This is a genomic window from Janthinobacterium lyxosi (assembly GCF_051380665.1).
In the GTDB taxonomy this organism is placed as follows: domain Bacteria; phylum Pseudomonadota; class Gammaproteobacteria; order Burkholderiales; family Burkholderiaceae_D; genus Janthinobacterium.
On the sequence record NZ_JBNYXM010000025.1, the window covers coordinates 1 to 57,671 of the forward strand.

Below are 57,671 nucleotides of genomic sequence, written 5' to 3' on the forward strand. Positions count from 1 at the left end.
CAGCGGCGCCACTCGCGCCTCGGCAATGTTCCGCCCGCGTTGTTTGCTGAAAAATTCAGCAAACAACCACAGGCGGCTTGAAACAAGAGTGTCCGCTATTGACAGTACACCTCATAGCGCTGCAGGCTATGTGCATGACCATGACCATGACCATGACCATGACCATGACCATGCCGGTGCAAGTGTTTCGAGTGGCCGGCGGGACAGTGCAAGCATACTTGCGCAGCGCTTTCAAGCAGCACCACGGTCGCGTCTTGTGGCACGTTGCCACGCAGCAGAGGCCGAGGCAGATTCCTGGAATGTCTCTACTTACCGGTGATAGAGCATATATCTGCTGTCGCCGCCAGACACCGGCGAAGATCGCCGGCGCTGCTGGTATGCAAGACGCACGGCCGCATGGGCAGGGACACGGCATACGACGCTTCCGCTTCAGGGCACCTCCTGTGCGTGCAACGCATGTTCAGGCTGTGCAGGTGCCCTGATGAGGACGCGCATCGGCATGCTGCTCAGCACGGCGTAGGAGCAGTGGTAGCCTATGATCTGCTTGTTGAACGTAGAAAGCGCCCCCCGCGCAGGACCGTGATCGCTTGCTTGGCCGGGAGGGGGCGAATTTGCCCATTGCTCCTCGTGTTCGAGGGGCGTCTGATTTCGGCGGGTCGCAAGATGCTGTGCCGTCTTGAAAATTGCCGCGTTGCGTATCCAGCGGAGAGCCAGGTAGGCCGCGCTAGGGATGCTATTTACCCGTAGCCTGACGCAGGTTCCAATCGTAACGGCACCCTATTGCAGCGCACCATACCGGTGCGCTGGCTCGTCGCTTCGCAGGCTGGATCGCACAGGCAATGTGGCCGGGTGAACTGGTCGACAATTGTCGAAGTCAGGCTGTCTTGCCAATTTTCAAATATCGCTCGTTCGTATGCTAAATATGTTTCACAGCATGGCATTTTATCCATGGCGATTCGCTTGCTTATTAGCCAACCTAAGGGATAGATAAGAAATTGAGAATAGAGATGTATAGGCAATTGCTAAATTTTTCTATTGAGTTGAATGGACAAGATGGTATTGCAGAGACTTCTGTAGGGTGGCCAAGGCTCTAGGCCGTCAGGAGGATGACGTCGAGGTGGGGCAGGACGGCGTCTGCTGACGCTGTCATCTCCGCCAGCATGCCCGGATGGCGCGGCATGATATTACCAGCCATAAAATATATATTTGTCGAATTATGCTGCTCTATAACTGGCGCACTGTATCAGTGCGGAGTTTTTTGATGATTGCCGCAGTCATATTGCCGGATTATTCTTGTTATTTTCCGGACTGGATATTTTTGATGTCGCCGCGTTTATTTTTTTCTGAAATAGGCAGGGGTAAGTGTTTATATTTTATATTCGTTTTTTGATGATGAATATAAAACTTTTTCACCATGTCTTTTTCTTTGATGGCGATTCTTAATAACATCCATTCAAGAGTAGTATTTTTTCAAAATGCAATTATTCAATGTAATTGAAAATTCTATCCTTCGGCAATTTAATTTCATAAAACGTTGTTAATTTGCAACATTTTGCCTGACTTGGCAAGGATGTAAAAATGCCATTTCAAGGGCTACGTGCGCCGCAGTATGCCCTTGGCTTGCCACGTCATACCTGCAAGGCTTACGCCATAATGCATGGTCTCAAAGTACATTTTTCACATATTGTTATTCTCTTTTTTTGCACTGCATCAAAATGGTGCATTGCTGCACCATTTTTGCTGGGTTGTTCAATATTTTTAGTTTATTTAAATTGTTGTTTGTTTGCATCATATTTCCCCTCTGTGTTGACAGTGAACAATCGCCTATGGTTTTATGTATCGCTTAGGCAAGTAGGTTTTTCCTGTTTTGTCTGAAGCCTGTCCTATCAGTGGCGGGGGAGTGTCAAGTCATCAAAAACTAAAACCGGAAATAGAAACGTATTAAACATGATTTAGTGCTTAAACTTACCAAGCAACTCTACCAGAGACGCTTAATCTAATAATTAGAGGAAACCACATGTTGAGAAAAACTGTTTTAGTACGTGCCCTGGCGCTGGCCTTCAGTGCCGGCGCCATGTCCACCATGGTCGTAGCGCCTGTCATGGCACAGTCGAATGCATCCGGTACGATTTACGGTACGGTTGATGCGCCTGCTGGCACGACCGTGTCGCTGCAAAATCTGGACACAGGGCTGAAGCGTACCGTTACGGTAGAGGCCAATGGTCGCTACACGGTCACGGCATTGCCTATCGGTCACTACAAAGTTGAGTTGATTCGCGACGGCAAGGTTGTCGAATCGAAGGAAACGGATGTTGTGATTGGCCAGGGTGTGGATGCATCCTTCGGTTCCAAAGTGCAGGCCGTGCAAGTGACTGGCCGCCGTAACCGTATCGATGTCTCGAATACCAATAATGGTGCAATCTTTACGGCGAAGGAACTGGATAAGTTGCCAGTTGCCACGAACTTGAGTTCGATCATTTTGCTTGCGCCGAACACCACGCGAGCTGATTCCGCTTACGGCGGTACGAGTATCGGCGGCGGCGGCGCATCGGAAAATGCGTTCTATGTCAACGGTTTCCCCGTCACCAACCCGCTGACTCAGCTCGGCTCGTCGGAATTGCCGTTTGGTGCGATTGCTCAAGCGCAAGTGCTGACCGGTGGTTTCGGTGCGGAATTCGGTCGCTCTATCGGTGGCGTGCTCAACGTCACGACCAAGAGCGGTACCAACAATTGGGAATTTGGCGCAACAGCTGCCATTACGCCAAACTCGATGCGTTCGGATTCCAAGAATATCTACTACCCAAACACGGGTGTGAATCCGGATACGGATGGCAAGCTGCATTTCCGCCGTGACACCAGCCAGAGCACGCAGAACTACTACGGTGCGTACGTGGGTGGCCCGATCGTGGAAGATAAACTGTTCATGTTTGTCGCCGTGGATCAAACCGCGACCAAGACCGGCATCGCCAACAGCACCGCCAGCACCACCTTGGGGCGCGATGGCTGGGCCGACCGCCGTGTCGAGCAAACCCGTTATCTGGCCAAATTTGACTGGAATATCACCGATAACCATCGCCTGGAATGGACTTCGATCGGCGATACCACCAAAGACCGCCAGCGTGCGTATGGTTTGAACACCGATACGTTCAAGTCGAATGGCGTCAAGTACTCGGAGCAGAACGACAAGAACGGCGGCGGCAACGGCGCCGAGTCGAATGCGCTGAAGTACACGGGCCAATTCACCGACGACTTGGTCTTCACGACCTTGTACGGTATCTCCAAGGCACCGCGCAGCACCACGTACGAAGACTATGACGTGAACGGCATCTTGCGTTCGGTCACTTCCACCGTGGCTGGCCGTGTACCTGAGCTTGACGCGCAAAATTTGTACCGCAACTACCAAAAATATTCGGGTGCGACCGGCAACATCACCAAGCCTGGTAGCGATAAGGTGAAATCCTTCCGTGCCGACTTGGAATACAAGCTGGGTAGCCATACCCTGCGCGTCGGTGTCGATCACAATGAAATCGATTCTGTTAACGCTGGTCAGTTCCGTGCTGGTGGCGGTTCGTGGAGCTATCGTACGGTAGGTGCTGCAAATGCTAATAAACCGGTCAACCTGTCGGGTGGTCGTCCTGCTGTCGTCGGTGATTTCGGTGGTTACGGCACGCGCGGTTACTACGCGCGCCTGTCGGACTTCTCCAGCGTGACCGATGCTTCGGCAACTCAATCGGCGCAGTACATCGAGGACCGCTATCAAGTTACCAAGAACTTGCTGATTACGGCTGGTTTGCGTAATGAGCAATACACCAACAAAAACGGCGACGGCGAGAAGTTCATCGATGTGAAAAACCAGATCGCTCCGCGTCTGGCCGCATCGTGGGACGTCTTTGGCGACGCATCGATGAAGGTGTTTGGTAGCGCAGGTCGTTATCACCTGCAATTGCCTACCCAGGTAGCTGCACGTGCCGCCAGCCGTTCGACCTTGATTACGCAAGACTTTACCTATACCGGTATCGACGCTCAAGGCCAGCCTACGGGCCTGGTTGCCATCAATACCCCGGTATCGCCTGACAATGAATACGGCCAACGTAAGGACGTGCGCAGTGTCGTTGTCAAAGATCTCAAGCCTAACTACCAGGATGAAATCACGCTGGGTTTTGAAAAGGCCTACAACCCTAGCCTGAACTTCGGCGCCAAGGCGACTTACCGTAAACTGGGCGCTGGTATCGATGATAGCTGCGATACCCGTCCGCTGCGCGCCTATGCCGCCAAAAACGGCATTCCTGTTGCGGCTACGGATATTCCTTGCTTCATCTTCAATCCGGGCGAAGATGCAACGGTATGGCTGAATGGTTCCGATGGCAGCGGCCGCTATGTGCACCTGTCCAAAGAAGAACTGGGTTTCCCGAAAGTGAAACGTACGTACGCCGCTCTGGACGTGTTTGCCGAACATCCATTCCGCAATGGCTGGTATGGCAAGATCAACTACACGTGGTCGCGTAGCTACGGCAACATGGAAGGTCAAACCCGTTCCGATACCGGTCAAACCGACGTTGGTACCTCGGCTGGTTGGGACTTCCCTGAGTTCACTCCGGATTCGATGGGCTTGCTGCCTAATGATCGTCGTCATCAGTTGAAAGCATTCGGCTACTACGAGTTCACTAACGAATGGTCTGTTGGCGCCAATCTGTTGATCCAATCGGGTCGTCCGAAAACTTGCTTGGGCACCAACCCGGTTGCCGATGCTGGCGAAGACAATCCATTCGGCGGTCCTGGCTACGGCGCAGAGTACTACTTCTGCGGCGGCAAACCGACCCCACGTGGCAGCCTTGGCCGTATGCCATACGAGAAGCGCCTGGACATGAACGTGGCCTACAAGCCGTCGATACTGAAAGGTGTCGAGTTCAAAGTTGACGTGTTCAACGTGACCAACTCGCAAACGGCAACGGCTCGTCAAGAAACCTACGATGACGGCACCGGCACCGGCACTCTGGCTAACTACGACGAATACCGTACCCTGCAAGCAGCACGCACGGTCAAATTGTCGGTCGAGTACAACCACAAGTTCTGATGCAAACCGACAGCCTGAGTTGACTTTTTGGTTGGCTCGGCTGTCCGGCTAGCGCACCGCGCAAGTGGTTCGCTGGAGAAAAAACACCCCGCAAGTGGCGACACTTGCGGGGTGTTGTTATTTGGGGGCAGAGTTTACATCCCGCCCCACAAAGCACTCAGCGTGGCCAGCGCCGTCAGGCCGGCCGTTTCCGTGCGCAGGATGCGCGGCCCCATAGCCAGGCCGATGGCGCCAGCCGCGATGGCGGCTTTTTCTTCCGCCTCGGTAAACCCGCCTTCCGGCCCCACCATCACGGTGATGGCTTGCGGTGGCTGGTGGCGGGCCCAGTCGGCCAGCGACTGTTCCGCCCGCGGCGTCAAAATGATGCGTTTATGCAAATCTTGCTGGCCGCTCCAGCTATTGAAGTCTTGCAATGGCGCCAGTTGGGCCAGGCGGTTGCGCCCGCATTGTTCCGAGGCGGACACGATGATGCCTTGCCAATGCGCGAGTTTTTTCTCGGCCCGCTCGGTCGATAAGCGCACGACGCAGCGCTGCGCCGCCAGCGGCACGATGCCGGCCGCGCCCAGTTCGATGGCTTTTTCGATGATCCAGTCCATTTTGGACGCTTCCGGCAGCGCTTGCGCCAGGGTCACGGCATACGGCAGTTCCGCTTCGCGCGCCACGTGCGCCTGTATTTCAGCCGTCACGCTGCGCTTGGCGACCGCCACCAGGCTCGCTTGCACTTCGCCGCCCTCGCCATTGAACAGAGTGATGACGTCGCCCGGCGCCAGGCGCACGACCTGGATATGGTGGGCGACAGCCTCCGGCAGGGAAACGGTGGCGCCGGCGACGAGCGGCTGGGGGCAGAAAAAACGCGGCATGCAAATCCTCAACGGGGGGTAAGTGGGGTGGAAAGACGTCAAAGTATAGCCATTTGGCGGGCCAGTACGCCGCAATTCTAATTTGCAGCCCCCCAGTCTGGTAAAATAGTTGACTACAGAAAGCAGCCGGCTTCCCTGTCCGCGCTGTTGCAAACGAATCCCAAACTCGCGACTGACCCACACCATCATGACAACTACGCTCCCGACTACCAAAATGGCCAATGCGATCCGCGCACTGGCAATGGACGCTGTACAAAAGGCCAATTCCGGCCATCCAGGCATGCCGATGGGCATGGCCGAGATCGCAGTTGCCCTGTGGAGTGGTCACTATCGCCACAATCCAGCGAATCCAAAATGGCAGAATCGCGACCGTTTCCTGTTGTCGAACGGCCACGGCTCGATGCTGCACTACGCGCTGCTGCACCTGACGGGCTACGACCTGTCGATGGATGACATCAAGGCCTTCCGCCAGATGCATTCGAAAACCCCGGGCCACCCGGAAGTCGATGTCACGCCAGGCGTGGAAACGACCACCGGACCGCTGGGCCAGGGCATCGCCAACGCCGTCGGCATGGCCCTGTCGGAGCAATTGCTGGCCGCTGAATTCAACAAGCCAGGTTACGACATTGTCAATCACTACACCTATGCTTTCCTGGGCGACGGTTGCCTGATGGAAGGTATCTCGCATGAAGTCTGCGCGCTGGCCGGCACCCTGGGCTTGAACAAGCTGATCGCCCTGTACGACGACAACGGCATCTCCATCGACGGCAAAGTCGAAGGCTGGTTCACGGACGACACCCCGGCCCGCTTCGAAGCGTACGGCTGGAACGTCATCCGCGCTGTCGACGGTCATGACGTTGCCGCCGTGGCTGCCGCCATCGCCGCCGCCAAGACCGCGTCGAAGCCAACCTTGATCTGCTGCAAGACCATCATCGGCAAGGGTTCGCCGAACCTGCAAGGCGGCGACAAGGTCCACGGCGCCGCGCTGGGCGACAAGGAAATCGCCGCCGTGCGTGAATACATCGGCTGGGATGCCGCACCGTTCGAAATGCCGGCCGATGTGTACGCAGCCTGGGATGCCAAGAAACAAGGTGCCCTGCTGGAAGCGGACTGGAACGAGCGTTTTGGCGCCTACAGCCGCGAATTCCCGCAGCAAGCCGCGGAACTGACCCGCCGCATGCAGGGCGAGCTGCCGCAGGCATTCGAAGCGGCCCTGAGCGCCGCCATCGCTTCCTGCGTGGAAAAGAAAGAAAACATCGCCACCCGCAAAGCCAGCCAGAACGCCATCCAGGCGCTGGCCTCGTCCTTGCCGGAATTCTTGGGCGGCTCGGCCGACCTGACCGGTTCGAACCTGACCAACTGGAAAGAGTGCGTGGCCGTGCGTTCGGGCCAGCCTGGCAACCATATCAACTACGGCGTGCGCGAATTCGGCATGAGCGCCATCATGAACGGTATCACCTTGCACGGCGGCTACATCCCGTTTGGCGCCACGTTCCTGACGTTCTCCGACTACAGCCGCAATGCGCTGCGCATGGCTGCCCTGATGAAACTGCGTTCGATCTTCGTGTTCACCCACGATTCGATCGGCCTGGGCGAAGACGGCCCGACGCACCAATCGGTCGAGCACGTCTCGTCGATGCGTCTGATCCCGAACCTGGACAACTGGCGTCCATGCGACACCGTCGAGTCGGCTGCTGCCTGGGGCGCCGCCGTGCGCCGCAAGGATGGCCCGTCGACCCTGATCTTCTCGCGCCAGAACTTGCCGTACCAGGAGCGTAGCGCCGAACAGATCGAGAACATCTACCGCGGCGGCTATGTGCTGAACGACGTGGCCGACGCCAAGGCGATCCTGATCGCTACCGGTTCCGAAGTGGAACTGGCTGTCGCCGCCGCCAGCGCGCTGGCGGCCGAAGGCATCAATGTGCGCGTGGTGTCGATGCCGTCGACCGACGTGTATGATCGCCAGGACGCCGCCTACAAGGCCGGCGTGCTGACGAAGGGCGTGCCACGCGTGGCCATCGAAGCGGGCGTGACCAGCTTCTGGTACAAATACGTGGGCCTGGAAGGCGCCGTGGTCGGTATCGACACGTTCGGCGAATCGGCGCCTGCCGGCGTGCTGTTCAAGCACTTCGGCTTCACGGTCGAGAACGTCGTGGCCAAGGTCAAGGCTGTCATCGCCGGCTAATATTGATTTTTAACAGCCCTGGCGATGTGTTCGCCTGGGCTGTGCATGTACCTTCTTTTTTAATCAGGAGCAGAGTATGACGATCAAAGTTGCAATCAATGGCTACGGCCGCATCGGCCGTAATGTGTTGCGCGCTTTCTACGAAGGCGGCAAGAAACAGGATATCCAGATCGTTGCCATCAACGACCTCGGTGATGCCAAATCGAACGCCCACCTGACCCGTTACGACACCGCGCACGGCAAGTTCCCGGGCACGGTTACTGTCGAAGGCGACAACATGATCGTCAATGGCGATCCGATCCGCGTGTTTGCACAACGCAACCCGGCGGAAATCCCATGGGGCGAGCTGGGTGTGGACGTCGTGCTGGAATGCACGGGCTTCTTCACCACCAAAGAGAAAGCTTCGGCGCACTTGAAGGGCGGCGCGAAAAAAGTCATCATCTCGGCACCAGGCGGCAAGGACGTCGATGCGACCGTCGTGTTTGGCGTCAACCACTCCGTGCTGAAATCGACCGACACCGTCATCTCGAACGCATCGTGCACCACCAACTGCCTGGCACCGCTGGTCAAGCCACTCAACGACGCCATCGGCATCGAAACGGGCCTGATGACCACCGTGCATGCCTACACCAACGACCAGGTGCTGTCCGACGTGATGCATGAAGACCTGCGCCGCGCCCGTTCGGCCACCATGAGCATGATCCCGACCAAGACGGGCGCTGCTGCCGCCGTGGGCCTGGTCCTGCCTGAGCTGAATGGCAAGCTGGACGGTTTCGCCATCCGCGTGCCGACCATCAACGTTTCGCTGGTCGACCTGACCTTCATCGCCAAGCGCGATACCACCGTGGAAGAAGTCAACGCGCTGATGAAGTCCGCGTCGGAAGGCGCCCTGGAAGGCATCCTGACGTACCAGACCGAACCGCTGGTGTCGATCGACTTCAACCACAACCCGGCTTCGTCGAACTTCGATTCGACCCTGACCAAGGTATCGGGCCGTTTGGTGAAAGTATCGTCGTGGTATGACAACGAGTGGGGTTTCTCGAACCGCATGCTCGACACCACCGTCGCACTGATGGGTGCCAAGTAATTCCTGGCTGCCATATGAAAAACGCCCTCCGGGGCGTTTTTTTCGTCCGTATGCTTAAAAGCGGCGCCGGTAGAAGCGCCACAGCACGCGCAAGTCGCGCAGCACGGGCACGCCGGACAGCAGGGTCAGCACGCCGGCGAGGATGATGGTGGCGGCAGGAAAGCCGATGTGTTTGAAGGCCAGGGCGCCGCTGACGCCGCCGATGAAGAAGCAGGCGATCAGCAGGCTGTGCGTTCTCAGCTTGCCGCGGTTGACCTTGACCATCCGGTCCGGCAATTTCCTCCGGTTGTAATACGCCATCTTGCCCAGTTCGATGCCGATGTCGGTGGACAGGCCCGTGACGTGCGTGGTGCGGATGACGGCGCCCGAAATCTTGGTGATGATGGCGTTTTGCAAGCCCATGACAAAGCACAGTAGCAAGATGGTGACGGGGCCCAGCACGTCGGGCATGGCCGCCAGGTAATTGCCCGTCAGGCCGAACAGCAATAAAAGGGCCGCTTCCAGCAGCAGGCTGGCGGCAAACTGGCTGTGCAGCCGGCGCCGCTTGCCCCAGTTCACCATGATGGCGGTCACGGCTGCGCCGCTGACAAAGGCCAGCCACGCGCCCAGCGCCGCCAGGGCCAGCGTGATATTGCCCAGCGCCAAGTCATCCGCCATGCCGGAGACGATGCCCGTCATGTGCGAGGTATAGCCGCCGATGGCGAGAAAGCCGCCCGCATTCACGGCGCCTGCCACCAGCGCCAGCACACAGCCCAGCTGCAGGTTGGCTTGCGTATCGCGCGCGGATCCGCTCAGGCGGGACAGGTAATGGAGCGGCATGCCCGGGCCGGCCTCAGGCGCTGACGCCGAAGGTGGCTTGCCACAGGCGCATGACGTTACCCGCATGCACGCGCACGCGCTCCGGTTCCACGCGGGCCAGGTCTTGCCCTTGCAAGCGCAACTGGTGCTGGAGCTTGCGCAGCGCGCGGTAGGCGTTGGCGACCAGGGCGGCCAGTTGCGCGTCGATCAGCCCCAGTTCGCCGCACAGGCGCAGCAGGGCGATATTGCCCGAGTTGGCCGTCAGCTGCGGATACTGCGCCGCATGCTGCAGCACCAGGTATTGCACCATGAATTCGATGTCGATCATGCCGCCCGGATCTTGTTTCAAATCAAAGCTGCCGGGGCGGGGCGGATGCGCATCGAGCATCTTCTTGCGCATGGCCACCACTTCGCCCTTGAGTGGACCGTTTTCCGGGCGTTCCTTGCGCAAGATCGTGTCGCGGATGCGCTCGAAATGCTTGCCGATGGCGACGTCGCCGGCGCAAAAGCGCGCGCGCGTGAGCGCCTGGTGCTCCCACACCCAGGCTGCGCTGCCCTGGTAGCGCTCGAACGCTTGCACGCTGGAGACCAGCATGCCCGAGGCGCCGTCGGGTCGCAGGGCGATGTCGATATCGAACAGGATGCCGGCCGAGGTGTGCGAGGTCATCCAGGTAATGAAGCGCTGCGCCAGCTTGGCGTACAGGCCGGGTGCTTCCTGGTCGTCGTCGTCGAACAGGAAGATGACGTCCAGGTCCGAGACATAGCCCAGTTCCTTGCCGCCCAGCTTACCATACGCGATGACGGCGAACTTCGGCACTTCGCGGTGGCGCGCCGGCAAGGTTTGCCAGACGGCTTGCACGGTGGCGGCGACGATGATGTCGGCCAGCTGCGACAGGTAGTCGGCCAGCTTTTCCACGCTCAGGTCGCCGGCCAGGTCTTGCGCCAGGCACTGGAACAGCTGCGCATGGTGTGTTTCGCGCAAGATATCCATCTGTCGCTCCGTGTCGCCGGGGGCATCGTCGAGCTGGCGCTGCAGGTCGAGCGCCAGCGCGGCCGGGTCGGGCACCGTATTGCGGATGCGCTCATCCAGCAGTTCGTCGAGCAGGATAGGGTGTTGCGTGAGGAAGGTGGCGGCCCAGCCGCTGGCGCACACCATGCGCACGACGCGCTCGAGCGTATGCGGATATTCCGTCAGCAGCGACAGATAGGCCGAGCGGCGCGCAATGGCTTCCAGGAAATCGAGCAGCCGGCCCAGGGTGGCCAGCTGGCTGGCGTTGCCGTTGGAAACGGAGCAATCGGTGATCAGGGGCAGGGCGGAATTGACGAGGGCCACGAGGCGCGTGCGGCTTGCCTCGGGCAAGGATTGCAAACGCGGCGCCTGCCACGTGGCCAGCAAACGGCGTGCGCAGGCGGCCGGCTCATGGAAACCCAGGGCCGCAAAGCGCGCCTCGATGGCTTCCTGCTGGTCCGAGGCGGCGCAGTCGTTGGACGTCTGCGGATCGATGCCCGTGTCGGCCGGCGGCGTGCCACTGCTCTTGTCGCTGAACATTTCGTCGAACTGCCCGGCGACAAATACGCGGTGCGCTTCCAGCTGGGCCAGCAGGGTGGGCGTGTCAGGCAAGCCCATCATTTGCGCCACGGTCAGGCGGTCGGCCTCGTTGGCGGGCAGGGTGTGGGTTTGCGCATCGTCCAGGTATTGCAGCCGGTGTTCCAGGTTACGCAGGAAAGTGTAGGAACCCAGCAACTGTTCCACGATGGCCGGTTCCAGCAAGCCCTTGTCTGCCACCGTGCGCAAGGTGGCGCGCGTGGAACGCTCGCGCAGCTCGGCGTCGCGCCCGCCGCGTATCAATTGAAACACTTGCGCCAGGAACTCGATTTCGCGGATGCCACCGCGGCCCAGCTTGACGTTGTTGCTGCGATCTGGGTGCAGCCGCTCCTGGCGGTTGACCTCGGCGCGGATCTGGCCGTGCATGGTGCGGATGGCATCGATGACGCCGAAATCGAGGTAGCGGCGGAAGACGAAGGGGCGCACGATGGCGTCGAGCGCAGCGATGTCTTCCGGCTTGCCCGTCACGGCACGCGCCTTGACCCAGGCATAGCGCTCCCATTCGCGGCCCTGCACGATCAGGTATTGCTCCACCATGCCCAGGCTGGCGGCCAGCGGGCCCGAGTTGCCGTTCGGACGCAGTGCCATGTCCACGCGGAAAGTAAAACCGTCTTGCGTGATCTCGGCCAGGGCGGCGATCAGTTTCTTGCCCATGCGAATGAAAAACTCGTGGTTGGACAGGCTGCGCTGGCCCGGTGCGGTGACTTGCGTGTCGCCATCTTCCGGGTAAACAAAGATCAGGTCGATATCCGACGAGACGTTCAGCTCGCCGCCGCCCTGCTTGCCCATCGCCAGCACCATCAAGGCCTGTTCCTGGCCCGACTCTTCGCCGACGGGCATGCCATGCAGGGCCACCATCTCGGCCATGATGGCGTCCACATGCGTGCGGATGGCGAAATCGGCAAAGCCCGTCATGGCCGTGACGACTTCGTTCAAGTCGGCCTGGCCGCCAAGATCGCGCTCGATCAGGCCGCAGACCAGCAGGTTGCGCAGGCGGCGCATGGCCCGCTCGGGCGGCAGTGGCGGCGTGGCGGCGTTCGATTGGTCGGCCAGCGCGGCGGCAAAATCGAGCCCGTCCAGCGGCGCGCGCACCAGTTGCGCTACCTGCGCGGCGCGCTCGGGGGCGGCACCCAGCCAGCGCTGGTAGAAACGGGAGGCGGAGATCAAAGGCTGTGTGCTCATGGTGTCGGTAAGGCTCTCGTGGATGCTGCTTGCATGGTTCTTGTTTAACTTGGCTGTGAACGGCGGGGGATGCGGTAAAATTGTGCCGCTGGCGCGAATGCCGCCGGCAGTGCGTACTCTTCCGGACGATGGTAAGGGAGGCTTTGCTCAGAAGCAAGCGCAAGGATGCAGGTGCGCACCACGAATGCAGACGATTTTTGCCATTATTTGACGCCGGGCCAGTTTATTAGCTTATTGATGCAAAAACCGCCAGAAGCAAGCGTGACAGAACATGTGCCATTGGCCCTGCGCTGGCAGCGGCTGCGTGCCGCCTATCGCATGGCCAACCTGGCCACCCATCATGTACTGGGTTTTACCATCAAACTGGTGCTGCTGGCGTATTTCGCCTTCGCCGTGCTGTTTTTATTCCTGCGTTACGCCATCTTGCCGAATATCGATTACTACAAAGGCGATATCGAGCGGGCGGCCAGCCGCGCGCTGGGCAACCCTGTCAGTATCGCGCGCATTTATGCCTCGTGGCATGGCGTGCGGCCGAATCTCTTCCTCGGCGACGTGAGCCTGCGCGACCAGGCGGGCCGCCAGGCGCTGAGCCTGCCGAGCGTTTCGGCCACCGTGTCGTGGTGGAGCGTGCTCGGTGCCGTGCGCTTCGATACCCTGGAAATCACGCGGCCCGACCTGGACGTGCGGCGCAGCAAGGATGGCAAGCTGTATGTGGCCGGGGTATTGATCGACAGCACCCGGGGCAGCGATGGCAAGGGTGCCGACTGGCTGCTGTCGCAGCATGACATCATCATTCGCGACGGCAAGGTGCGCTGGACGGATGAAGCGCGCGGTACCCAAGAATTGGCTTTGTCCCAGGTCAACTTGCTGCTGCGCAATCGCTGGCGCAGCCACCGGCTGGGTTTGCAGGCTACGCCGCCCGCCAGCCTGGCCGCGCCCATCGATGTGCGTGCTCACTTCACGCATCCCCCTTTCAGTCAGCGCATCTCGGACGTGTCGATGTGGAAGGGCGAGCTGTACGCGGACCTGAAAAGCGCCGACCTGGCCGCATGGCGCAGCTATCTCGACTACCCGTTTGAATTGAGCCAGGGCAAGGGCGCCCTGCGTGCCTGGTTGAGCCTGGATCATGCACGCCTGGCCGGCTTCACGGCCGATGTGGGCTTGACGGAGGTGCAGGCGCAACTGGGCGAGCATATCGCCCCGCTCGACCTGCTGTCGGTCCGCGGGCGCATTTCGGCAAAAGAAGAGCTGTCGGCGCAGGTGCCGGACGGCAAGCCCACCTTTGGCGCGAATGGGCACCAGGTGGAGTTGACGAACTTCGCAGTGGAAACACGCGATGGCCTCAGCCTGCCGCCGACGACCCTGTCCGAACGCTTTGTTGCCGCCACCAAGCGCAAGCCGGCGCGTACGGAAATCACGGCCAAGTCCCTCGATTTGCACACCCTGGCCGCGCTGGCCGACAAGCTGCCGCTGGGTGAGCAGCAGCGCCAGCGCCTCGACGCCCTGGCGCCGCGCGGCCGTTTACAGGATTTTTCAGCGCATTGGGAAGGCGCAATGGCCACGCCCGCCAGCTACCGTTTGCGCGGCAAGCTCATCGATCTGGGCCTGAATGCGCAGCCGGCGCGCCTGGCCGTGGCGAAGACAGCGACCAGCCCCGCGCAGGCGGCTGCGCCGGCCATTCCCGGCTTCGACCGCTTGACTGGCAGCATCGACGCCAATGACAAGGGCGGTAGCATCACCATCGATGCGCAAGACCTGGTACTGCAGTTCCCCACGTACCTGAGCGAACCGGCCATGCCGTTTGAACAATTCGCCATGCAGGCGCGCTGGACCTTCGAAGCGGCCAATATGCTGCAAGTCGAACTGGACAAGCTCGATTTCAATCAGCAAGGCTTGCGTGTCGCCTTGCAAGGCACGCACAGCATGCCGCTCGACGGCAAGAACCTGGGCCAGGTGGATTTGACGGGCACGATCGACAATTTCCAGATTAACAACATCGGTCGCTATCTGCCGCTACAAACGCCCGAGCATCTGCGCCACTGGCTGACGGGCGCGCTGGAAGGCGGCGTGGCGCGCGATGTCAGCCTGCGCCTGCGCGGCGAACTCGAGCATTTCCCGTTCAAGGCCGACACCCCCGCCCAGCGCAGCCGCGGCGACTTCCGTGTGGCCGGCAAGATCGAGAATGGCACCCTGAACTATGCGCCCGGCGAATTTGCGGAAAACGGCCCCCAGGCGGGCAAGGCGCCCCTGTGGCCGCAGGCGGAGAAAATCAAGGGCAGCTTTGTCTTTGAGCGGGCGCGCATGGAAATTCGCGGCGACACGGCCACCACGGGCGGCGTGGCCTTGACGAATGTCAAAGCCGTGATCCCCGACCTGACCGTCTTCGACACCTTGCTCGATATCGATGGCAATGCGGCCGGCCCCATGCAGGAATTCCTCAAGTACGTGACGGCCAGCCCCGTGCTGGGCTGGATCGAGCATTTCACGGATGAAACCACGGCGACGGGCAACGCCAAGCTGGCATTGAAGCTGCACTTGCCGATCGAGCGCATGCTGGAGTCGACCGTGCAGGGCAGTTTGCAGCTGGCGGGCAACGACGTGGTGCTGTTCCACGACATGCCGCCCGTGCTGGGCACGCAGGGCAAGATCGAATTCAACGAGAAGGGCGTCAACCTGAATGGCTTGAACGGCAGCCTGCTGGGCGGGCCGCTGGCCATCTCGGGCGGCACGCAGCCGGACAGTTCCATTCAGGTGAAAATCGCCGGCAACATGACCATCGATGGCTTGCGCAAGACGTATCCGGCGCCCGTGCTACAGCGCCTGGCGAAACATTTGAACGGCGGCGCGCGCTACAGCGGCCTGATCACGGCGCGCGACCACCAGGTGGTGGTCAATGTCGAGTCGCCGCTGACGGGCCTGGGCCTGGATTTTCCCGCCCCGCTGAAAAAGTCGGCCGGCGACAGTCTGCCCGTGAAATTCACCCTGACGGGCAACGCGGCCACTGCGGCCGGCTTGCGCACGGACGATATCCGCATCGCGCTGGGTTCTGGCATCGCCGCGCGCTACCAGCGCCAGAAGCAGGGCAAGGACGCCTGGCGCCTGGTGCGCGGCGGCATCGGCGTGAACGTGCCGGCGCCGGAACCGGATAGCGGCATGATGCTCAACGTGAATATGAAAACGCTGGACGTGGATAGCTGGATCGCCGTCGGCAGCGAAATCGCCGGCAGCGCCACGGCCCCAGCCGATGCGGGCGGCAACGCCGACGATGCACCCGATATTGCGCAATATGTGGTGCCAGACATGATGGCGGCCCGTGCCAGCGAACTGATGCTGGGCGAGCGCAAGCTGGAAAACGTGGTGGTGGGCGCCACGCATCAAAAGGATGTGTGGCAAGCCAATATTGACGCGAAACAAGTGTCGGGCTATGTGACGTGGCTGGAAACGCCGTCCGGCCTGGGCAAGATGACGGCGCGCCTGTCGTCGCTGATCATTCCGGAGTCGGCCGCCAACGATGTGAAGAATTTGCTGGAAGGCAAGAGCGGCGCCCAGTCGATTCCCTCGCTCGATATCATCGCCGAGCAATTTGAGCTGTTCAACAAGAAGATCGGCCGGCTGGAGTTGCAGGCATATAACACCATGGCGGCGGGCGGGCGCGAGTGGCGCGTGGGCAAGTTGCAACTGTCGAATCCCGATGGCGCGCTGAGCGGCAATGGCAAATGGGTCATCAAGGATGGGCAAAGCACGACCAGCCTGCGTTTTGGCCTCGATATCGTCGATGCGGGAAAATTGCTCGACCGCTTCGGCTTTGCCGACACGGTGCGTCGCGGCAAGGGGCGCCTGAGCGGCGACATCGCCTGGAATGGTTTGCCGTATTCGCTCGACATTCCCACCCTGTCGGGGCAGATCGAGATGAACGTGGAGTCGGGCCAGTTCCTCAAGCAGGATCCGGGCGCCGCCAAGCTGTTGGGCGTGCTCAGCCTGCAAGCCTTGCCCCGTTTGCTGAAGCTCGATTTCCACGATGTGTTTTCCGAAGGGCTGGCCTTCGACGGCATCACGGCCAACGCCAGCATCAAGCGCGGCGTGGTGAACACCGACAACCTCAAGATGCACGGCGTGGCGGCCACCGTACTGATGGATGGCACGGCCGATATCGCCAACGAAACGACGAATTTGCATGTGGTGGTGATCCCGGAATTTAACCTGGGCACGGGGCCGCTCGTGTATGCGCTGGCCGTCAATCCCGTCATCGGCCTGGGCAGTTTCCTGGCGCAATTGTTCCTGCGCGCCCCCGTGATGAAGGCGCTCACCTACCACATGCAGATCGCCGGCCCGTGGAAATCGCCCGTCGTGAGCAAGCTCGATGGTGGTAAATTGGAACCTGTCGCCGTTCCCGCCCCAGCAGCGGCGGCGCAGGATGCTGTCGCTAAATAAGTGCCGCACAGCAAGCTCGCAGTGCGCTTGAAGGGTTAGGTGAATGATGCTTACAGTCGCAGCAGTACAAATGATTTCCTCGCCGTCCGTGGAAGACAACCTGGCCACGGCGCGGCGCCTGGTGGCGCAGGCCGCCGCCGGTGGCGCGCAGCTGGTGGTGCTGCCCGAATACTGGGCCATCATGGGCCAGCAGGAAACGGACAAGCTGGCCCATGCGGAACAGCCAGGCAGCGGGCCCATCCAGGATGGCATGGCGCAGATGGCGCGCCAGCACGGCATCTGGCTGATCGGCGGCACCTTGCCCCTGATTTCCGGTGAGGAGGGCAAGGTCCTCAATACGACGCTGGTGTACGACCCGCAAGGCGAACCGGCCGGCCGCTACGACAAGATCCACCTGTTCGGCTTTACGCGCGGCACCGAGTCCTACAACGAGTCGCGCACCATCGTGCCCGGTGCGCAAGTGCGTGCTATCGAGACGCCGTTCGGCCGGGTCGGCCTGTCCATCTGCTACGACCTGCGTTTTCCCGAGCTGTACCGCGCCATGGGCGATTGCGTGCTGATCGTCGTGCCGGCCGCGTTTACCCATACGACGGGCAGCGCCCACTGGGAAGTGCTGCTGCGCGCGCGCGCCATCGAAAACCAGTGCTATGTGCTGGCCTCGGCGCAGGGCGGCTTGCATCCGAACGGCCGGCATACCTGGGGCCACAGCATGCTGATCGACCCGTGGGGCGAAGTGAAAGCCGTGTTGCCCGAAGGCGAGGGCGTGGTGAGCGGCGAGATCGACCTGGTGTTTCTGGCTGGCGTGCGCGAGTCCTTGCCGGCCCTGGCGCACCGCACCATGTAAATTGAAAGAATAGAGAGCCATGATCCCATTTGAACCCAATCTGTCCAGCCTGGCCGTGGCGCGCGAACTCCTGCTCACGCCGTTCGGCCTGGACGAAGACAAGCTGCTGAAAGCCCTGGGCACGATGTTTACGCACAAGGTCGATTATGCCGACCTGTACTTTCAGTCGACCAGGAGCGAGGGCTGGAGCCTGGAAGAGGGCATCGTCAAGACGGGCAGCTTTTCCATTGACCAGGGCGTGGGCGTGCGCGCCGTGTCCGGCGACAAGACGGCCTTTGCGTATTCCGACGACATTTCCGAGCGGGCCCTGCTGGAAGCGGCTGCGGCCACGCGCACCATTGCACGCGCGGGTGCCGGCAAAATCAAGATCGCGGGCCAGATGCTGGCGCAGGGCGGACGCTCGCTGTACTTGCCCAACGACCCGCTCGCCTCGCTGGATGCCACGGCCAAGGTGCAACTGCTCGAGCGCTTGGAAAAGATGGCGCGGGCGAAAGATCCTCGCGTGGTGCAGGTGATGGCGGGCCTGGCCGGCGAGTACGACGTGGTGCTGGTGCTGCGCAGCGACGGTGTGCTGGCGGCCGACATCCGCCCGCTGGTGCGCGTCTCGCTCACCGTGATCGCGGAACAGCATGGCCGCCGCGAAACGGGCTCGGCCGGTGGTGGCGGGCGTTTCAGCTATGACTATTTCAGCGATGCCGTGCTGGAACAATACGCAGCGGACGCCGTTAATTCGGCCCTGGTGAACCTGGAAGCGCGTCCGGCGCCGGCCGGCCCCATGACCATCGTGCTGGGACCGGGCTGGCCCGGCATCCTGCTGCACGAAGCGATCGGCCATGGCCTGGAAGGCGATTTCAACCGCAAGGGCTCGTCCGCGTTTTCCGGACGCATCGGCGAGCGCGTGGCTGCCAAAGGCGTCACGGTGGTCGACGACGGTACCCTGGCTGGCCGGCGCGGCTCTTTGAATATCGACGACGAGGGCAACCCGACGCAATGCACGACCCTGATCGAGGACGGCATCCTGAAGGGTTACATCCAGGACACCATGAATGCGCGCCTGATGAAGATGCCCGTGACGGGCAATGCGCGCCGCGAATCGTTCGCCCACCTGCCCATGCCGCGCATGACGAACACGTATATGCTGGGCGGCGACCGGGACCCGGGTGAAATCCTTGCCTCCGTGAAAAATGGCTTGTATGCCGTCAACTTCGGCGGCGGCCAGGTCGATATTACGAACGGCAAGTTCGTCTTCTCGGCCAGCGAAGCGTACATGATCGAAAACGGCAAGCTCAGCTACCCCGTCAAAGGGGCGACCCTGATTGGCAATGGCCCGGACGTGCTCAACCGTGTTTCCATGATCGGCAACGACATGCGCCTCGATTCGGGCGTGGGCGTGTGCGGCAAGGAGGGGCAAAGCGTGCCCGTGGGCGTGGGGCAGCCGACCCTGCGCCTGGATGGCATCACGGTTGGCGGGACTGCCTGATTTTTTTCTGACATGGCGCTCGCGCAGGTCGGGTAAATTGGGTGGGAGGCGCCCAGCGACACGCCCGCATTACTGCCAGGGCCGTCCGGATAGCCGACCGTGCCGCTGACCGTCGAGGGCGTGTTGGCCGAGTGCGATTCGCTGTGATATACGTTCAATGCGGCATACGTTTGCGCGTAAACCCGTGCCGTCCAGGTTGCCGCGGTTGTCGTAGTCGAGTGTGTCGGGATTGCGCATATTGCCGTTGACGGCCCTGCCGGCCGCAGCGCCCTGGAGTCTTTGCCGTGTGGCCCGGCCGTGATTCGATCTATATCAGGAGTGCGTCGCTTGCCAGCGTCAAAACGGGCTGGCGTGGCGTGCGCGCCACGGCGGCCACAGCGTTGGTAGTCAGCCGATGCGTATCCGCAGCGCGCAACTTTTTATGCTTTTTTACGCGCTTTGCAGTGTAAAACGGCTGCAACATGCGGCTTTGCCGATAAATATGCTTGCCAATCCTTGTAATTTAGGTTTATAGTCGTTCATCACTTATGGATGACTCGCATGTTCGCTCGCCACTTTTTTACCGCTTATTTTTACTTTAGCAATTCCAACCCAAAGGCGGTGGAGTAGCGGTCGGTTCACGTAGCAGCAAAAAACGAGATCCCAGCAAATTCTAAAAAACCGCCACTGATGGCGGTTTTTTTTTACCCAGATGTTTTACCCTTCCTTAAATTTTGGAGAAAATGATGCCCCGCACCGATGATTTGCGAATTCGCGAAATGAAGGAATTGACCCCGCCGTCCCACCTGATCCGCGAATTCGCCTGCTCGGAGCAAGCCGAACAGACCGCTGCCAGCGCCCGCATCGCCCTGCACCGTATCCTGCACGGCCAGGATGACCGCCTGATGGTGGTGATCGGGCCTTGCTCCATCCACGATACCAAGGCGGCGATGGAATATGCGCGCCTGCTGGTCAAGGAGCGCGCGCGTTTCGCCGGCGAACTGGAAATCGTCATGCGCGTCTACTTTGAGAAGCCACGCACCACGGTGGGCTGGAAGGGCCTGATCAACGACCCGTACATGGACAACAGCTTCCGCATCAACGACGGCTTGCGCATGGCGCGCGAACTGTTGCGTGATATCAATGAGCTGGGCTTGCCGGCTGGCACGGAATTCCTCGACGTCATCAGCCCGCAATACATCGCCGACCTGATCAGCTGGGGCGCCATCGGCGCACGCACCACGGAGTCGCAGGTGCACCGCGAGCTGGCCTCGGGACTGTCCTGTCCCGTCGGCTTCAAGAATGGCACGGATGGCAATGTGAAAATCGCCGTGGAAGCCATCAAGGCAGCCTCGCAGCCGCACCATTTTCTCTCCGTCACGAAGGGCGGCCACTCGGCCATCGTCTCGACCAATGGCAACGAGGATTGCCACATCATCCTGCGCGGCGGCAAGACGCCCAACTATGACGCGGCCAGTGTGGACGAGGCCTGCAAGGCCATCGCCGCACAGGGCCTGGCGGCGCGCCTGATGATCGACGCCTCGCACGCGAACAGCTCGAAAAAACCGGAAAACCAGATCCCCGTGTGTGCCGACATCGCCAGCCAGGTGGCCGGCGGCGACAGCCGTATCGTCGGCGTGATGGTGGAATCGCACCTGGTGGCAGGGCGCCAGGATCTGATCCCGGGCAAGGAATTGATCTATGGCCAATCCGTCACGGACGGCTGCATCGACTGGAGCGCCAGCGTGGCCGTGCTGGAAAACCTGGCCGCGGCTGTCAAGCAGCGCCGCTTGCAGGGCGACGCGGAATAAAGTGACGTGGCGCGCAGCATGAAAAAAAGCCCGGAAAGCTAAGCTTTCCGGGCTTTTCAGTTTTCAGCTGACAGTCAGCTTAGAACTTGTAGGTAGCGCGCACGTAGAAAGTACGGCCCAGCGGATCGGCGTAACGCGGATCGTAGCCGGACTGGAAGGTGCCGATCTGGTTACTGAACGGTGGATCTTCGTTCAGCAGGTTTTTCACGCCCACGGTGACTTCGGTGTTCTTGAAGCCCGAGTACGCGCCCGACAGCGACCATACCGAGTAAGCCTTGACGCTTTGCTCGAATTGCGGATCGACATAGTTCTGGTCGCGGTAGCCGCTCATGTACTTGTTCGACAGCGTGGCGTTCCATTTGTCCAGGTTCCATTGCAGGGAGGCATTGTGTCTCCAGCGGAATACCGGTGCCTTGTCGCCATACACGCCCACGTTTTGCATGAATTCACCGTCGCGTTCGTTCTGGTATTCATACTTCTGTACCCAGGTACCGTCGAAGGCGAACGTGAAGTTGCCATACTGGCTGCGTGGCAATTTCCAGTTCAGGCCCAGGTCGATGCCCGAGGTGTGCATTTCGCCCAGGTTGCCCAGGGTGGCCAGCACGTAATCGAGCTTGCCGTCAGCGGTATAGATGAAGTTGTTCTGATACTTGGCGTAGTTGTCGAACAGGGTCTGTTCGGCCACGGTGCCGATCTTGTCGCGCAGCTTGATCTGGAAGTAATCGAGCGAGACGGTCAGCGACTTGGTTGGCTCGATGACGATACCGGCGCTGAAGGTTTTCGATTTTTCCGGGCCGACATCCGCATTGCCGCCCGAACGGATGTATTGCTGCGCGCCGCAGGCGACGTTGCTGTTGGCGCCAGGGATAGCTACGCCGCCTGGGCACAGGCGTGGATCGTCGTACTTGTTGGCCGTGAAGGTTTTGGTTTGCGGACCATGCAGGTCATACAGCGTTGGCGCGCGGAAACCAGTGTTGTAGGAGCTGCGCAGCAGCACCTGGCTCGTTGGCTGCCAGCGCACGCCGACTTTCGGGTTGAAGCTGCCGCCGACATCGTTGTAGTGGTCATAACGGGCTGCCAGCGACAGTTCCAAGTCTTTCACGACAGGAATGCTCAATTCCGAGAAGATGGCGGCGATGTTGCGGCTGCCCGACTGGTTCTGCGCTTCGGCATAGCCGGAGCTCGAAGCCTGGCCGGCCAGGTCGCGATTCACATTGTATTCCGCTTTGTCGTTGCGGAATTCCGTACCGACGGCAAAACCGACTGCGCCAGCCGGCAGGTTGAACAGCTCGCGGCTGATCTTCGCATCGACCGCGGTGCTGGTCATCTTTGCGCTCAGGTATTCGCCTTTCAGGACGGAATCCTTCAGGTAGGCCGCGCCGGCGGCGCTCTGCTCGCCGAACGGGTTCAGGATGCCATTGCCTATGCCGTCGATGATGCGCTGGTCATTCAGGTAGCCGCCCGTGAAGGCGCTGGTGGCCTTGCTGACGGAGTAGCTCAGGCCGACGTTGTAGTCCCACGCGCCCAGGACGCCTTCGGAGGCCAGTACCAGGCGGTCCGAGGTGCTGGTGTCGAAGCCGCTGCGCTGGCCCGACGCCACTGGACGCCAGCTGATGTCCAGCGGCTCGCCCGACAGGCCCGCCACGGCTGGCACACCGCCGCTGCCGCCTGGGTAGTACGGCGAGCTCGACGACATGAGGATGCCGATGTTCGACATTGGCGGCGGCGAGATGCGCGCTTCGTTGGTGCTGCGCGAGTGCAGGTATTCGATGGTGGCCATGTGATCCTGGTTCAGCTTGAAGCTGGCCTTGCCCAGGAAGGATTCCTGCTGGGTTTTTGGAATGGCCTGGATGAATGGCGTGACATCCATCGCGCAGGTGCTCTTGCCTGAGGTATTCTTGTACAGGTTCTCACCCACGCAACCGCCGGCAAAGGCCGGATTGCCGATCAGGCCGTTGCCCGTATCGTAGAAGTTGGCCGGGAAGGTGGTGCCGCTCAGGTTATCCACGCCCTTGCTCGGGATGTAGCCGCTCTTCGAGAAGGAACGGTCGGCCGTGCTCAGCGCCGACTGGCGATGCACGTCGACAACGCCGAAGACGTTGAAGCCATCTTTGTTCAGGTCGCCGTAGCCGCCGGACAGGTTCAGGCGCGACTCGTCGCCGCCGCCCGCTTTCTGTGGCTCGTAATGTTCGACCGTGACGGAGCCGCCTTTGACGGAACGCTTGGTGATGAAGTTGATCACGCCGCCGATGGCGTCGGTACCGTAGATCGCGGAGGCGCCGTCGCGCAGTACTTCAACTCTTTCCAGGGCCGAGATCGGAATGATGTTCAGGTCGACGGACGAACCGTTGAATGGGTGGCTGGCGATACGGCGGCCGTTCAGCAGGACCAGGGTCTTGTCGCCGCCGATGCCGCGCAGGTCGGCGACGGACTGGCCGCCCGTGCCGGAACCGACGGATTGCGAGCTGCTTTGCGAGCTCTGATTCATGGAAATGGTGGACAGGACTTCCTGTGCCGTCGTCAAACCTTGCTTGGCGAAATCGTCAGCCTTGATCGAGGTGATCGGCAGCGCTGTCTCCGATGCCAGGCGCTTGATGCTCGAACCCGTAACTTCCACGCGTTGCATGGCGCCATCTGTTGTTTCTTGTGCATATGCGGCGTGCATGCCCAGGGCCAAACTGCCAGCAAACATCAGGCGCAGCGACCGCGATATTACATTTTATATCATCATCTGAAATTCCTTGTTATTGTGATAAAGGCGGCAATTATTTTGAAATAACTTGTTGCTTACTAACAATTTATTTGCCTTTTTGCAAAACTACCAATGAAAATTCTGTAAATTTTCAGGGCCCTCATCAAAACATTCACCATTCAGATTGTCAATTTCGTGCGGACTTTTTGGATAAAATGCAACATTTTCCTGTTTTTTTTATAATCCTTCAGCAATAAAGTATCGTGAACCCTTGTCAGGCGTGCTCAGGCGCGTAAAATAAAACGGCGCACAGCATCGCTGCTGGTACTGCAGGTAAACGCTTGCCAGTGCTGCCCGTTTATCTCTGTTTCAGCCCATCTCCCTTAAAACGTATAACTGCCACGCAAGTAGTAGGCGCGCCCGAGCGGGTCCGTGTAGCGCGGGTCATAGCCTTTCTGGAACAAGGTGCCCTGGTTTGAGAACGGTGGTTCCTTGTCAAACAGGTTTTTCACGCCGGCCGTCAGCAGCAAGCCTTTCCACACGTAGCTGCCCGACACGTTCAGCAGGCTGTAAGAGGGCACATCGTGGCGGAACTGCGGATCCACCTGGTTCTGATCCGTGTAGCCGGACTTGAATGATTGCGACACGGTGGCGCCCCAGTTGCCCATGCGCCAGTTCAGGGCCGCCGTATGTTTCCAGCGGAACACAGGATTGTTATCCGCATAGCGGCCCACGTTGGCAATGAATTCGCCGCCGCGCTCGTTCTGGTAGTCATACTTGTGGGTCCAGGTGCCGTCCACCGATACGCTGAAATCGCCATACGCGCCGCGCCCCAGGCGGGCATTCAGGCTGACGTCGATACCGTCGGTCTTCACTTCGCCGAGGTTGTCGTTCAGGTCGAGAATGGCGAAAGGCGAGCCGTCGGGATTGCGCAAGAACAAGGCCTTGTATTTTTCGTAGTTGCCGTAGATCGATTGTTCGGGCAAGGACGAAATCTTGTCCTTCAGATGGATGTTCCAGTAGTCGATGGCGACGGTGACTTCCTTGACTGGTTCGAGCACGAGGCCGAGGGCAAAGGTGGTGGATTTTTCCGGTTTCAGCTTTTCATTGCCGCCTTGCAGCTTGAATTGCTGCAAGTCGCAATCGCGCAGGGGATTTGCGCCCGGCTGCGGCACGCCGCCCGGGCACAGGATGGGGTCGTCGTAGGAATCGTTGGTATCGTTCTTCGACGGCGGCGCATTCTTTTCAAACAGGGTGGGGGCGCGGAAACCCGTGCTGGCCGAGCCGCGCAGCACCAGCACGCTACTGGCCTGGTAGCGCAGGGCCAGTTTGGGATTGGTGGTGCTGCCCACGTCGCTGTAATGGTCGAAACGGGCTGCCAACTGCACTTCCAGATCCTTGATCAATGGCAAGTTGACTTCGCCGAAGACGGCCTGGATGGTGCGCGAGCCGCTTTTCGACAGCGAACCGGACAGGCCGGAACTGGCGGCCTGGCTGGCGATATCTCGGTTGACATTGAAGTCGGCTTTTTCACGCCGCAGTTCACCGCCGAGAGCGATGGCCAGCGGGCCGCCGGCCAGTTGCATCAGTTCGCGGCTGCCCTTGATGTCGAAGCCCGTGGTGGTGACCCTGGCATTCTGTACCTCGCCGCGCAGGGCCGTGCTGTCGAGGTAAGCCTTGCCGGCCGCATCCTGCACGCCAAACGGGTTCAGTATGCCGTTCAGCACGCCAGCGGCAAAGCCTGCATCTTGCACGTAGCCGCCCGTAAATTTCTCGGACGACTTGCTGATCGCATGGCTCAGCCCCGTCTTGTAATCCCAGCCCGCCAGCTCGCCTTCGAGGGCCAGCACCAGGCGGTCCGCCTTGCCGGTGGAATCTATCTGCCGCTGACCCGCTTCGACGGGGCGCCAGTTGACGCTCAGCGGCTGTCCCGACAAGCCCGGCTGGACCGGCACGCCGCCCGCATTGCCCGGATAGTATTTGCTGGTATTGGGCAAGATCAAGCCTGTTTGCGGCGGCGGCGCCGTGCGTGCTTTCACCTTGTTTTCCGCATGCAAATATTCCACCGTGGCCAGGTAGCCGCCGCCCAGCTTGAAGGCGCCCCTGCCGAAGAAGGCCACTTGCTCCTGCGCCGGCAGGTCGTCGATCTGCCGCGTGTAGTCCTGGCGGCAGGTGCCGTTGGCCGCCGCCACCGACAGGGGCGGGTTGCAGCCCGTGGCCGCATACGGATTGCCGGCCAGGCCCGCGCCGCCGTTGGCCGCCGCATCGAAGTAGTTGCCGGGGAAGGTGGTGCCGCTGGTGAGCGACAGGCCGCGGTCGGGAATGATGCCGGTCTTGGAAAAATCGCGGTCCTGCGACGTGAGCACATTTTGCTTGTGGTAGTCGACCACGCCGAAAATATTGTAGCCGTCGGAGTCGAGCTTGCCGAAACCCGTCGACAGGTTGATGCGGTGCTCGCCGCCGCCCTTGTGTTCGGGCGCGACGACCTCGGCGGTGATGTTGGTGACATTCACCGAGCGCTTGGTGATGAAGTTGATGACGCCGCCGATGGCGTCCGTGCCGTAGATGGCCGAGGCGCCGTCGCGCAGCACTTCGACGCGCTCCAGGGCGGCGATGGGAATGATGTTCAGGTCGACGCTGGCGCCGTCATACGGATGGTTGGCGATGCGCCGGCCGTTGAGCAGCACCAGGGTCTTGTCGCCGCCCAGTCCGCGCAAGTCGGCGCTGGCCTGGCCGCCCGTGGGCAAGCCGCTCGTGTTGCCGCCGATGGCATTGCCGCTGCCCATGCTCGATGCATTCGAGGGGATCTTGCCGAGCACTTCCTGGGCCGTCGTCAAGCCCTGTTTGGCGAAATCCTCGGCCTTGAAGATGGACAGGGGCGTGGCCGTTTCCGAGACGAGGCGCTTGATGGAGGAGCCGGTCACTTCGACCCGCTGCATGGCGGGAGGGCCGGCAGCGTCGGTGTCCTGCGCCATGGCCGCATGGCCATACGCGCCGAGCAAGGCTGCGCACAGCAGGCGCAAGGTAGGGGAGGGATTGCGGGTTTGCGTCATCTGACACTCCTGTGGCATGGTCATGGGCCAAGTGGCCTGCAAGGGAGTTTTACAGGCGCGCAGGAGATAAGGTTTGCGCTGGCGCAATAGGCGTGTGGATGAGTGAACTGGCGCCACAGTCGCAGACGAAAAAAAGGCGGTGATTGCTCACCGCCTCGCGTCAGGCTACGGGTGTCAGCTTAGAAAAACTTGTAGCTGGCGCCCAGTTTGAAGTAGCGGCCGATGGCGCCACTGGCGTCCATCGGGTTGTAGCTCATGCCGCCGTAGGTCAGCGGGTCGAGCGGAGCAATCTTGTCGGTCACGTTGTTGATCGAGGCAAACAGTTGCAGCTGCTTGTTGACATTCCAACGGCTCGACAGGTCGAGCGTGGTGAACGAGGCGATCTTGCAACCGTTTGGCGCCGACGTGCCATCGGCCAGCTTGGAAGCGCAAGGCTTGCCTTCAAACAGGATGTTCTTCATGTCCGAACGGTAGTTCAGCACGCCACTGACATTCCAATTGCCCAGGTCCCACGAGCCGGTGACATTGATCTTGTCCTTCGGCGTGCCGGCGCAGTTGGAGGTATCGCAATTGCCATGCGTGCCAGCGAACTGGTAGCGCACGGTGGATGACTCGGCGCGTACCCACGAGGCGATGTGGGTCCAGGTCAGGCCAAACGTGGCGCGGCCATAGTCGCCCAGGCGCACGCGCTGCTTGACGTCCAGGTCGATACCCTTGATCTCCGTAAAGCTGGAGTTGCGGTACGGTGCCTTGGTGATCAGCAAGGTGCCCGTATTCGGCGTGACGACGCCATTGATGGTCAGGTTGTTGTCGGCGCGGATGGCGGTCGGCAGGGCGGCCGCTTCGTTGTACGGCAGCGGATTGATCTCGTTTTCACGCTTGATCTTCCAGCCATCGAGCGACAGGCTCGTATCGTTGAACGGATCCCATACCAGGCCCAGGGTGTAGCCCTTGGATTTTTCCGGCTTCAGGCTAGGGTCGCCAATCTTGACGGCCGCCACTTGCAGTTCGCAGTCGCTGGCATTGGCGCCCGGCAAGCGGGTGCCGCCCGGGCAGCGCACGGGATCGCTCACGGTCGAGGTGCCCGTCGATTGCGAATTGGCATTGCTTTCGGCCGGCCCTGGTGCGCGGAAGCCTTCCGAATACGTGCCGCGCACGGCGAAGGTTTTCAGTGGTGTCCACTTGGCGCCCAGTTTCGGCGTGGTCGACGAGAAACGGTCGTATTTGTCGTAACGCAAGGCGCCCGACAGTTCCACCGTCTTGAAGACGGGCGCCAGCACTTCCATAAATACGGCCGAGACCTTGCTGTCGCCCTTGGCGGCGACATAGCTGGAGTTGATGGAACCGTTTTCCGTGCCCGACAACGATGGATTGTCGAGCTTGTCGCGGCGGTGTTCCGCACCGACGGCCAGGCCCATGGCGCCACCGGGCAGCTGCATCAGTTCGCGCGATGCCTTGAAGTCGATGATGTCGAGCTTGGTCGTGGAGTCGGAGGTAGCGTTGGTCACCATGGCCGCGTACAGCGAGGCGGGATTCTTGCCTGCCTGCGCGCCGATATAGTACGGGAAATATTTGCTGTTCGGATTGCCCAGGGCATCCTTGACGACGGCCATGTTCAGCATGTTGCTGTAATCGAGGTGCAGCTTCGATTCCGAATGCGTATAGCCGGCATCGTAGTCCCAGCCCATGGCGTTGCCCTTGACGCCGAGCACGATGCGGTTGAACTCATTGTTGGCCTGCCGCGTGCTGGCGCCCACGTCGAAAGCCTGGTAGCGCACGCGCACCGGCACGCCGTACGGATTTTGCGGGTGATTCGCGGCCAGCACGATGGTGGTGCCGGCGCCGGAGCCGTAGTTGATGACGCCAGTCGGGCTGCCGGCGTTCGGCGGGAAGGCGATGGTGGGCGTGATCGACGGTGGTATCAGGGTAAAGGCCGTGTCGCGCTTCGAGTAGCCCGCTTCCGCATACACCTGGGTGTCGGCATTGACTTGCCAGGTGCCGCGCGTGTACAGGTTGATCGATTCGATCTTCGGCTGCATGGAACGGAACTGGTCGTGATGCCACAGGCAGCCGCCCTTCGGATCTTGCGGTGAAGACACTGACAGGGTGGAGCAGCCGGGCAGCGAAACATAGTTGTTGGTGACGGGGTCGCGGATCAGGCCTGCTGGCGAGGCATTCGCATCGTTGTTGCCATTGATGTAACCGCCGGCGAACTGGGTGTTGATCGCATAGCCGTATGGACGCAGGTCGGCCTTGCCTATCCATTTGCGGCCGGAGCGCTCGTTGTTCATCAGCATGTCCGATTTGCTGTATTCGGCGTTGACGACGAAGTTGAATTTATCCGTGTCCAGGTTGCCTTTGCCGAAGGTCAGCGAGGCGCGGTGCTGCTTGGCGTCGCTGTCGCCGGAGATGCCTGTGTCGCCCTTCAGGGTCAGGCCTTCGAAGTCCTTGCGCAGGATGATGTTGACGACGCCGGCGATGGCGTCCGCGCCGTAGGTGGAGGAGGCGCCATCCTTGAGGATTTCGATGCGCTCGACGATCTGCATCGGTACGGTGGACAGGTCGGTGAAGCTCTTCTGGCCGTCATCGGCCCGCGCAAACGGCGCCATGCGGCGGCCATTGAGCAAGACCAGGGTCGAGGTGGCGCCCAGGCCGCGCAGCGAGATGGCTGTGGAGCCGGCGGCAAAACCGTTGCCGAAGCCCGTCGGCAGGGAGCCGGCGCCATCGGCGGTGAGGGTTTGCAGGTACTCGGCGACGGTGGCCTTGCCCGATTTCATCAAGTCGTCGCGAGTGATGACCTGTACCGGCGATGCGGTCTCGGCCGTGGCCCGTTTGATGCTCGAGCCTGTAATTTCCACCCGTTGGACATTGGCGTCTTGCGCCATTGCCGGCGCAGCCATCATGCCAAGGCTGAGCGCTGCTACGCTACCCGAAAAAATCAGGCGTACGGAGCGGGACATCACTGTTTCCATCATCATTCTCAGAACTCCGAAAGTAAGCTCGGCTGGCCTTCGTGCGGCACAGCTTTGCCAGGGTGATAAAGATTGCTGCGTCGGCAATCACTGTGGGTCAAACGGCATATCGTGCGTTGCCGTGATTGATAAGACCATTTGCCGAGAAACCCTGTCAACGCGCACGCATGCTTTTTCAGCATGGAAACAACAGTGTTTTTTATAATGTCGATATGTTTCAATATTCACAATTATTTCAATGTTGCACTGCACTGTATATTTTCCGTACTGCCATACAAACAGTTGTCACTCGGGGCCGTAAGGGTTACTGCCAAGTCGTTTTTTCATGGTGGCGGCCTGCATTTGTTGCGCTGCGGAAAATTCCCCCCGCGAGGCAGGTGGCCGTGGCTGGGCGCCACGCCAGTGCTGCGGCTTTTCGCCCGGCGAACAAAATATGCGTTATCGTTACGCCTTTTTCCAGCTCGCCGGCATGCGGGCAGGCTGGCGACGAACAAGGCATAGATCTTGCGAGAATGGACTGGTTTTGGTGGTGGAATCCTGTATCCCAGGGGGAAACCAGTACAAGCGCACCAATACGGTGCGACAGATAATCGAGATGAAGGGTATTACATGAAGTCACCATGGATGCGGCGCGTGGCGCTGCTCGCCTGTCTGGCCACCCTGCCGCTGGCGGCCACTGCCGTTGATGCCGCCCCTGCGGCCGCGCCGGTGAAAACCTTGCGCTATATCTTGCCGGCCGCCGAGACGGGCTTCGATCCGGCCACCGCGCGCGACCTGTATTCGAACCACATCACGCAGGCCGTCTTCGACACCCTGTACACCTACGATTACCTGGCGCGCCCCGTGAAGGTGGTGCCAGGCGCGGCGGCCGCCATGCCGGAAGTGTCGGCCGACGGCAAGACCTACACCATCCGCCTGAAAAAAGGCATCCTGTTTACGCCCGACGCCGCGTTTGGCGGCAAGCGCCGCGAACTGACGATGGCCGACTATGTGTATTCCTGGAAGCGCTTGTTCGACCCGCGCCTGGCTTCGCCGCACAACTGGCTGTTCGAAGGCAAGGTGGTGGGGCTGGACGACCTGGCCAAGGACGCGGCCAAGTCGAACAAGCTCGATTACAACAAGAAGGTGGCCGGCCTGGAAATCCTCGACCCGCACACCTTGCGCATCACGCTGACCAAGACCGATTTCAATTTCCCCATGATCCTTGCCTACGTGCCGACGGCCGCCGTGGCGCGCGAAGTGGTGGATAAATACGGCGACGTGAAGGGCGAAGTGGGCTCGAATCCCGTCGGTACCGGCTATTACACCTTGGGTGAGTGGACGCGCGGCAATCGCATCGTCCTGAACCGCAATCCGCAGCATTTGCCGGAAACGTGGAATTTCATGGCCGGCGACGATCCGGACGACCAGCGCATCGTGCGCCAGATGCAGGGCAAGCGCATTCCTGCCATCGACCGCATCGAAATTTCCGTGATGATCGAAGACCAGTCGCGCTGGCTGTCTTTCCAGAGCGGCGGTACGGACGTGTTCTGGCTCGATGGTCCGCTGGCGCCGAAGGCATTGCTGAACGGCAAGCTGCGTCCCGAGCTGGCGGAGAAGGGCGTGCAACTGTCGCGCCTGCTGGACCCGGAAATCAGCTATTACTACTGGAATATGCAAGACCCCACCCTGGGTGGCTTCAGCAAGGAAAAGATCGCCCTGCGCCGTGCCATTGCCATGGCGCACAATATCGACGAGGAAATCCGCATCATCTGGAATGGCCAGGCCAAGCGCCTCGACTATCCGATTCCGCCGGGCGTGGTCGGCTACGATCCGCACTACAAGAGCCTGCTGCAATACGATCCCGTGCTGGCGAACAAATTGCTCGACAAATTCGGCTACAAGAAGGGCGCCGATGGCTGGCGCACGTTGCCGGACGGCAAGCCGCTGCTGATCCGCTACGCTTCGCGCAATGAAGCCAATGGCGTGCTGCAGGCGGAAATGTGGCGCAAGACGTACAACTCGCTGGGCATCCGCATGGAAAACGACCGCATGATCTTTTCCGATATTTTAAAAACGGAAAAGCAGTGCAAGATGCAGACGCGCACGGCGCCGTGGCTGGCCGACTATCCGGACGGCGACAACTTCATGCAGCTGTTCTATGGCCCGAACACGCACCAGAACAACAACGGCTGCTACCAGGACCCCGAATACGATAAATGGTATGCGGCCAGCCAGGCCATGCCGGCCAGCCCCGAACGCGATGAGCTGTTCCACAAGATGGCGCGCCGCCTGGAAGTCAATGCGGGCGCTCTGATCGGCTATGCGCGCTACCGCAACATGCTGGCGCAAAAGTCGGTGCTCGGCTACAAGAAGCACCCGATCCTGTTCCAGGAGTGGGCGTATATGGATATCGATAGCGCGGGCACGCCAGTGGCGCCAGCCCCTGCGGCCTCGGCCAATAAATAAGCGACGCTTATAACAACAAGGAATCATTATGTTTGCTTATATCTTGCGCCGCTTGTGGCAGATGCTGCCCACCATGCTGGGCGTCGTCCTGTTGGTGTTTATCCTGTTCAACTGGGTGGGCGGCGATCCCGCCTACATTCTGGCCGGCAAGATGTCGAGTGCGGAAAGCATCGCCAACATCCGCCGCCAGCTCGGTGTCGACCAGCCGTACTACGTGCAGCTGTGGATCTTCATCAAGCAGATCGTCACCTTTGACTTCGGCCAGAGCTGGGCGACGGGGGAATCCGTGTCGCACATCATCACCTCGCGCCTGGGGCCGTCGATGATGGTCTTGATCCCGCTGACCGTGCTGGAAACGTTTTTCGGCGTAGCGCTGGCGCTGGCGATCGCCTTCGTGCGCGGCTCGCTGACGGACCGCGCCGTCATGATCGCCTGCACGGTGGGCATGTCGATTTCCATCCTCGTCTACATCATCGTCTTCCAGTATGGCTTTGCCTACAAGCTGGGCCTGTTCCCCGTGCAGGGCTGGGGCGACAGCTTCTGGGAAAACCTGCTGCGCTATTCGACCCTGCCCATTTTGATCGGCCTGGCCGTCTCCATCGCACCGACCCTGCGCCTGTTCCGCACCTTCGTGCTGGACGAGGCCAACCAGGATTACGTGCGCACGGCGCGCGCCAAGGGCTTGAAGGAAGGGCGCATCATGTGGGTGCACGTGCTGCGCAATGCCGGCATTCCCATCATTACCTATGTGATGTCGAACTTGCCGGCCCTGCTGATCGGCGCTTTCCTGCTGGAACGTTTCTTCGGCATCCCCGGCATCGGGCGCGAAGTGATTTTGGCTGTCGAGCGCAGCGACTTTCCGGTGATCAAGGCGATCACCGTGTATGTTGCCGCCGCCACCATGCTCTTCAACCTGCTCACCGACCTGCTGTACCAGGCGGTCGATCCTCGCGTACAACTGAAGTAGAAAGAGACGATGTCGAAACCTCATACATCGCCCGGCCTGTGGGCCCTGGCGTGGCGCCGTTTGCGCGGCGACAAGATTGCAATGGTATCGCTGGCCATAGTCGGCGCGTTTTTCCTGCTGGTGCTGGCGTCCGCCAGCGGCCTGGTAGCCTCGAACTGGGAAGATGAAGTGGCCGTCAGCTATGCGCCGCCCGCTTTTGTGGGCGCCGACAAGGACGCGTCCGGTGATGGCGCGATTCCCTTGCCCGACGAGCGCAGCGTGCCCACGCCCGTCAATGTACTGGATCCTTTGGCCGACGACATCGCCGAACTGCGCGCCCAGATGGGCAGCAATCCATCGGCTGGCGTGGAAATGTACGGCGTCACCGACCCGCTGGCCGACGACTTGACGGCCTTGCGCACTGGCATGGGCAAGGCCAGGAAACTCGTCACGCACAAGGCGACGACATTGCCGTTCGGCGCCGACAAGTGGGGTCATGACATCGTCCAGAAAACCATCAAGGGTGGCGAAACGTCGATCGTGGTGGGCCTGGTGGCAGCCTTGCTGGCTGTCGTGCTGGGCACGCTGTTTGGCGCCGTATCCGGCTACTTCGGCGGCATGGTCGATGACTTCTTCAACTGGTTCTACAGCATTTTCACCTCGATTCCATCGATCCTGATGATTTTGACGGTGGCGGCGGTGCTGCAGCAAAAGGGCGTGCTGACCATCGTGCTGATCCTGGGCTTGACCGGCTGGACTGGGCCGTACCGCTTGATCCGCGCCGAGTACATCAAGCACAAGGCGCGCGAATACGTGATGGCGGCCGATGCCATCGGTGCCTCGCACTGGCGCAAGATGTTCTCGCACATCTTCCCCAACGTGAGCCACGTTGCCTTGGTGCAAATGTCCATCCTCGTGGTGGGCTTCATCAAGGCCGAAGTGATTTTGAGCTTCCTGGGCTTTGGCGTGCCGGTGGGCACCGTGTCGTGGGGCAGCATGCTCAACGAGGCACAAAATGAACTGATCCTGGGCAAATGGTGGCAGCTGACCGCCGCCGCCACGGCGATGGCCGTGCTGGTGACGGCGTTCTCGCTGTTTACCGATGCCTTGCGCGATGCGCTCGACCCCAAAGTGAAATAGGAGTTGCTCATGGACCAGAATAACCTGTTGGAAGTGCGCGACCTGCGCGTCACCTTCCGCCTGGACAAGAAGACCACGTTCGAAGCCGTCAAGGGCATCTCGTTCAACGTGCCGCGCAACAGCACCGTGGCCCTGGTGGGCGAATCGGGCAGCGGCAAGTCCGTCAGCTCGCTGGCCGTGATGGGCTTGTTGCCGCCAGATAACACCATCGTCGACAAGCAATCGAGCATCCATTTCGGCGGGCGCGACCTGCTCCAATTGTCGATCGCCGAGCGGCGCACCATGTGCGGCAAGGATATCTCGATGATCTTTCAGGAGCCGATGTCGTCGCTGAACCCCGTGTTTACCGTGGGTTTCCAGATTGCCGAAGTGTTGCGCCAGCACATGGGCATGAATCGCCAGCAGGCGCGCGCCCGCACGCTGGCGCTGCTCGAAGAAGTGGGCATCCCCGATTCCGCCACCAAGATCGACGCTTACCCGAGCCAGCTGTCGGGCGGCCAGCAGCAGCGCGTGATGATCGCCATGGCGATTGCCTGCGAACCGAAACTGCTGATCGCCGACGAACCGACGACGGCGCTGGATGTGACGATCCAGAAGCAGATCATGGACTTGATCGCCGCGCTGCAAAAGAAGCATCAAATGTCCGTGCTGTTCATTACCCACGACTTGGGCCTGGTGGGTGAGATCGCCGACCAGGTGATCGTCATGCGCCATGGAGAAGTGCGCGAAACGGGCGAAGTGCGGCAAGTGTTCGAGGCGCCGCAAGACAGTTATACCAAGGCGCTGCTGCATTGCCGCCCCTCGCTGGATGAGCGCCCATGGCGCTTGCCCGTCATTGCCGATTACCTGGACGGCAAGGCCGGCCCCGGCGTGGAAGTCAAACAGCGCACGCGCGGCTACACGCCGGGCGACGAGCCCGTGCTGGTGGTGAATAATCTGAGCAAGAGCTTTTATACGCGTGTAGGCCTGTTCGGCAAGCGCGAATTTCAGGCCGTCAAGGATGTGTCATTTACCTTGCCGCGCGGAAAAACGCTGGGCGTGGTGGGCGAATCCGGTTCCGGCAAGACGACGGTGGGTTTGACCTTGCTGCGCCTGCACCAGGCCACGAGCGGCACGGCCCTGTTCCACGGCAAGGATTTAATCTCCATGCCGAACAGGGAGTATTTGCCGTATAAGCGCCGCATCCAGATCATCTTCCAGAATCCGTATGCCTCGTTGAATCCCCGCTTTACGGTGGGACAGATCTTGCTCGAACCTATGCGCATCCACAAGATCGGCGCGAACGACCAGGAACGCATCGCCAAGGCATACTGGCTGCTCGACAAGGTGGGCTTGCCGGAGCAGGCTTTTCATCGCTACCCGCATGAGTTTTCCGGCGGTCAGCGTCAGCGCATTGCGATTGCCCGCTGCCTGACCATGCAGCCGGAAATCCTGGTCTGCGACGAATCCGTGTCAGCGCTGGACGTCTCGGTGCAGGCGCAGGTGCTCAATCTGCTGCAGGACTTGCAGGATGAATTCGGCTTGTCGTATATCTTCATCTCGCACGATTTGTCCGTCGTCAAATACATCGCCGACCAGGTGATGGTGATGCACAAAGGGCAAGTCGTGGAGCTGGCCGATTCGGATGAGCTGTACCGCAATCCCGTGCATCCCTACACGCGCACCTTGTTGAGTGCGATACCGAAAGGCGTCCAGGCTTAAATTCGCTTTTACGGTAAGATAGCGCCCATGTCCAACCTCATTTACCTGCTCGAACATTACGGTGTCCTGATTGTCTTTGGCATCGTGCTGGTAGAGCAGCTCGGCCTGCCGATTCCCGCCTTCCCCATCCTCGTGGTGGCGGGGGCGCTGGCGGTCGATGGCGACATGAATGGGGGGCTGGTGCTGACCGCCGCGCTGGGCGCTTGCCTGATCAGCGACTTCACGTGGTTCCGCGCAGGCCGGCATTTCGGCAAGCGCATCTTGCGGCTGCTGTGCCGTATCTCGCTGTCGCCCGATTACTGCGTCAGCCAGACGGAAGACAAATTCAAGCGCTGGGGGCCGAAAGCCCTGATCGTCTCCAAGTTCGTGCCAGGATTTAACACGGTGGCCGCGCCCATGTCGGGCGCGCTGGGCACGCCGCCGGGCCTATTCTTCCTGTACGCGGGCCTGGGCGCCTTGCTGTGGAGTGGCACGGGCATCGTCGTCGGCGTGATTTTCCATTCCAGCGTGCAGCAGGTGCTCGACTTGCTCAGCACCATGGGCAGCACGGCCTTGCTGATGCTGGGCACCTTGCTGGGCTTGTTCCTGCTGTATAAATTCCTCGAGCGCCGGCGTTTCCGCCAGGCCTTGCAGATCGAGCGCATCGGCATCGATGAATTGCTGGACTTGATCGAACAGGGCGAGGAACCGCTGATGGTCGATGCGCGCAGCGCCACGGCGCAGGCGCTGGAACCTGCCGTGCCAGGCGCCTTGTTCTTCAATGGCAAGGAACCGGTGCCCGCCATGATCGCCATGGACAAGGACCGCCACATCATCGTGTATTGCAGCTGTCCCAACGACGTGACGGCCGCGCAAGTGGCCAAGCTGCTGCACCAGCACGGCTTTCACCGGGCCAAGCCCCTGCATGGCGGCCTCGATGCGTGGAATGCCGCCTACCGCTCGGACCAGCCGGCACCCGCCAGCTTGCTGGGCGAAGGCTTGCCGTCCTGATCCGCGCTGCATGCTGCACGCCAGGTTGGCAGTAAAAACTTGCAGTAAAAACCGGTAGTAATAATACGAAAACACCTTCGCCGGGCCGCCGGGATGGCAGCGTCACGCCTGCAGCGCTGCGTACCAAGCGTCTTTGCGCAAACGCCGGCATACTCTGCTTTCAAGGCGGTTCCTGCTGCTGTGCAGCATGCTTTTCGCGTGACTGATGAGTGCAAGTACTTACTATAAATTATTGTTTCCAAGTAATTTTGGCGCTGCCTGTTGCATTTGGAGTGGAACTACCAATAAAGGCTTGTTTTGATGTACTTAAACTACAAACTTTGCTTGCCTCCGGGCGCATTCATCCTTTAAGCTTGGCGTCCCATGCGTCCCACTTCATCATTTAAAATCATGAGCGCTTCGTCTTCTCCCGTACTGCCGACTTCCGCCTTTGCCGATGGACCGCGCCTGCTGGCCGACGTGGGCGGCACCAATGCCCGTTTCGCCCTGGAGGTGGCCGCCGGCCACATCACCCTGGTGGAAGTGTTGCCCTGTGCCGATTACCCGAGCCTGTCCGCCGCCCTGCAAGCTTACCTGGCCCTGCCGCACATCGCTGCCGCCGGCGGGCAAGCCGTGCGCCATGCCATGATCGCCATCGCCAATCCCGTCGACGGCGATTTCCTCAGCATGACGAACCATCACTGGTCTTTCTCGATCCGCGCCATGCGCGAAGAGTGCGGTTTCACGACCTTGGACGTGGTCAACGATTTCACGGCCCTGGCGCGTGCCTTGCCGCAGCTATCGAGCGAGCAAAAGCACCAGGTGGGCGCGGGCACGGCTCGTCCCAATACGGCCATCGGCCTGATCGGCGCCGGCACGGGTCTGGGTGTGTCCGGCCTGATTCCGTCGCACGGCGGTTGGATCGCCCTGCAAAGCGAAGGCGGCCACGTCAGCTTTGCGCCATTCAATGAAGTGGAAGTGAGTATTTTGCAATTCGCCTGGCGCGAATATGAGCACGTCTCGGCCGAGCGCCTGATTTCTGGCGATGGTCTGGAACTGATCTACCGCGCCCTGGCCGACCGCGCAGGCGTGCCGGCCGAAGACTTGCCGGCAGCGGAAATCACGCGCCGCGCGCTGGCCGGCGAATCCCAACTGTGCGACGACGTCATCGAAGCGTTCTGCTGCATGCTCGGCACGGTGGCGGGCAACGTCGCCGTCACCCTGGGCGCGCTCGGCGGCATTTATATCGGCGGCGGCATCGTGCCACGCCTGGGGGCGCGTTTCGACCGCTCCGGTTTCCGCGCCCGCTTCGAACGCAAGGGCCGCTTCGCCAATTATGTCTCGCAAGTGCCGACCTTCGTCATTACGGCGCAGTACCCAGCTTTCCTGGGTGCATCGGCCATTCTCTCGGAGAAACTCGCCTCCCTGTGATGCGCAGGGTGCGGGCGATATGTCGCGCCAGGGCCGGGTAAAACACGTGTTTTGCCCGGTTTTGCGCTTTTCCGCTTTTTATCAGGTACAATTGGCATCGTTGGATGAAACGACGACTGTCGCTCTCCTGTCTGGCTGCTTGCTCGCCACGGGAAAAGCAGCTGCTCCGGAGTTCGTTTCGTTGCTGGTTATTTAAGGCCAGCACCATGGGTGGCAGGACTTTCACTGCATCCGTTTCAGTCCCGCTTTGCGCGCATCGGCCAAGGCGTCGGAAAAACAGCCTCAACTAGTAACCCAGCACGGCGTCATCATTGATGTCTGCCATCTGTTACGTTGAAATGAACGTTTTTGATTTCTTTCTCTGCATACGAATTGCAACACACATCCGCACAGAATTGCTATGAATACAATTGAGGCTAAAAAAGTCCTCGAAACCGCGTTGCTGTGCGCTCGTGAGTCGCTGACGATCCACAGCCTGAAAAAGCTGTTCGTCGATGCGGACGAGAATGGTCGCGTGCGCGGCGTCGGCGTCGGTGCTGACACGATCAAGCAATTGCTGGAAGAATTGCGGCAGGAGTGGGAAGGGCGCGGCATCGAGATCGTCAGTCTGGCCTCGGGCTGGCGCTTTCAAAGCCGCCCGGAAATGAAGATGTATCTCGATCGCATGACGCCCGAGCGGCCGCCCAAGTATTCGCGGGCGACCCTGGAAACCTTGGCCATCATCGCCTACCGCCAGCCGGTGACGCGCGGCGATATCGAGGAAATTCGCGGCGTTGCCGTCAATTCGCAGACGATCAAGATGCTGGAAGACCGTGGCTGGGTCGATGCCATCGGCTACCGCGACGTGGTGGGACGGCCGGCCTTGCTGGCCACCACCAAGCAGTTTTTGGATGACCTGGGTTTGCATTCGCTGTCCCAGCTGCCGCCTTTGCAGCAAATCAGTGAAATGCAGGGCAATGGGCTCGAAGCCCTGGAAGCGGCCTTGCAGGAAAATTTTGACAAGGCAAGCAATGAGCTTGCCTCCCAGCTTGGTGCAGGTAGCAATACGGCTGTGACAGATGTGACAGCAAGCCTTGATGCCGGCCCCGATGCTTCGCCCATGGACGAAGCCTACACTCACGACCCTGCGCCAGAACTAACGGTTGACGCTGCGCCAGGTCAGCACAGCCAAGAAACGAAGAATGAATAATCCGAACACACCCGAGACAGTAATCGCCAGCGACGAAGCCATCGTTGTCAAGTCCAAGCGCCGCACCAAGGCCCAGATCGAAGCCGATGCGGCTGCTGCCGTTGCAACCGTTGCTGCCGGCGACAGCGTCGCTGCCAAGCCGAAGCGCCGCACGAAAGCCGACGTGGCCGCCGACGCGCCAGTCGCTGCTGCTGGCGATTCTGCTGCCGAAGCTGCCCCTGCCGTCAAGAAAACCCGCGCCAAGCCAGCCCTGAAGGCCGTGGCCGACGCCGCGGAAGCGGCTGCCGAGGCGGTTGCCGAAGTTGCCAGCACCCCTGCACCGCGTCCGCCGCGCGCCCGCGCCGCCGCCAAGGCCGCTGCTGCCGTCGCTGAAACGGCGCCGGAAGTCGTCGCTGACAAGCCGGCCGAAGCACGCCCGACCCGCGGTCCGCGCCAGATGCGTGGCGTGCAAGCGGAACGCGCGCTGCGCCAACCGCCGCGCGCTGAAGCGCCACAGGCTATTGACGCAGTTGCAACAGTGCCTGCCGCCGAGCAAGTTGCCGCGCCTGTCGCCGATGTGTTCGATGCCGACGGCAACCTCGTTTCCGGCCCGCGCCTGCCGCGCGGTCCGCGCAATGACGTGCCGGGTGCTGGCAAAAATGCCGGCAAGAGCCGTAAAAAGGGCAAGGGCCGCCAAGCTGCGCCCGGCAAGCTCAGCGATGCTGACGCCGTGTTCTCGTTTGTCACCTCCGACGCGTTCGACAGCGAAGAGGGCGGCACGGGCCGCGTGCAGAAAGTGGCCGTGCGCCGCGACCTGACGTCCGACGACGACGCGCCGAAGCTGCACAAGGTGCTGGCCGAAGCCGGTCTCGGTTCGCGCCGCGACATGGAAGACCTGATCATGTCGGGCCGCGTGTCCGTGAATGGCGAGCCAGCCCACATCGGCCAGCGCATCCTGCCGAGCGACCACGTGCGCATCAATGGCAAGTTGATCCAGCGCCGCGTCAGCAAGAAGCCGCCACGCGTGCTGGTGTACCACAAGCCGGCCGGCGAAATCGTCAGCCATAATGACCCTGACGGCCGTCCATCCGTATTTGATCGCTTGCCGACCATGAAGGCAGGCAAGTGGCTGGCCGTTGGTCGCCTCGACTTCAACACCGAAGGCTTGCTGCTGTTTACCACGTCCGGTGACCTGGCCAACCGCCTGATGCACCCACGCTACGGCATCGACCGCGAGTACGCCGTGCGTACCCTGGGCGAGCTGGAAGAGGGCATGCGCCAGAAGCTGCTGGCCGGCGTCGAGCTGGAAGATGGCCTGGCGCAGTTCTCGAAGATCGCCGATGGTGGCGGCGAAGGCATCAACAAGTGGTACCGCGTGGTGATCGGCGAAGGCCGCAACCGCGAAGTGCGCCGCATGTTTGAAGCCATCGGCCTGACCGTCTCGCGCCTGATCCGTACCCGCTACGGCGCCATGACCCTGCCGAGCGGCCTGAAACGGGGCCGTTGGGAAGAAATGGATGAAAACACCGTGCGCGACCTGCTGACGGCCTACGGCATCGAAAAGAAAATGCCGGCATCGGGCGACCCCCGTGCCGCTGGTGCCGCCAAGGGCCGCGAAGCGCGCAAGGCCAGCCGCGATGATGAGCCGAATGGCAACCGCATCGATGTGAGTAACCGCAACGCCGATCCGTTCCCCGTCGCACCGCGTCGTGGCCAGCCGCAGGGTCAGTTTGCCCGTCCGCAAGGCCAGGGTCGTCCAGGTGGCACCGCTCGTCCAGGCGAAGCGCGTGGTCCGGGTCGTGGCCAGCCGCAAGGTCCGTTCCAGGGTGGTCAGCCGCGCTCGTCGGCATCGTTCGAAGGTGCGCCGCAAGGCCAGGGTCGTCCGCCGCGTGCGGCAGGCCAGGGTCAGGGACGTCCGGCCGGTGCTGAAGGCCGCGCGCCGCAGCGTGGTCCGCGTCAGCCCGATCCGCTGCAAACGACCTTCGGCTTCGCCAACACGGGTCCGCGCCGCAATGCGGGCGGCGCCGGTGGGCAAGCGCGTTCCGGTGGCCAGCCGCGTGGCGGCATGGACCGTGGCGGCATGGATGGCATGCCGCGCCGCCGCAGCAAAGGTTAATTCAGTGAATTTCTTCTTACGCGCCCGATAATCTGCTGCGGGCGCGTGCTCTTGTAACTGTTGTAAGCCGGGCCGCTCCTTGTGTGCGGCATTGCGGCGAAGTTAATAAGAGGTTATAATCTGCAGCCTAATAAAAGTTCTCCGCAGGGTTGTTTGGTGGGGAGTGCTTATCTGGTTGGGGAAATACAAGAAGATGGGCAGATGCCCATTTTTTTTTTGTTGAACCGTTTGTCATGGCTCCGCAAGGGGCCATATATGACTTGAATGCGTGTTTTTGCATGTTGTCGGCGCTCAATGCGGCGCTGTCATGCCGAAAACGGGCCTTATTTCTGGAGAATTTCTTGCAGCAGTTGGGATTAATTGAAAAGACAGTTACAGGTCTGGGCTATGAGCTCGTTGATGTCGAACGTGCCGAGCGCGGGCTGCTGCGCGTCTTTATTGATTTCAGCGCCGCCGATGCCGCTGAAAAAGGTCCGATCACGGTCGAAGACTGTGCCGCGGTGAGTCACCAGTTATCGCATGTGTTGACGGTAGAGAACGTTCCTTACGAGCGTCTCGAGATTTCTTCCCCGGGTCTGGATCGTCCGGTGCGCAAGCTGGAAGACTTTGTCCGTTTCGCAGGCCAGGAAATCATCGTCAAGCTGACTGTGGCGATGCCGGGTACGAACAACCGGAAATCGTTCCAGGGGATCTTGCAAGAACCCGTGGGCGATAAATTGTCGTTGGAATTTGAAGGTAAGGATGGTCCGGCGATGTTGGAGTTTACGCTCGCGGATGTGGATAAGGCACGCTTGGTGCCGCAGGTGGTTTTTAAGGGACGCAAAGCATGAGCCGCGAAGTTTTATTATTGGTTGACGCGCTGGCGCGCGAAAAAAACGTCGATAAAGATGTCGTCTTCGGCGCCCTCGAATTCGCGTTGGCGCAAGCCACGAAGAAACGGTATGAGGGTGAGGTAGACATCCGCGTTTCGATCGACCGCGAAACGGGCGAATTCGAATCGTTCCGCCGCTGGCACGTGGTGCCCGATGAAGCGGGCCTGCAATTGCCGGATCAGGAGATCCTGCATTTCGAGGCAAAAGAACAGATTTCCGATATCGAAGTCGATGACCACATCGAAGAACCGATCGAATCCGTTGAATTCGGCCGCCGTTTCGCCCAGGATACCAAACAGGTCGTCCTGCAGCGCGTGCGTGATGCCGAACGTGAACAGATCCTGGTCGACTTCCTGGAGCGCGGCGATTCGCTCGTCACCGGCACCATCAAGCGCATGGAACGTGGCGATGCCATCGTCGAATCGGGCAAGATCGAAGCGCGTCTGCCACGCGACCAGATGATCCCGAAAGAGAATCTGCGTATCGGCGACCGTGTTCGTGCATACATCTTGCGCATCGACCGCAACATGCGCGGCCCGCAAGTGATCCTGTCGCGCACCGCGCCAGAATTCATCATGAAGCTGTTTGAACTGGAAGTGCCGGAAATCGAGCAAGGCATGCTGGAAATCAAATCCGCAGCCCGCGATGCCGGCGTACGCGCCAAGATTGCCGTCTACACGGCCGACAAGCGCATCGACCCGATCGGTACTTGCGTCGGCATGCGCGGTTCGCGCGTGCAGGCTGTCACCGGCGAACTCGGCGGCGAACGTGTCGATATCGTGCTGTGGTCGGACGATCCGGCGCAGTTCGTCATCGGCGCCCTGGCGCCGGCAAACGTGTCGTCGATCATGGTCGATGAAGAAAAACACGCGATGGATGTCGTCGTGGACGAAGAAAACCTGGCAATCGCGATCGGCCGTTCCGGCCAGAACGTGCGCCTGGCCTCGGACCTGACTGGCTGGAAGATCAACATCATGACGGCCGAAGAATCGGCTGACAAAGCTGCCCAGGAAACGGCTGCCGTGCGCATCCTGTTCATGGAAAAGCTCGATGTCGACCAGGAAGTGGCCGATATTCTGGTGGAAGAAGGTTTCGCCAGTCTGGAAGAAATCGCTTACGTGCCAATTTCCGAAATGCTGGAAATCGAATCGTTTGACGAAGATACCGTCAATGAACTCCGTACCCGTGCGCGTGATGCGCTCGTGACCGAAGCAATTGCTTCGGAAGAGGGTCTGGAAGGCATGGACGAGGCGTTGGTGGGTCTGGAAGGCATGGACCGCATTACCGCCGGCAAGCTGGGTCTGGCTGGTATCAAGACCGTTGAAGCATTTGCAGCACTGGCATACGACGAATTTGGCGCAATCCTGGCCTTGTCTGCGGACCGTGCGCGTGAACTGATTACAAGTGAATTTAAAGATGTGACCGACGATGAGATGAAGTTGGTTGACTCGAAATATGACGATCGTGCCAAGGCGTTGCAAGCCAAGGCATGGAGTCTGGCCGAATCCGCAAAGGCTTAATTTGAGTATCTTTATCATCTCCGCGACACATAGAAAAGAGGACTGAATGGCGAGTAACAACGTAGCCCAATTTGCCACCGAACTGAAGATGCCTGCAGATTTGCTGCTGACGCAGCTGCGTTCTGCCGGCGTCGAGAAAAGTTCGACGTCAGATCCATTGTCGAAAGATGATAAGGACAAGCTTTTGGATCATCTGCGCCGCACACACGGCGCAGCGGCTGACACAGAAAAGAAAAAAATCACCGTGACCCGCAAGGAAACGACTGAAATCAAGCAAGCTGACGCCACCGGCAAGTCGCGCACCATCCAGGTGGAAGTGCGCAAGAAACGCACTTTCGTCCAGCGTGACGAAGCTGCGCCGGTCGCAGCAGAACCGGTCGCGCCTGCCGCACCGGTGATCGATCCCGCCGACGTGGCGCGCCGTGAAGAAGATGCCCGTAAACAGGCTGAACTGATCGCCCGCCAGGAAGCCGATCTGCGCGAAAAGCAAGAACGTCTGGCCAAGCTCGACGCGGAAAAAGAAGCTCAGGCGAAAGCCACGCAACAGGCTGAATTGGCTGCGAAGAAAGAAGCTGAAGCGGAAGCGAAGAAAGCGGCTGCCAAGGCTGCTGCTGCGCCTGCCGCCAGCGCCGCTGCGCCTGTCGTTGACGACGCCGCTGCCGAAGCGAAAAAAGCTGCTGCCGCTGAAGAAGCGAAGAAGAAAGCCGCTGCCGCTGCTGTTGCCGCCAAGGAAGCCGCTGACAAAGCGGAAGCCACCGACCGTGCACGCAAGGCTGTTGCCGACGAAGTTGCCCAGATCAAGGCCATGATGAACGCGCCACGCCGCGCCATCAAGGCACCTGAACCCGTACCGGTTCCGGTGAAGCCGAAGGCGCCGGAAGGCACCTTGCACAAGCCTGCTGACAAGAAACCTGGCGACAAGCCGGGCGACAAGAAGCCTGCTGTTGCAGACAAGAAATCCATCAAGTCAGCCAATGTGTCGTCCACCTGGTCCGATGACGCGAAAAAACGCGGCACCACCGGTGGTCCCAAGCCACGCGGCAATAGCGGCCCGGGCGGCCGTGACAGCTGGCGCGGTGGCGCGAAGGGCCGTCGCCCGACGCACCATGACGACCGTGAATCGAACTTCCAGGCACCTACGGAAGCCGTCGTCAAGGACGTGCACGTACCGGAAACGATCACCGTGGCCGAATTGGCGCACAAAATGTCCGTCAAGGCATCCGAAGTCATCAAGCATTTGATGAAATTGGGCCAGATGTGCACGATCAACCAGGTGCTGGACCAGGAAACCGCCATGATTCTGGTGGAAGAAATGGGCCACAAGGCGTTCGCCGCCGAACAGGACGATCCGGAAGCGCTGCTGGCCGATGTGGGCGAACACGCGCACTTCGAGTTGAAGCCGCGCGCACCGGTGGTCACCGTCATGGGTCACGTCGACCATGGCAAGACCTCGCTGCTCGATTACATTCGTCGCGCCAAGGTGGCATCCGGCGAAGCGGGCGGCATTACGCAGCATATCGGCGCTTACCACGTCGATACGCCACGCGGCATGATCACCTTCCTCGACACCCCGGGCCACGAAGCGTTTACCGCAATGCGTGCCCGTGGCGCGAAGGCAACCGACATCGTCATTCTGGTGGTTGCCGCCGACGATGGCGTGATGCCGCAAACGAAAGAAGCGATTGCCCATGCGAAAGCAGCCGGCGTGCCGCTGGTGGTGGCGATCAACAAGGTCGACAAACCGGGTGGCAACGTGGACCGCGTGACGCAGGAACTGGTCGCCGAACAAGTCGTGCCGGAAGAATACGGTGGCGAATCGCCATTCGTGCCGGTCTCGGCCAAAACGGGTCAAGGTATCGACGACCTGCTGGAACAAGTGCTGTTGCAAGCCGAAGTGCTGGAACTGACGGCACCGGTCGATGCGCCTGCGCGCGGCCTGGTAGTCGAGGCACGTCTGGACAAGGGCCGTGGTCCTGTCGCGACGATCCTGGTGCAGTCCGGTACCCTGAAACGCGGCGACGTGATTCTGGCTGGCTCTTCGTATGGCCGCGTTCGCGCCATGCTGGACGAGAACGGCAAGTCCATCGCTGAAGCTGGTCCTTCGATTCCGGTCGAAATCCAGGGCTTGACGGAAGTGCCGGTTGCCGGTGAAGAAGTCGTTGTCATGGCGGACGAGCGCAAGGCGCGTGAAATTGGTCTGTTCCGTCAAGGTAAGTTCCGCGACGTGAAACTGGCGAAACAGCAAGCTGCGAAACTGGAAAACATGTTCGACCAGATGGCCGAAGGCGAAGTGAAAAACTTGCCGCTGATCATCAAAACCGACGTGCAAGGTTCGCAAGAAGCGCTGGTTGGTTCGCTGCAGAAACTGTCGACCTCCGAAGTGCGCGTACAAGTTGTTCACGCAGCAGTCGGTGGTATCACGGAATCGGACGTCAACCTGGCAGTCGCCTCGAAAGCGGTCATCATCGGCTTCAACGCCCGTGCTGATGCCCAGGCACGCAAGCTGGCCGAGTCGAATGGCGTGGACATTCGCTACTACAACATCATTTACGATGCGATCGACGAGATCAGATCGGCGTTGTCGGGCATGTTGGCGCCAGAGAAACGCGAAACGGTCATCGGCCAGGTCGAGATCCGCCAGGTTATCCTGGTCTCGAAAGTGGGCGCGATTGCCGGTTGCCTGGTCACCGATGGCGTGGTCAAGCGTGCTTCTTCCGTCCGCCTGTTGCGCAACAACATCGTGGTATGGAGCGGCGAGATCGATTCCCTGAAGCGCTTCAAGGACGATGCGAAAGAAGTTCGCGCCGGTCTGGAGTGCGGCCTGTCGCTGAAGAACTACAACGACATTCAGGTTGGCGACACACTGGAAGTGTTCGAAGTCCAGGAAATCGCTCGTACCCTGTAATCTCAGCAAGAACAATGGCGCGGACATATTGTTGTCCGCGCAAACACGTGGGGCGCATTGGTCAACGGGCAACCGTTTGACTCATGCGCCCTGCGGCACTTAGGACAGCATATATCATGGCTAAACATAGCAAAACCATGCCAGCGCGCGGCTTGCGCGTGGCCGACCAGATCCAGCGCGATCTGGCTGAAATCGTCGCCTACGAATTGAAAGACCCGCGCGTGGGCACGATGATCACCATCACCGAGGTACAGATCACGCCCGATTACGCGCATGCCAAGGTGTTTTTCACGATGTTGAAAGACAGCAAGGAAGCCATCAAGAACACCACCGAAGGCCTGATGGCCGCGTCTGGCTTCATCCGTGGCTTGCTGGGCAAGCGCCTGCACATCCATACCCTGCCGATGTTGCATTTCGTGCACGACAGCTCGACCTCGCGCGGCATGGAAATGTCCTTGCTGATCGACAAGGCCAACGCCACGCGCGCGGCGGATGCCGAGCCGGACGAAAAGCCAGCAGACAAAGCGGACGAGCAATAAACGTGGCGGGTCCGAAGAAACCGCCCGGCATCAAGCGGGTGCGCGACCTGGTCGATGGCGTCTTGCTGTTGGATAAGCCCGTGGGCTGGTCCAGCAACGACGCCCTGATCAAGGCCAAGCGCGTGCTGAACGCGAAAAAAGCGGGCCATACGGGCACGCTGGATCCGTTCGCCACGGGCTTGCTGCCGCTGTGTTTTGGCGAGGCCACGAAGTTCTCGCAGGATTTGCTGGAAGCCGATAAAACCTACGAAACCCTGGTGCACCTGGGGCAGACGACGGATACGGGCGACACGGAAGGCGCAGTGCTGGAAACGCGCGACGTCAACGTCACCGAAGAGCAGATTGAAGCCGTGCTGGCGCAGTTCCGCGGGCCGATTTTGCAGACGCCGCCCATGTACTCGGCCTTGAAACGGGATGGCAAGCCCTTATATGAGTATGCAAGGGCAGGCATCACCCTGGAGCGCGAAGCGCGCCCGGTGACCATCCACAAGCTCGAGTTCCTCGGCTATGAAGCCCCGTTCCTGAAATTGTCCGTGATGTGCAGCAAGGGTACGTATATCCGCGTGCTGGGCGAAGACATCGGCCATGCCTTGGGTTGCGGCGGCCATTTGAACGCCTTGCGCCGCACGCAAGTAGGCAGCCTGACCCTCGATGGCGTCATCACGCTCGAGGAGCTGACGGCGCATGCCGCGCCGTTAAGCCTGCTGGCGCCCGTCGATGCATTATTGTCGAGTTTCCCCGCCGTCCAGCTGACGGAAGAATTGGCCAAGCGTTTCCTGCATGGCCAGCGCATCGCACTGGGCAAGGAAGACGTTGCCGTACCAAGCGAACCGGGCAGGGTGCGCGTGTATCACGGCAGCAAGCTGCTGGGCACGGGCCAATTGCAGGAATACAGCATCCTGGCACCGGAGCGCTTGATTGCCACGGCGCATCAATAAAAGCTGGGGTCAGACCCCCTCGACCGTTGGCGCAAGCCTCTGAGTTGGCGACATTGAGGGTCTGACCCCTGCATACACTTTTCAACCAGTGTCGCTTTTTCAAACAAATCGTCCCCGACTGTGGGAGCCGCCAGCATTTTTAAATAGCGTTGCAACGCAACATGCTATACTACGCGGTTCCGGAAATAGATTAGCATTCGGGTATCTCGTACACCTTGTACGCACTCCGCAGTTTTTCAGTAACTACTACGACCATGTCAAATACAAAACGCGCAATTCGTAATATCGCCATTATCGCCCACGTTGACCACGGCAAAACCACGCTGGTGGATCAGCTGCTGCGCCAATCCGGCACCTTCCGTGAAAACCAAGCGGTCGACACCCGAGTCATGGACTCGAACGACCTGGAAAAGGAGCGCGGCATTACGATTCTGTCGAAGAACTGCGCTGTTGAGTACGAAGGCACCCACATCAACATCGTCGACACCCCAGGCCACGCCGACTTCGGCGGCGAAGTGGAACGCGTTCTGTCGATGGTTGACTCGGTATTGCTGCTGATCGATGCACAAGAAGGCCCGATGCCGCAAACCCGTTTCGTCACGCGCAAAGCGCTGGCACTGGGTCTGAAGCCTATCGTCATCGTCAACAAGATCGACCGTCCAGGCGCACGTCCGGACTGGGCCATCAACCAGACGTTCGAACTGTTCGACAAACTGGGCGCTACCGAAGAACAACTGGATTTCCCTATCATTTACGCTTCGGGCCTGAACGGCTATGCCGGCCTGACCGAAGACGTGCGCAGCGGCGACATGAAGCCGATGTTCGATGCGATCCTGCAACACGTGCCTGTCCGTGATGACAATCCGGAAGGCCCGCTGCAGATGCAAATCACCTCGCTCGACTACTCGTCGTACGTCGGCAAGATCGGCATTGGCCGCGTCAACCGCGGTACCGTCAAGGTCGGCCAGGACGTGCTGGTCATCAACGGTCCAGGCGCCACGCCTGTCAAGGGCCGCATCAACCAGGTGCTGAACTTCAAGGGCCTGGAGCGCGTGCTGGTAGACGAAGCGGTTGCCGGCGACATCTGCCTGATCAACGGTATCGACGAAATCGGCATCGGTTCGACCTTGTGCGCACTGGATACCCCGGAAGCGCTGCCGATGCTGACCGTCGACGAGCCGACCCTGACCATGAACTTCATGGTCAACAACTCGCCACTGGCTGGCCGCGAAGGCAAGTTCGTGACCTCGCGTCAATTGCGTGACCGTCTGGACCGCGAACTGAAAGCCAACGTTGCTCTGCGCGTAGCGCCGACCGACGACGACACGATCTTTGAAGTATCGGGCCGTGGCGAATTGCACCTGACGATTCTGATCGAAAACATGCGTCGCGAAGGTTTCGAGCTGGCCGTATCGCGTCCGCGCGTGGTCTACAAGATGGTCGATGGCGTGCGCCACGAGCCGTTTGAAAACCTGTCGGTCGACGTTGAAGAAGTCAACCAGGGCGGCGTCATGGAAGAACTGGGCCGTCGTCGTGGCGACCTGCAAAACATGGAATCGGATGGCAAGGGCCGCGTGCGTCTCGAGTATCTGATCCCGGCGCGTGGCCTGATCGGCTTCCAGGGCGAATTCATGACCCTGACCCGCGGCACCGGCTTGATGAGCCACGTATTCAACGAATACGCGCCAGTCGACAACACCCGTGGCGAAATGGCTGGCCGTCGTAACGGCGTGCTGATCTCGCAAGATGACGGCGCCGCTGTTGCCTATGCCCTGTGGAAACTGCAAGATCGCGGCCGCATGTTCGTGGTCCACAACGATCCAGTGTACGAAGGCATGATCATCGGTATTCACTCGCGTGACAACGATCTGGTCGTCAACCCGATCAAGGGCAAGCAGCTGACCAACGTGCGTTCGTCGGGTACCGATGAAGCAGTGCGTCTGGTACCACCAGTGCAAATGTCGCTGGAATACGCGGTGGAATTCATCGCCGACGACGAACTGGTTGAAATCACGCCAAAATCGATCCGTCTGCGCAAGCGCTTCCTGAAAGAAAACGAGCGTAAGCGCGCCGGCCGCGACGCGTAATTGTTGTAGTGGCGTGGCGCTGCGTCGCCGCGCCAACCAGACCCGCTGTGCTTGCATGACCTTGCGGTGATGCGACGCAGCGGGTTTGCCGTTCTGGATTCCCTTTTTTGTAGCGAGCGTATTGTGACTGTCCCAACCCTGCCTTCCCGCCGCCTGTCTGTTGCCCCCATGATGGACTGGAGCGACCGCCATTGCCGCAAGTTCCATCGCGAAATCACGCGCCACACCTGGCTCTACACCGAGATGGTGACGACGGGCGCGCTGGTCTACGGCGACGTGGAACGCCATTTGCGCTTTAACGAGGAAGAGCATCCGGTGGCGCTGCAGCTGGGCGGCAGCGACCCGAAGGACCTGGCCACCAGCGCGAAGCTGGGCCAGCAATGGGGCTATGACGAAATCAACCTCAATTGCGGCTGCCCGTCCGAGCGTGTGCAAAAGGGCGCTTTTGGCGCCTGCCTGATGGCCGAGCCGCAACTGGTGGCCGACTGCGTGAAAGCCATGCGTGACGTGGTCGATATCGACGTCACGGTGAAGCACCGCATCGGCATCGATGACAGCGAGTCGTACGACTTCGTGCGCGATTTCGTCGGCACTGTGACTGATGCCGGCTGCAAGACATTTATCGTGCATGCGCGCAATGCCATCCTGAAAGGCCTGAGTCCGAAGGAAAACCGTGAAGTGCCGCCCCTCAAGTATGACTACGCCTACCGCTTGAAGCGTGATTTTCCGCAATTCGAGTTCATTATCAATGGCGGCATCAAGACGCTCGATGAGATCGACCTGCATTTGCAGCACCTCGATGGCGTGATGCTGGGGCGCGAGGCGTATCACAACCCGTACGTGATGGCGCAGTTCGACCAGCGTTATTACGGCGACGACACGCCCGTGAAGACGCGCGAACAGGTGCTCGAGGCGATGATTCCATATATCAGTGCGCAGCTGGAGAAGGAAGCGGGACGTTTGAAGCTGAACAGCATCACGCGCCACATGCTGGGCCTGATGCAAAACCTGCCCGGCGCGCGCGGCTTCCGCCAGACCCTGTCGGACTCGAAGAAGCTGGCTTCGGGCGACCCGCGCCTGCTGCTGGAGGCGGCGGCGCGATTGTCGCTGCCTGCCTGATGAGTAGCGACTGCCACGGCTTTGCGCGCCAGATGGACGGCTACTTGCTGGCCGTCAGTGCGCTGAAGGATGATGGCAGTTTCTTCACGTGCTCCTATCTGGGTGCGCTGGCGCCGCAGGCGTCCTTTGACGCGTTGTGCCGCGTGCTGGAGATAGCGCCGGACGGTTTGCGCCTGCAGCCGATCGAGGCGGTCGTGTGCAGCGGTGCCTTGTGCACGCCGCGCCAGTGGCTGCTCGAGCGCCTGCACCCGATCAGCGAGGCCGACCGCCCGCCGCTCGACGCGCGTTTGTTCGACGGTTTCGAGCGCGAACTGGCCGAGCTGCTGGGCAGCGAGCCGCACTGGTATCAACTGGTATCATCGGGCCAGCGCAGTCTGGCCGGTCAATTGGGCACCATCTGGAGCGTCTTTGTCTTTGGCACAGAGTGCCACGCCTATGTGATGCATTGCAGTTGGGACCGCTGATCCAACTTGTCTATACCGCTGTCCCGGTGCAGTGGTATTGTCCGCACTCCCCCTTCCTCTGAGCACCTCTCCATAAACGATGTCTTATGGCTATGCCATGTGTTGTAAATGCGCTGTTTCGGCGCACGCCCGCACTGTCGTGGGGCATTTCTAAGGGGCAAGAAACGGCGTTGTTGCCATTTCCCCGAAGAAAGTTAATCAGGCATTTATTCAGGTACTTATTGCTTGCTTTGAGGCAAAATTTACACCTATAATTGATTATAGACAAATATTTCTCATATGAATGTTTGATGTTGATCTCACATCAACGGTGTCAGAAATTCGGTGTGTGGAATTAGTTGCATTCGCAGTCACTGGCGTTTTCAGGGCTGTTGTAGACCAGGAAGTACCCCAGGCTGCGTGCGGCCGGAGACCGCCAGCATACCAATGGGTAAGGGCGGATACCGGTGTTTCGCGGCCTTCGTCTTGTCGTGCCGGGCAAAAATTCTTATCAATAGTTTCATTTACGAAGAGCCGAAATGAATTTAGCAAAAATGAAGGTTGGTACCCGCCTGGGCCTGGGATTCGCCCTGGTACTGGTTCTGCTGGTGGCCGTGACCGTTCTCGGCATCGCGCGCATGGCGCAAATCCAGGAACGTCTCGATCACGTGATCAATGTCAACAATGTCGTGACCCGCCTGGTGATCGACATGCGTGGCAATGTCAGTGACCGCATTACCTCGCTGCGCATCCTGACCCTGATGACCGACGCGAGCGATATGGAGCCGGAAATGGCGCGTATCAAGACGCAGACCAGCACCTATCAGGAAACGCAGAAGAAGCTCGAAGAGAGATTCGCTGTCGAGTCTACTCCTGAAGAAAAAGCCCTGCTGGCCGCGATCAAGGAATACGAGGCAGCCGCCATGCCCGCCATCGCCAAGGCTTCCGCCCTGTGGATGGCCAACGATGCGGAAGGCGCCACACGCGTGATGATCAAGGAAATCCGCCCGGTACAGAAAAAATGGATGGATGCGCTGGAGCAACTGGCCACCCTGGAAGACAAGTTGAACGAGCAGATGCAATCGGATGCCCGCAAGGCGTTCGACAGCGCGCGCCTGTTCATGATCATCCTCGGCGTACTGGCCGTGGCGATGGGCGTGGCGGCGGCACTGGTGATTACCCGCGGCCTGCTGAAACAGCTGGGCGGCGAGCCTGACTACACGGCATCGATCGCCGGCAGCATTGCCAATGGCGACCTGTCGATCGGCATCCACACCCAGCCTTCCGATACGTCCAGTCTGCTGGCGGAAATGAAGGAAATGCGCGACAGCCTGGTGGGCATCGTCGGCCAGGTACGCGTGGGTACGGAAACCATCGGCACGGCGTCGCGCGAGATCGCCGACGGGAATATCGACCTGTCGTCGCGCACGGAAATGCAAGCCAGCGCGCTGGAAAAAACGGCGTCGGCCATGGAAGAGCTGACCTCGACCGTGAAACAGAATGCGGACAATGCGCGCGAAGCCAACAAGCTGGCCGCCACCGCTTCGGACGTGGCCTTGAAGGGTGGCTCCGTGGTGTCGCAAGTGGTTGACACCATGAGCTCGATCAATGAATCGGCGAAGAAAATTGTCGACATCATCGGCGTCATCGATGGCATCGCTTTCCAGACCAACATCCTGGCGCTGAATGCGGCTGTGGAAGCGGCGCGTGCCGGTGAGCAAGGCCGCGGCTTTGCCGTGGTGGCCTCGGAAGTGCGCAACCTGGCCCAGCGTTCCGCTGGCGCGGCCAAGGAAATCAAGATCCTCATCGACGATTCGGCCGAGAAGACCGAACGCGGTACGCGCCTGGTGGGCCAGGCTGGCGTGACGATGGGCGAAGTGGTCGACAGCGTGCGCCGCGTAACCGACATCATGAGCGAGATCGCCAGTGCCAGCCAGGAACAAAGCGCGGGCATCGAACAGGTCAATCTGTCGATCATCGAGATGGATGGCATGACGCAGCAAAATGCGGCGCTGGTGGAGCAGGCGGCCGCTGCGGCGCAAAGCCTGCAAGACCAGGCGGCCGAACTGGCCCACGTGGTCAGCATCTTCAAACTGGTCGAAGGCGAAGAGAAGCCGGCAGCGTATGTGCCGGCCCCCGTGGCTAGCGCACCCGTCGCCGTACGCAAGCCCGCGCCGGCATTGCGCCCAGTGAAGTCGCTGACCCGCAAGGCGGAAGCAACCGTACCTGCGGCCGCTACGGCGCCACGCAAGGCGGCAGGCGCCGGCAGCAATGACGAGTGGGAAGAGTTTTAAGCGCGGCCAACAGCGCACAGGAAATTGTAATTACCGTATCTGATAATCATGGGGAAGCACATGTTTGAGAATAAGCGTTTGATGAGTGCAGCAGCGGCCTTGCTGGTTTCCGTTTCTTCCGCCGCCTTCGCGGCCGAGGTGCCGGCGTCGTTCGATGCCAAGAACTGCAAGGCCGACTATCCAAAAGCCTCGCTGATGAACGAAGAGCAGGGCACCGTGTCGATGTCCTTCCTGGTGAATGCCGATGGCAGCGTTGCCGATTCGAAAGTCGACAAGAGCAGCGGCTTCAAGAACCTGGACAAGGCCGCCATCAAGGCCCTGTCCGCATGCAAGTTCAAGCCGGGCACCAAGGATGGCGCCGCAGCGCAAACCTGGACCAAGGTCGATTACGCCTGGAAACTGGACTGATCCATGTTTCGCCGGGAGCGTCGCTCCCGGCACGGCTGTATCCGCTACGGGCGGCGCCTGCAAGGGTGCCGCCCGTTGTGTTATGTGCGCCAGCCAACGGCGCTGTCGCCGCCGATTCTGTTACCCTCGAAACATACCTTCGGGATATCCCACCACAAGAGGCTTATCATGCAGCGCATCCTGACACTTTCCTCCCTGGCCGCCACCGGCTTGCTGCTTTCCGCCTGCGCCTCGCTGGGCGCGCCTGTGGGCTTGCAGGCGGGGCAGACCGTGGCCGTCGTGAATAGCCTGAGCTGGGACAATCCCCTGACAGGCAAGCGTGACGGTGTGCGCACCAGCTGGCCTATCAAGGATGGCAAGGTTGCCCCTGAATATTTTCCGCTGGCGCAATTGAAGCAATGCGAGGCCGCTGGCAAGCCTTGTGCCTGGGGCGTGATGCGTGCGCAGCGCAGCGCGCCCATGCTGAGCTTTGCGGACGGCGGCGTGGACCTGGCGTTGAGCGTCTCCATCGACGTGGCGCGGCGCCAGGATGCGCGCCAGGGCGAGATGCAAACGGCGATGGCGATTCCGCAGGATGTGGCGGCGCTGGCTGGCCGGCAAGAGTTGCAGCCCAGCTGGAAATTGAAGTATGGCAAGGTCGAGCAGGTCGAGCTCGATTACGGCGTGCGCTACCAGGTGTGCGTGCAGCGTTATGATGCGGCCGGCAAGGTCATCGATACCTGCGCGATTCCATTTATTTAAGGAAGCATGCCGCCCGTGCCGCTTGTGGCAGCTTCGCCACATTTCATGTTGCAGCGTGCGTCGGGGTGTAACAATCGGTAAAAGCACAGCAAAGCACGGCGTAATTTCTTATAGTACTTAATTAAGTAGTAAAGAATTGGTACATGAAGATTAGTACTAGAGGAGAATTGCAATGAAAACCCTGTTGGCAGTAATCTCGCTGGCCGCCCTGGGTGGCTGCGCCGTGGCGCCCCCCGGTCCCGCGTATTACGGTTCGCGCGCGCCACAGGGGGCCTACAATCCCTATGACTGGCATACGGTCTCGTCCGAACCGGTGCAGTCGGGCCGCGTGATGAGCGCACCGCGCGTGGAATACACGAATGAGCCCGTGTATGTGCAGCAGCAGCCTGTGTACGTGCAGCAACCTGTGTATGTGCCGGCGCCCGTGTACGCACCGCAACCGTATTATTACAATCCGCCCGTGACGATCGGGCTGGACTTCATGTTTGGCTTTGGGCGCCACGGTGGACACCGCGGCGGCTGGGGCGGTCATGGACGCTACCACGGCCGGCGCTAGGCGCGCCCTGCAGCATGTGACGCCAGAATGCGCGCCGCGCTTCATGTCATGCGAAGCACGGCGCGCATTGTCATATGGGGAGATGCTGTGACGTAAGATGAAATCAGTGGAAATACACGGAACCCTGGTGCAGTATGTCCGCCGAGCACAGGATGTACATCGCCGCCGCTGCCAGACCTATTTGCAAGGCGCCAAAGCTGATCGGGATGAGGCGGGACATGTCGTACTCCTGAGTGTGTGGGGTGTGGTCAGGCTTTCATCATAGCTTGAGTTAATGCTATCGGGCATCGGATGAATGTCCGTCGCCATGTAGGACAACACCTCGTGTCTGGCGCCCGCCTCGTTCTCCCGCCGCCTAGCGGTTTTTCCAGCGCACTACCGGCTCTTCCGGCGCCGTGTCCGGCACGTTCGAGATCGCCAGCCAGTGTGTCAGGCGTTCCGGATGCTTGAGATTGATGCCCATGCCATCGATGATGCCCACCTGTTCCAGCATGCGCGCATCGATCTTCGCCTTCGACACCGTGGGTGCGCCCATGACCATGCGGTCATACGCCTTGCGCGCCTTATGCTCCCATTTGTGCAGATTGCTTTCGTCGAAACGGTTCGCTTCGAAGTACACGGTCAGGGTGCCATCGAGGTTGCCGAAGCCGACAATGCCCGCGCCCTTGCGGATGGTGGAGGTGTTGTCGATGTCAAATGCCGCCGTGGGCACGAAAATGCCGGCGCGGCCATCGATGTCGGGGCGTCCCACGGGCGTATCCTTGCCGTAGGAACTCGTTTCGGTCATGGTTTTTTCTGCTGACATGGTGCGTGTGTGGCGGCCGTGCCGGGAGCGCAATCGGGCCCGGCAGCGCCAGTCATCCTGTTCAAAAAATGCGTGCTGATGATCAGGGCGGGGTAGGGGCCCTGGCGGAGCGATGCTTGGCTTTGCTTGATACCCCGCTATTGTAGCGCCAATTTAATTCTTCTTGGCAACATTTCATGAGGTAGTGCATCCGTTTACCCATGAAAAAAACCGCCCGGCCAGGTGGCGGGGCGGCTGTTGCGCGACGACTGTTCAGATTCAGGCAGCTGTCTTGCGGCGTGCCATGAAACCCAACAAGCCCAGGCCCAGCAGCATCATGGCGTAGGTTTCCGGTTCTGGCACGGCGGCCGTCACGGAGACATTGTCCAGGTAGGAGCCGTACGTGGGCGCGGAGACCGGACCGATCGATTCGAAGCGCAGCACGGTCGAGCTCCCCAGCGCCGTCAGGTTCTGGATGTAGCTTTGCCAGAC

Annotated in this window: 35 protein-coding genes (1 of these 35 running past the window's edge); 27 read left to right on the forward strand and 8 right to left on the reverse strand. The window is 60.4% G+C overall.

The window, feature by feature from the left end; translation table 11 throughout:
* The first annotated feature begins 2,017 nt into the window (after positions 1-2,017).
* Positions 2,018-5,074, forward strand: coding sequence for a TonB-dependent receptor (locus ACQ4WP_RS22010; protein WP_436524384.1), 3,057 nt, complete (start codon positions 2,018-2,020; stop codon positions 5,072-5,074).
* Between the two features lie 134 nt (positions 5,075-5,208).
* Here the strand turns inward: ACQ4WP_RS22010 and ACQ4WP_RS22015 are convergent, their stop codons facing one another.
* Entirely contained in the window at positions 5,209-5,934 is a 726-nt protein-coding gene (locus tag ACQ4WP_RS22015) for a 16S rRNA (uracil(1498)-N(3))-methyltransferase (protein WP_436524386.1), read from the reverse strand.
* Between the two features lie 187 nt (positions 5,935-6,121).
* On the opposite strand from ACQ4WP_RS22015, the gene tkt reads away from it, so the two are divergent.
* The gene (gene tkt / locus ACQ4WP_RS22020; protein ID WP_436524388.1) at positions 6,122-8,119 is read left to right on the forward strand and encodes a transketolase; all 1,998 of its coding nucleotides are present in this window, start codon (positions 6,122-6,124) and stop codon (positions 8,117-8,119) included.
* Positions 8,120-8,195: 76 nt separating this feature from the next.
* Positions 8,196-9,206 carry a type I glyceraldehyde-3-phosphate dehydrogenase gene (gene gap, locus ACQ4WP_RS22025; protein WP_436524390.1) on the forward strand — a complete coding sequence of 337 codons (1,011 nt, stop codon included), beginning with the start codon at positions 8,196-8,198 and terminating at the stop codon, positions 9,204-9,206.
* A gap of 54 nt (positions 9,207-9,260) precedes the next feature.
* Here the strand turns inward: gap and ACQ4WP_RS22030 are convergent, their stop codons facing one another.
* Both ACQ4WP_RS22030 and glnE read right to left on the reverse strand, forming a co-directional pair.
* A complete protein-coding gene (locus ACQ4WP_RS22030) occupies positions 9,261-10,025 on the reverse strand; it encodes a YoaK family protein (protein WP_436524392.1) in 765 nt (254 codons plus the stop codon).
* A gap of 13 nt (positions 10,026-10,038) precedes the next feature.
* Positions 10,039-12,792: a bifunctional [glutamate--ammonia ligase]-adenylyl-L-tyrosine phosphorylase/[glutamate--ammonia-ligase] adenylyltransferase gene (gene glnE / locus ACQ4WP_RS22035; RefSeq protein WP_436524394.1), complete on the reverse strand. Its 2,754-nt coding sequence runs from the start codon at positions 12,790-12,792 to the stop codon at positions 10,039-10,041.
* A gap of 261 nt (positions 12,793-13,053) precedes the next feature.
* Between glnE and ACQ4WP_RS22040 the strand changes: the two genes are divergently transcribed.
* The 4 genes from ACQ4WP_RS22040 to aroG all read left to right on the forward strand — a co-directional run bounded on the left by ACQ4WP_RS22040 (position 13,054) and on the right by aroG (position 21,337).
* On the forward strand, positions 13,054-17,223 hold the full coding sequence (locus ACQ4WP_RS22040; RefSeq protein WP_436524396.1) for a YhdP family protein: 4,170 nt from the start codon (positions 13,054-13,056) through the stop codon (positions 17,221-17,223).
* 43 nt (positions 17,224-17,266) lie between these two features.
* The gene (locus ACQ4WP_RS22045; RefSeq protein ID WP_436524398.1) at positions 17,267-18,067 is read left to right on the forward strand and encodes a carbon-nitrogen hydrolase family protein; all 801 of its coding nucleotides are present in this window, start codon (positions 17,267-17,269) and stop codon (positions 18,065-18,067) included.
* Between the two features lie 19 nt (positions 18,068-18,086).
* A complete protein-coding gene (gene tldD, locus ACQ4WP_RS22050; RefSeq protein ID WP_436524400.1) occupies positions 18,087-19,547 on the forward strand; it encodes a metalloprotease TldD in 1,461 nt (486 codons plus the stop codon).
* A 725-nt stretch (positions 19,548-20,272) separates the two neighbouring features.
* Positions 20,273-21,337 (forward strand): 3-deoxy-7-phosphoheptulonate synthase AroG, encoded by a 1,065-nt coding sequence (gene aroG, locus ACQ4WP_RS22055; RefSeq protein WP_436524461.1) that lies wholly within the window; start codon positions 20,273-20,275, stop codon positions 21,335-21,337.
* Between the two features lie 79 nt (positions 21,338-21,416).
* On the opposite strand, the gene ACQ4WP_RS22060 is transcribed toward aroG, so the two are convergent.
* The 3 genes from ACQ4WP_RS22060 to ACQ4WP_RS22070 form a co-directional block, all read right to left on the reverse strand.
* Positions 21,417-23,963, reverse strand: a complete 2,547-nt coding sequence (locus ACQ4WP_RS22060; protein WP_436524402.1) for a TonB-dependent receptor — start codon at positions 23,961-23,963, stop codon at positions 21,417-21,419.
* A 449-nt stretch (positions 23,964-24,412) separates the two neighbouring features.
* Positions 24,413-27,082, reverse strand: coding sequence for a TonB-dependent receptor (locus ACQ4WP_RS22065; protein ID WP_436524404.1), 2,670 nt, complete (start codon positions 27,080-27,082; stop codon positions 24,413-24,415).
* Positions 27,083-27,261: 179 nt separating this feature from the next.
* Positions 27,262-30,042: a TonB-dependent receptor gene (locus tag ACQ4WP_RS22070; protein ID WP_436524406.1), complete on the reverse strand. Its 2,781-nt coding sequence runs from the start codon at positions 30,040-30,042 to the stop codon at positions 27,262-27,264.
* A 621-nt stretch (positions 30,043-30,663) separates the two neighbouring features.
* Here ACQ4WP_RS22070 and ACQ4WP_RS22075 point away from each other — a divergent pair.
* The 20 genes from ACQ4WP_RS22075 (at position 30,664) to ACQ4WP_RS22170 (ending at position 56,395) form a co-directional block, all read left to right on the forward strand.
* A complete protein-coding gene (locus ACQ4WP_RS22075; RefSeq protein WP_436524408.1) occupies positions 30,664-32,502 on the forward strand; it encodes an ABC transporter substrate-binding protein in 1,839 nt (612 codons plus the stop codon).
* A gap of 28 nt (positions 32,503-32,530) precedes the next feature.
* The gene (locus ACQ4WP_RS22080; protein WP_034782513.1) at positions 32,531-33,469 is read left to right on the forward strand and encodes an ABC transporter permease; all 939 of its coding nucleotides are present in this window, start codon (positions 32,531-32,533) and stop codon (positions 33,467-33,469) included.
* A gap of 9 nt (positions 33,470-33,478) precedes the next feature.
* Complete coding sequence (locus ACQ4WP_RS22085) at positions 33,479-34,588, forward strand: ABC transporter permease (RefSeq protein ID WP_436524410.1); 1,110 nt, start codon at positions 33,479-33,481, stop codon at positions 34,586-34,588.
* Positions 34,589-34,597: 9 nt separating this feature from the next.
* Positions 34,598-36,289, forward strand: a complete 1,692-nt coding sequence (locus tag ACQ4WP_RS22090; RefSeq protein WP_436524412.1) for an ABC transporter ATP-binding protein — start codon at positions 34,598-34,600, stop codon at positions 36,287-36,289.
* Between the two features lie 27 nt (positions 36,290-36,316).
* The gene (locus tag ACQ4WP_RS22095; protein WP_436524414.1) at positions 36,317-37,279 is read left to right on the forward strand and encodes a VTT domain-containing protein; all 963 of its coding nucleotides are present in this window, start codon (positions 36,317-36,319) and stop codon (positions 37,277-37,279) included.
* 390 nt (positions 37,280-37,669) lie between these two features.
* Positions 37,670-38,689: a glucokinase gene (locus ACQ4WP_RS22100; protein WP_436524416.1), complete on the forward strand. Its 1,020-nt coding sequence runs from the start codon at positions 37,670-37,672 to the stop codon at positions 38,687-38,689.
* 400 nt (positions 38,690-39,089) lie between these two features.
* Positions 39,090-39,878: an SMC-Scp complex subunit ScpB gene (scpB, locus tag ACQ4WP_RS22105; protein ID WP_436524418.1), complete on the forward strand. Its 789-nt coding sequence runs from the start codon at positions 39,090-39,092 to the stop codon at positions 39,876-39,878.
* Positions 39,871-41,973, forward strand: coding sequence for a 23S rRNA pseudouridine(2605) synthase RluB (gene rluB, locus ACQ4WP_RS22110; RefSeq protein WP_436524420.1), 2,103 nt, complete (start codon positions 39,871-39,873; stop codon positions 41,971-41,973). Before scpB ends, rluB begins: the two co-directional genes overlap by 8 nt.
* A 341-nt stretch (positions 41,974-42,314) precedes the next feature.
* Positions 42,315-42,803 carry a ribosome maturation factor RimP gene (gene rimP, locus ACQ4WP_RS22115; RefSeq protein ID WP_426074316.1) on the forward strand — a complete coding sequence of 163 codons (489 nt, stop codon included), beginning with the start codon at positions 42,315-42,317 and terminating at the stop codon, positions 42,801-42,803.
* Positions 42,800-44,365 carry a transcription termination factor NusA gene (nusA, locus tag ACQ4WP_RS22120; protein ID WP_436524422.1) on the forward strand — a complete coding sequence of 522 codons (1,566 nt, stop codon included), beginning with the start codon at positions 42,800-42,802 and terminating at the stop codon, positions 44,363-44,365. The genes rimP and nusA overlap by 4 nt, the downstream gene beginning before the upstream one ends.
* Before the next feature lie 46 nt (positions 44,366-44,411).
* Positions 44,412-47,270: a translation initiation factor IF-2 gene (gene infB / locus ACQ4WP_RS22125; RefSeq protein WP_436524424.1), complete on the forward strand. Its 2,859-nt coding sequence runs from the start codon at positions 44,412-44,414 to the stop codon at positions 47,268-47,270.
* A 116-nt stretch (positions 47,271-47,386) separates the two neighbouring features.
* The gene (rbfA, locus tag ACQ4WP_RS22130) at positions 47,387-47,809 is read left to right on the forward strand and encodes a 30S ribosome-binding factor RbfA (RefSeq protein WP_034782531.1); all 423 of its coding nucleotides are present in this window, start codon (positions 47,387-47,389) and stop codon (positions 47,807-47,809) included.
* Positions 47,810-47,811: 2 nt separating this feature from the next.
* The gene (gene truB, locus ACQ4WP_RS22135; RefSeq protein WP_436524426.1) at positions 47,812-48,747 is read left to right on the forward strand and encodes a tRNA pseudouridine(55) synthase TruB; all 936 of its coding nucleotides are present in this window, start codon (positions 47,812-47,814) and stop codon (positions 48,745-48,747) included.
* A 254-nt stretch (positions 48,748-49,001) separates the two neighbouring features.
* Positions 49,002-50,834, forward strand: a complete 1,833-nt coding sequence (gene typA / locus ACQ4WP_RS22140; RefSeq protein ID WP_426074319.1) for a translational GTPase TypA — start codon at positions 49,002-49,004, stop codon at positions 50,832-50,834.
* Between the two features lie 168 nt (positions 50,835-51,002).
* Entirely contained in the window at positions 51,003-51,953 is a 951-nt protein-coding gene (gene dusA, locus ACQ4WP_RS22145; RefSeq protein WP_436524463.1) for a tRNA dihydrouridine(20/20a) synthase DusA, read from the forward strand.
* Entirely contained in the window at positions 51,953-52,417 is a 465-nt protein-coding gene (locus tag ACQ4WP_RS22150) for a hypothetical protein (RefSeq protein WP_436524428.1), read from the forward strand. The genes dusA and ACQ4WP_RS22150 overlap by 1 nt, the downstream gene beginning before the upstream one ends.
* 533 nt (positions 52,418-52,950) lie before the next feature.
* A complete protein-coding gene (locus ACQ4WP_RS22155) occupies positions 52,951-54,690 on the forward strand; it encodes a methyl-accepting chemotaxis protein (RefSeq protein ID WP_436524465.1) in 1,740 nt (579 codons plus the stop codon).
* A gap of 60 nt (positions 54,691-54,750) precedes the next feature.
* Complete coding sequence (locus ACQ4WP_RS22160; protein WP_436524430.1) at positions 54,751-55,098, forward strand: energy transducer TonB; 348 nt, start codon at positions 54,751-54,753, stop codon at positions 55,096-55,098.
* 168 nt (positions 55,099-55,266) lie between these two features.
* A complete protein-coding gene (locus ACQ4WP_RS22165; protein WP_436524432.1) occupies positions 55,267-55,839 on the forward strand; it encodes a hypothetical protein in 573 nt (190 codons plus the stop codon).
* 172 nt (positions 55,840-56,011) lie between these two features.
* Positions 56,012-56,395, forward strand: coding sequence for a hypothetical protein (locus tag ACQ4WP_RS22170; RefSeq protein WP_436524434.1), 384 nt, complete (start codon positions 56,012-56,014; stop codon positions 56,393-56,395).
* A gap of 355 nt (positions 56,396-56,750) precedes the next feature.
* Here the strand turns inward: ACQ4WP_RS22170 and ACQ4WP_RS22175 are convergent, their stop codons facing one another.
* On the reverse strand, positions 56,751-57,200 hold the full coding sequence (locus tag ACQ4WP_RS22175; RefSeq protein WP_436524436.1) for a hypothetical protein: 450 nt from the start codon (positions 57,198-57,200) through the stop codon (positions 56,751-56,753).
* Between the two features lie 258 nt (positions 57,201-57,458).
* On the reverse strand, positions 57,459-57,671 hold the 3' end of the coding sequence (locus ACQ4WP_RS22180; RefSeq protein WP_436524438.1) for an FxDxF family PEP-CTERM protein. Its footprint extends 447 nt past the window's final position; 213 of the gene's 660 nt are visible here — the last part of the coding sequence; the start codon falls outside the window, past its right edge — the gene reads right to left on this strand; its stop codon occupies positions 57,459-57,461.

Coding starts and splice junctions, on each gene's coding strand:
- ACQ4WP_RS22010 (WP_436524384.1), top strand. CDS start 2,018: ATGTTGAGAAAAACTGTTTTAGTACGTGCCCTGGCGCTGGCCTTCAGT.
- ACQ4WP_RS22015 (WP_436524386.1), bottom strand. CDS start 5,934: ATGCCGCGTTTTTTCTGCCCCCAGCCGCTCGTCGCCGGCGCCACCGTT.
- tkt (WP_436524388.1), top strand. CDS start 6,122: ATGACAACTACGCTCCCGACTACCAAAATGGCCAATGCGATCCGCGCA.
- gap (WP_436524390.1), top strand. CDS start 8,196: ATGACGATCAAAGTTGCAATCAATGGCTACGGCCGCATCGGCCGTAAT.
- ACQ4WP_RS22030 (WP_436524392.1), bottom strand. CDS start 10,025: ATGCCGCTCCATTACCTGTCCCGCCTGAGCGGATCCGCGCGCGATACG.
- glnE (WP_436524394.1), bottom strand. CDS start 12,792: ATGAGCACACAGCCTTTGATCTCCGCCTCCCGTTTCTACCAGCGCTGG.
- ACQ4WP_RS22045 (WP_436524398.1), top strand. CDS start 17,267: ATGATGCTTACAGTCGCAGCAGTACAAATGATTTCCTCGCCGTCCGTG.
- tldD (WP_436524400.1), top strand. CDS start 18,087: ATGATCCCATTTGAACCCAATCTGTCCAGCCTGGCCGTGGCGCGCGAA.
- aroG (WP_436524461.1), top strand. CDS start 20,273: ATGCCCCGCACCGATGATTTGCGAATTCGCGAAATGAAGGAATTGACC.
- ACQ4WP_RS22060 (WP_436524402.1), bottom strand. CDS start 23,963: ATGCAACGCGTGGAAGTTACGGGTTCGAGCATCAAGCGCCTGGCATCG.
- ACQ4WP_RS22065 (WP_436524404.1), bottom strand. CDS start 27,082: ATGACGCAAACCCGCAATCCCTCCCCTACCTTGCGCCTGCTGTGCGCA.
- ACQ4WP_RS22070 (WP_436524406.1), bottom strand. CDS start 30,042: ATGTCCCGCTCCGTACGCCTGATTTTTTCGGGTAGCGTAGCAGCGCTC.
- ACQ4WP_RS22075 (WP_436524408.1), top strand. CDS start 30,664: ATGAAGTCACCATGGATGCGGCGCGTGGCGCTGCTCGCCTGTCTGGCC.
- ACQ4WP_RS22080 (WP_034782513.1), top strand. CDS start 32,531: ATGTTTGCTTATATCTTGCGCCGCTTGTGGCAGATGCTGCCCACCATG.
- ACQ4WP_RS22085 (WP_436524410.1), top strand. CDS start 33,479: ATGTCGAAACCTCATACATCGCCCGGCCTGTGGGCCCTGGCGTGGCGC.
- ACQ4WP_RS22090 (WP_436524412.1), top strand. CDS start 34,598: ATGGACCAGAATAACCTGTTGGAAGTGCGCGACCTGCGCGTCACCTTC.
- ACQ4WP_RS22095 (WP_436524414.1), top strand. CDS start 36,317: ATGTCCAACCTCATTTACCTGCTCGAACATTACGGTGTCCTGATTGTC.
- ACQ4WP_RS22100 (WP_436524416.1), top strand. CDS start 37,670: ATGAGCGCTTCGTCTTCTCCCGTACTGCCGACTTCCGCCTTTGCCGAT.
- scpB (WP_436524418.1), top strand. CDS start 39,090: ATGAATACAATTGAGGCTAAAAAAGTCCTCGAAACCGCGTTGCTGTGC.
- rluB (WP_436524420.1), top strand. CDS start 39,871: ATGAATAATCCGAACACACCCGAGACAGTAATCGCCAGCGACGAAGCC.
- nusA (WP_436524422.1), top strand. CDS start 42,800: ATGAGCCGCGAAGTTTTATTATTGGTTGACGCGCTGGCGCGCGAAAAA.
- infB (WP_436524424.1), top strand. CDS start 44,412: ATGGCGAGTAACAACGTAGCCCAATTTGCCACCGAACTGAAGATGCCT.
- rbfA (WP_034782531.1), top strand. CDS start 47,387: ATGGCTAAACATAGCAAAACCATGCCAGCGCGCGGCTTGCGCGTGGCC.
- typA (WP_426074319.1), top strand. CDS start 49,002: ATGTCAAATACAAAACGCGCAATTCGTAATATCGCCATTATCGCCCAC.
- dusA (WP_436524463.1), top strand. CDS start 51,003: ATGATGGACTGGAGCGACCGCCATTGCCGCAAGTTCCATCGCGAAATC.
- ACQ4WP_RS22150 (WP_436524428.1), top strand. CDS start 51,953: ATGAGTAGCGACTGCCACGGCTTTGCGCGCCAGATGGACGGCTACTTG.
- ACQ4WP_RS22155 (WP_436524465.1), top strand. CDS start 52,951: ATGAAGGTTGGTACCCGCCTGGGCCTGGGATTCGCCCTGGTACTGGTT.
- ACQ4WP_RS22160 (WP_436524430.1), top strand. CDS start 54,751: ATGTTTGAGAATAAGCGTTTGATGAGTGCAGCAGCGGCCTTGCTGGTT.
- ACQ4WP_RS22165 (WP_436524432.1), top strand. CDS start 55,267: ATGCAGCGCATCCTGACACTTTCCTCCCTGGCCGCCACCGGCTTGCTG.
- ACQ4WP_RS22170 (WP_436524434.1), top strand. CDS start 56,012: ATGAAAACCCTGTTGGCAGTAATCTCGCTGGCCGCCCTGGGTGGCTGC.
- ACQ4WP_RS22175 (WP_436524436.1), bottom strand. CDS start 57,200: ATGTCAGCAGAAAAAACCATGACCGAAACGAGTTCCTACGGCAAGGAT.